Annotated in this window: 50 protein-coding genes and 4 tRNA genes (1 of these 54 running past the window's edge); 18 read left to right on the top strand and 36 right to left on the bottom strand. The window is 37.6% G+C overall.

The genetic code is table 11. From position 1 onward, the window contains the following. A protein-coding gene (locus tag SP041_RS14995) for a TolC family outer membrane protein (RefSeq protein WP_025563550.1) crosses the window boundary here: on the top strand, positions 1-754 show its 3' portion. The gene continues 566 nt to the left of window position 1, outside the view; only the last 754 of its 1320 coding nucleotides appear in the window; the start codon falls outside the window, past its left edge; its stop codon occupies positions 752-754. A 294-nt stretch (positions 755-1048) separates the two neighbouring features. On the opposite strand, the gene hldE is transcribed toward SP041_RS14995, so the two are convergent. The 7 genes from hldE to ffh all read right to left on the bottom strand — a co-directional run bounded on the left by hldE (position 1049) and on the right by ffh (position 6741). Beyond that, the gene (gene hldE, locus SP041_RS14990) at positions 1049-2479 is read right to left on the bottom strand and encodes a bifunctional D-glycero-beta-D-manno-heptose-7-phosphate kinase/D-glycero-beta-D-manno-heptose 1-phosphate adenylyltransferase HldE (RefSeq protein WP_025563549.1); all 1431 of its coding nucleotides are present in this window, start codon (positions 2477-2479) and stop codon (positions 1049-1051) included. A gap of 135 nt (positions 2480-2614) precedes the next feature. Continuing rightward, complete coding sequence (locus SP041_RS14985) at positions 2615-2983, bottom strand: YbaN family protein (RefSeq protein WP_025563548.1); 369 nt, start codon at positions 2981-2983, stop codon at positions 2615-2617. A 161-nt stretch (positions 2984-3144) separates the two neighbouring features. Continuing rightward, on the bottom strand, positions 3145-3495 hold the full coding sequence (gene rplS, locus SP041_RS14980; RefSeq protein ID WP_025563547.1) for a 50S ribosomal protein L19: 351 nt from the start codon (positions 3493-3495) through the stop codon (positions 3145-3147). 41 nt (positions 3496-3536) lie between these two features. Beyond that, entirely contained in the window at positions 3537-4283 is a 747-nt protein-coding gene (trmD, locus tag SP041_RS14975) for a tRNA (guanosine(37)-N1)-methyltransferase TrmD (protein WP_025563546.1), read from the bottom strand. A 19-nt stretch (positions 4284-4302) separates the two neighbouring features. Then, entirely contained in the window at positions 4303-4830 is a 528-nt protein-coding gene (rimM, locus tag SP041_RS14970) for a ribosome maturation factor RimM (protein WP_025563545.1), read from the bottom strand. A 26-nt stretch (positions 4831-4856) separates the two neighbouring features. After that, the gene (gene rpsP, locus SP041_RS14965; protein ID WP_025563544.1) at positions 4857-5105 is read right to left on the bottom strand and encodes a 30S ribosomal protein S16; all 249 of its coding nucleotides are present in this window, start codon (positions 5103-5105) and stop codon (positions 4857-4859) included. Between the two features lie 211 nt (positions 5106-5316). Further along, a complete protein-coding gene (gene ffh, locus SP041_RS14960; RefSeq protein WP_025563543.1) occupies positions 5317-6741 on the bottom strand; it encodes a signal recognition particle protein in 1425 nt (474 codons plus the stop codon). A gap of 148 nt (positions 6742-6889) precedes the next feature. Between ffh and ccsA the strand changes: the two genes are divergently transcribed. After that, positions 6890-7678 (top strand): cytochrome c biogenesis protein CcsA, encoded by a 789-nt coding sequence (ccsA, locus tag SP041_RS14955; RefSeq protein WP_025563542.1) that lies wholly within the window; start codon positions 6890-6892, stop codon positions 7676-7678. A 140-nt stretch (positions 7679-7818) separates the two neighbouring features. On the opposite strand, the gene SP041_RS14950 is transcribed toward ccsA, so the two are convergent. After that, the gene (locus tag SP041_RS14950; RefSeq protein WP_240791480.1) at positions 7819-8514 is read right to left on the bottom strand and encodes an endonuclease; all 696 of its coding nucleotides are present in this window, start codon (positions 8512-8514) and stop codon (positions 7819-7821) included. Positions 8515-8939: 425 nt separating this feature from the next. Between SP041_RS14950 and SP041_RS14945 the strand changes: the two genes are divergently transcribed. Further along, positions 8940-10217, top strand: coding sequence for a CNNM domain-containing protein (locus SP041_RS14945; RefSeq protein WP_025563540.1), 1278 nt, complete (start codon positions 8940-8942; stop codon positions 10215-10217). A gap of 543 nt (positions 10218-10760) precedes the next feature. Continuing rightward, entirely contained in the window at positions 10761-11645 is an 885-nt protein-coding gene (focA, locus tag SP041_RS14940) for a formate transporter FocA (RefSeq protein ID WP_081695376.1), read from the top strand. Positions 11646-11755: 110 nt separating this feature from the next. Here the strand turns inward: focA and luxS are convergent, their stop codons facing one another. From luxS to rlmJ, 15 genes are all read right to left on the bottom strand, one after another. Continuing rightward, positions 11756-12265: an S-ribosylhomocysteine lyase gene (gene luxS, locus SP041_RS14935; protein ID WP_025564461.1), complete on the bottom strand. Its 510-nt coding sequence runs from the start codon at positions 12263-12265 to the stop codon at positions 11756-11758. A gap of 67 nt (positions 12266-12332) precedes the next feature. Continuing rightward, positions 12333-12947, bottom strand: coding sequence for a hypothetical protein (locus tag SP041_RS20885; RefSeq protein WP_025564463.1), 615 nt, complete (start codon positions 12945-12947; stop codon positions 12333-12335). A gap of 158 nt (positions 12948-13105) precedes the next feature. Further along, positions 13106-14686: a glutamate--cysteine ligase gene (gene gshA / locus SP041_RS14925; protein ID WP_025564465.1), complete on the bottom strand. Its 1581-nt coding sequence runs from the start codon at positions 14684-14686 to the stop codon at positions 13106-13108. Between the two features lie 201 nt (positions 14687-14887). Continuing rightward, positions 14888-15301, bottom strand: a complete 414-nt coding sequence (locus SP041_RS14920; RefSeq protein WP_025564466.1) for a YqaA family protein — start codon at positions 15299-15301, stop codon at positions 14888-14890. Between the two features lie 230 nt (positions 15302-15531). Continuing rightward, positions 15532-16662: a sodium ion-translocating decarboxylase subunit beta gene (locus SP041_RS14915; protein ID WP_025564468.1), complete on the bottom strand. Its 1131-nt coding sequence runs from the start codon at positions 16660-16662 to the stop codon at positions 15532-15534. A 10-nt stretch (positions 16663-16672) separates the two neighbouring features. Further along, entirely contained in the window at positions 16673-18463 is a 1791-nt protein-coding gene (gene oadA, locus SP041_RS14910; protein ID WP_025564469.1) for a sodium-extruding oxaloacetate decarboxylase subunit alpha, read from the bottom strand. Positions 18464-18495: 32 nt separating this feature from the next. After that, a complete protein-coding gene (locus tag SP041_RS14905) occupies positions 18496-18753 on the bottom strand; it encodes an OadG family transporter subunit (RefSeq protein WP_025564472.1) in 258 nt (85 codons plus the stop codon). Between the two features lie 496 nt (positions 18754-19249). Next, positions 19250-19326: transfer RNA gene (locus tag SP041_RS14900), tRNA-Arg, on the bottom strand. A gap of 78 nt (positions 19327-19404) precedes the next feature. After that, a tRNA-Arg gene (locus tag SP041_RS14895) sits at positions 19405-19481 on the bottom strand. A gap of 63 nt (positions 19482-19544) precedes the next feature. After that, a tRNA-Arg gene (locus SP041_RS14890) sits at positions 19545-19621 on the bottom strand. Between the two features lie 18 nt (positions 19622-19639). Then, positions 19640-19732, bottom strand: a tRNA-Ser gene (locus SP041_RS14885). A 173-nt stretch (positions 19733-19905) separates the two neighbouring features. Next, entirely contained in the window at positions 19906-20085 is a 180-nt protein-coding gene (csrA, locus tag SP041_RS14880) for a carbon storage regulator CsrA (RefSeq protein WP_025566169.1), read from the bottom strand. 99 nt (positions 20086-20184) lie between these two features. Then, entirely contained in the window at positions 20185-21417 is a 1233-nt protein-coding gene (locus tag SP041_RS14875) for an aspartate kinase (protein WP_025566170.1), read from the bottom strand. Positions 21418-21459: 42 nt separating this feature from the next. Then, positions 21460-24087, bottom strand: coding sequence for an alanine--tRNA ligase (gene alaS, locus SP041_RS14870; RefSeq protein ID WP_025566171.1), 2628 nt, complete (start codon positions 24085-24087; stop codon positions 21460-21462). A gap of 600 nt (positions 24088-24687) precedes the next feature. Continuing rightward, complete coding sequence (rlmJ, locus tag SP041_RS14865; protein WP_025566172.1) at positions 24688-25530, bottom strand: 23S rRNA (adenine(2030)-N(6))-methyltransferase RlmJ; 843 nt, start codon at positions 25528-25530, stop codon at positions 24688-24690. A gap of 432 nt (positions 25531-25962) precedes the next feature. Between rlmJ and SP041_RS14860 the strand changes: the two genes are divergently transcribed. The 3 genes from SP041_RS14860 (at position 25963) to SP041_RS14850 (ending at position 28868) form a co-directional block, all read left to right on the top strand. Then, positions 25963-27330 carry an MFS transporter gene (locus SP041_RS14860; RefSeq protein ID WP_025566173.1) on the top strand — a complete coding sequence of 456 codons (1368 nt, stop codon included), beginning with the start codon at positions 25963-25965 and terminating at the stop codon, positions 27328-27330. 57 nt (positions 27331-27387) lie between these two features. Continuing rightward, complete coding sequence (locus SP041_RS14855; protein ID WP_025566174.1) at positions 27388-28053, top strand: single-stranded DNA-binding protein; 666 nt, start codon at positions 27388-27390, stop codon at positions 28051-28053. A gap of 551 nt (positions 28054-28604) precedes the next feature. After that, complete coding sequence (locus tag SP041_RS14850; protein WP_025564646.1) at positions 28605-28868, top strand: hypothetical protein; 264 nt, start codon at positions 28605-28607, stop codon at positions 28866-28868. Positions 28869-29590: 722 nt separating this feature from the next. Here the strand turns inward: SP041_RS14850 and SP041_RS14840 are convergent. Together SP041_RS14840 and SP041_RS14835 are read right to left on the bottom strand one after the other, a co-directional pair. Then, positions 29591-29881, bottom strand: coding sequence for a type II toxin-antitoxin system RelE/ParE family toxin (locus SP041_RS14840; RefSeq protein ID WP_025564645.1), 291 nt, complete (start codon positions 29879-29881; stop codon positions 29591-29593). Beyond that, the gene (locus tag SP041_RS14835) at positions 29871-30119 is read right to left on the bottom strand and encodes a type II toxin-antitoxin system Phd/YefM family antitoxin (protein ID WP_025564644.1); all 249 of its coding nucleotides are present in this window, start codon (positions 30117-30119) and stop codon (positions 29871-29873) included. The genes SP041_RS14840 and SP041_RS14835 overlap by 11 nt, the downstream gene beginning before the upstream one ends. Positions 30120-30414: 295 nt before the next feature. On the opposite strand from SP041_RS14835, the gene SP041_RS14830 reads away from it, so the two are divergent. From SP041_RS14830 to SP041_RS14815, 3 genes are all read left to right on the top strand, one after another. After that, positions 30415-30963, top strand: a complete 549-nt coding sequence (locus SP041_RS14830; RefSeq protein WP_205961207.1) for a hypothetical protein — start codon at positions 30415-30417, stop codon at positions 30961-30963. A gap of 1302 nt (positions 30964-32265) precedes the next feature. After that, the gene (locus SP041_RS14820) at positions 32266-33495 is read left to right on the top strand and encodes a TerD family protein (protein ID WP_025565835.1); all 1230 of its coding nucleotides are present in this window, start codon (positions 32266-32268) and stop codon (positions 33493-33495) included. A gap of 460 nt (positions 33496-33955) precedes the next feature. Beyond that, complete coding sequence (locus SP041_RS14815; RefSeq protein WP_025565836.1) at positions 33956-34240, top strand: hypothetical protein; 285 nt, start codon at positions 33956-33958, stop codon at positions 34238-34240. Positions 34241-35100: 860 nt separating this feature from the next. On the opposite strand, the gene SP041_RS14810 is transcribed toward SP041_RS14815, so the two are convergent. Continuing rightward, the gene (locus tag SP041_RS14810) at positions 35101-36252 is read right to left on the bottom strand and encodes an iron-containing alcohol dehydrogenase (protein ID WP_025564665.1); all 1152 of its coding nucleotides are present in this window, start codon (positions 36250-36252) and stop codon (positions 35101-35103) included. Between the two features lie 311 nt (positions 36253-36563). Here SP041_RS14810 and SP041_RS14805 point away from each other — a divergent pair, with 311 nt between their 5' ends. Both SP041_RS14805 and SP041_RS14800 read left to right on the top strand, forming a co-directional pair. Next, complete coding sequence (locus tag SP041_RS14805; protein ID WP_276607153.1) at positions 36564-37094, top strand: MarR family transcriptional regulator; 531 nt, start codon at positions 36564-36566, stop codon at positions 37092-37094. Between the two features lie 213 nt (positions 37095-37307). Further along, the gene (locus SP041_RS14800; RefSeq protein WP_025564667.1) at positions 37308-39074 is read left to right on the top strand and encodes an alkaline phosphatase D family protein; all 1767 of its coding nucleotides are present in this window, start codon (positions 37308-37310) and stop codon (positions 39072-39074) included. A 344-nt stretch (positions 39075-39418) separates the two neighbouring features. Here the strand turns inward: SP041_RS14800 and tdh are convergent, their stop codons facing one another. Together tdh and SP041_RS14790 are read right to left on the bottom strand one after the other, a co-directional pair. Further along, entirely contained in the window at positions 39419-40453 is a 1035-nt protein-coding gene (tdh, locus tag SP041_RS14795) for an L-threonine 3-dehydrogenase (RefSeq protein WP_025564668.1), read from the bottom strand. Further along, entirely contained in the window at positions 40443-41651 is a 1209-nt protein-coding gene (locus tag SP041_RS14790) for a glycine C-acetyltransferase (RefSeq protein ID WP_205961206.1), read from the bottom strand. The genes tdh and SP041_RS14790 overlap by 11 nt, the downstream gene beginning before the upstream one ends. Positions 41652-41828: 177 nt before the next feature. Here SP041_RS14790 and SP041_RS14785 point away from each other — a divergent pair, with 177 nt between their 5' ends. After that, positions 41829-42773 (top strand): LysR family transcriptional regulator, encoded by a 945-nt coding sequence (locus SP041_RS14785; RefSeq protein ID WP_025564670.1) that lies wholly within the window; start codon positions 41829-41831, stop codon positions 42771-42773. Positions 42774-42985: 212 nt separating this feature from the next. On the opposite strand, the gene SP041_RS14780 is transcribed toward SP041_RS14785, so the two are convergent. The 4 genes from SP041_RS14780 to SP041_RS14765 all read right to left on the bottom strand — a co-directional run bounded on the left by SP041_RS14780 (position 42986) and on the right by SP041_RS14765 (position 47575). Next, entirely contained in the window at positions 42986-44443 is a 1458-nt protein-coding gene (locus SP041_RS14780) for a short-chain fatty acid transporter (protein ID WP_025564671.1), read from the bottom strand. A 402-nt stretch (positions 44444-44845) separates the two neighbouring features. Further along, entirely contained in the window at positions 44846-46021 is a 1176-nt protein-coding gene (locus tag SP041_RS14775) for an acetyl-CoA C-acetyltransferase (RefSeq protein WP_037049063.1), read from the bottom strand. A gap of 85 nt (positions 46022-46106) precedes the next feature. Then, positions 46107-46763 (bottom strand): 3-oxoacid CoA-transferase subunit B, encoded by a 657-nt coding sequence (locus SP041_RS14770; protein ID WP_025564673.1) that lies wholly within the window; start codon positions 46761-46763, stop codon positions 46107-46109. A gap of 113 nt (positions 46764-46876) precedes the next feature. Further along, a complete protein-coding gene (locus SP041_RS14765; protein WP_025564674.1) occupies positions 46877-47575 on the bottom strand; it encodes a CoA transferase subunit A in 699 nt (232 codons plus the stop codon). A 102-nt stretch (positions 47576-47677) separates the two neighbouring features. Here SP041_RS14765 and SP041_RS14760 point away from each other — a divergent pair, with 102 nt between their 5' ends. Then, on the top strand, positions 47678-48562 hold the full coding sequence (locus tag SP041_RS14760) for a LysR family transcriptional regulator (protein WP_025564675.1): 885 nt from the start codon (positions 47678-47680) through the stop codon (positions 48560-48562). Between the two features lie 185 nt (positions 48563-48747). On the opposite strand, the gene ansA is transcribed toward SP041_RS14760, so the two are convergent. Together ansA and SP041_RS14750 are read right to left on the bottom strand one after the other, a co-directional pair. Further along, a complete protein-coding gene (ansA, locus tag SP041_RS14755; RefSeq protein ID WP_025564676.1) occupies positions 48748-49767 on the bottom strand; it encodes an asparaginase in 1020 nt (339 codons plus the stop codon). A 110-nt stretch (positions 49768-49877) separates the two neighbouring features. Then, positions 49878-50216 carry a DUF1971 domain-containing protein gene (locus SP041_RS14750; RefSeq protein ID WP_025564677.1) on the bottom strand — a complete coding sequence of 113 codons (339 nt, stop codon included), beginning with the start codon at positions 50214-50216 and terminating at the stop codon, positions 49878-49880. A 480-nt stretch (positions 50217-50696) separates the two neighbouring features. Here SP041_RS14750 and SP041_RS14745 point away from each other — a divergent pair, with 480 nt between their 5' ends. After that, the gene (locus SP041_RS14745) at positions 50697-51332 is read left to right on the top strand and encodes an alternative oxidase (protein ID WP_025564678.1); all 636 of its coding nucleotides are present in this window, start codon (positions 50697-50699) and stop codon (positions 51330-51332) included. Between the two features lie 609 nt (positions 51333-51941). Then, entirely contained in the window at positions 51942-52673 is a 732-nt protein-coding gene (locus SP041_RS14740) for a tRNA-uridine aminocarboxypropyltransferase (RefSeq protein ID WP_025566057.1), read from the top strand. A gap of 207 nt (positions 52674-52880) precedes the next feature. On the opposite strand, the gene mobB is transcribed toward SP041_RS14740, so the two are convergent. Beyond that, positions 52881-53426: a molybdopterin-guanine dinucleotide biosynthesis protein B gene (gene mobB / locus SP041_RS14735; protein ID WP_025566056.1), complete on the bottom strand. Its 546-nt coding sequence runs from the start codon at positions 53424-53426 to the stop codon at positions 52881-52883. Between the two features lie 83 nt (positions 53427-53509). On the opposite strand from mobB, the gene SP041_RS14730 reads away from it, so the two are divergent. Next, entirely contained in the window at positions 53510-54139 is a 630-nt protein-coding gene (locus tag SP041_RS14730; RefSeq protein WP_025566055.1) for a LysE family transporter, read from the top strand. Between the two features lie 142 nt (positions 54140-54281). On the opposite strand, the gene SP041_RS14725 is transcribed toward SP041_RS14730, so the two are convergent. Then, positions 54282-55190, bottom strand: a complete 909-nt coding sequence (locus SP041_RS14725; RefSeq protein WP_025566054.1) for an aldo/keto reductase — start codon at positions 55188-55190, stop codon at positions 54282-54284. A 1672-nt stretch (positions 55191-56862) separates the two neighbouring features. On the opposite strand from SP041_RS14725, the gene SP041_RS14720 reads away from it, so the two are divergent. Next, on the top strand, positions 56863-57411 hold the full coding sequence (locus SP041_RS14720; protein WP_081695453.1) for a peptide-methionine (R)-S-oxide reductase: 549 nt from the start codon (positions 56863-56865) through the stop codon (positions 57409-57411). The last annotated feature ends 260 nt before the right edge of the window (positions 57412-57671 follow it).

The raw sequence follows: 57671 nt of genomic DNA, 5'->3' as shown, positions 1-57671 counted from the left end.
GGCTGAAAATACTTTAGCTAACAATTACTACCTTTTACGAGAATTAACCGGCGAAGATGTAAAACAAGTTGCCTACCTAAACACCGACACATTTCAACCACAAAAACTTGAAGGTGATGTGACAAACTGGCGTAATAAAGCGTTAGAGCATAACTTAGATTTGCATGCAAAGCGCATTGCTAAAGATGTAGCAAAAATGAATATTGAGCTAGCAGAAACTGGGCATAATCCTACTCTAGATTTCACCATAGATGTTAACTATGACGACTATGATTATGAAAACGCTGCTAGAAGTTCAGTTAGTGGAACGTCTAGTACTTCAGCTGTTTTTGGGCTTAGTTTAGATGTCCCTATTTATACTGGTGGTGCAATAACATCAAGAGTTAAGCAAGCACAGTACAGTTATGTAATGGCGAGCCAAGACTTAGTCTCAAGCTTCCGCAGCACTGAAGCTGAAATCAATAGTGGCTATAACAACGTTCAAGCATCTGTTAGCTCTATACGAGCTTACGAGCAAACCGTTATTTCGTCAAAAAGTGCACTAGATGCAGCAGAAGCAAGCTTTGAAGTAGGAACTCGTACGATTGTTGATGTCTTAGATGCGACAAGAAATTTATACGAATCTGAAAACTTACTCGCGAATGCACGTTATGATTACATCATCAATATGATTCAACTAAAGCTATCTGCAGGTACATTATCTGAGCAAGATATTTTTGATATTTCAGCAGGGCTAATTGAAGTAAAAAAATAATTTTTTATTGTCATTAACCATAGTTTGAAAATCTAAAAGGGAAGCTGATGCTTCCCTTTTATTTGCGTATTAATATCAACTCCGATAAATAGCTGATCTATTTCGCTTGCTAAAACAACTCACTTCTTTGTTGTAAATCTTGTAAAGGGAGCAATATTTACTTCAATTTATGCCTCGAATTGAATTATTTTTTCTGCGCCAAATTTAGATCAGATGCTTAACGTAATTGCTATAAAAACGCTTATCAAAACAGCTACTAAATAATGATAGACGTCATTTAAAACAGCAGAAGAATTAGAGCTCGTTGCGAATCGTTTTAATGATTTCTGATGTAGAGCAACCATCTTTAAATTGTAATACTCTTACTTCTCCACCATTAGCAATGACCTCTTCACCGCCAGCAATCTCTTCTGGTTTGTAATCACCACCTTTTACTAGCAGATCCGGTAACACACCAGCAATCAGTCGTTGTGGGGTATCTTCAGTAAATTCAACCACCCAATCAACAGCACCTAACCCAGCCAACACAAGCATTCGTCGGTCAACAGGGTTAACCGGACGACCTTCACCTTTTAGATCGCGAACCGATTGGTCACTGTTAACAGCAACAATTAATCGATCTCCCTGTTCTCTGGCAGTATTTAAATACGATACATGGCCAGCATGTAAAATATCAAAACAGCCATTAGTCATCACCACTTTTTCGCCACGATGTTGTGCAAGCTTAACGGCTAGCTTTAATTGCTCTTCTGTTAACACACCAAAACCAATTTCTTGTTGGCTATAAACTGCATTAGCTAACTCAATGGTATTGACCGTTGACGTACCTATTTTACCGACTACTACGCCTGCACCTGCATTAGCTAATGCACAAGCATCTTCAAAACTACTTCCTGCAGCGATAGACGCAGCTAAGACAGCCATCACCGTATCACCAGCACCCGTTACATCAAAGACTTCCTGTGCTTGAGTCGGTAGATGAAATGGCGCTGAGTTTTCACGAATTAATGTCATACCGTGCTCACTACGAGTCACTAATAATGCTTCTAGCTGTAAATCGATAACCAATTGAGTTGCACGATCAAATAACTCTTGATCGGTTTTACAATGACCAACGACTTCTTCAAATTCAGATAAATTAGGTGTTAATAATGTTGCACCGCGATATTTTTCGAAATCAGAACCTTTAGGATCGACTAATACTTTAGCGCCACGACTTTTGGCCAATTGGATCATATTCTGTATATCAGACAATGAACCTTTATTGTAATCAGAGAAAACTACAACAGGGCTCTCACCAGTGAGCGCTTTAGTCATATTTTGCATTATTGCGGCACTATCCACATCAGAAAATGAGTCTTCAAAATCAAGGCGTATTAATTGTTGATGACGACTGAGTACACGCAATTTTGTAATAGTAGGTACATTAGGTACCGTAATAAAATCTGTCTTTATATGCACAGAGCGTAAACTATCTTGAATAGCTTGTGCGGCTTCATCTTCACCAACTAACCCAACAACGGTTGAACTCGCACCTAACGCAGCAATATTTAACGCAACATTGGCAGCTCCACCTGGTCGTTCTTCTATTTGCTTTACATTTACGACAGGTACAGGTGCTTCAGGAGAGATACGGGTAACAGGACCATGCCAATATCTATCTAACATGACATCGCCGACCACTAATACATTGGCTTGTTCATATTCAGGTAAGGTAATTTTCATTTTATTATTCTCTAATCGGTATATCGACTAAGATTATCACAGACATTATAAAATCACATTTTCAAAACCTAGTATTTTAAATTTTACGTAATAAATCGGTAAAAAAGAGAGGTAATTAAATAATAGAGATAAGAATTAATACTCAGGTAGCTTTTTCATACAAAAAAGCAATATCAACATCAGCACAACTAACATCAACTGTAGTGTAGTTTGTCCAATCAATAAAATAGAAATTAGAAAGCTAACCACGATACTCAAATAAATAGCTGGTTTACGTTGCTTATTTATTTTTTTATGAGCTTGCCAATGTCTTAAATCATCACCAATACCGGGTAAATTTAATAACCATTGTTGAAATCTTGGAGAGCTTTTAGAAAAGCCAAATAACGCGAGTATAAAAAAAGGAGTGGCAGGTAACAAAGGTAAAATAACACCTAATAGTCCTAACAAAGTAGCAAAACAGGCAATAACAAATAATAGATATTTTATTAAATTTTGTCGCATAAATTTTGCCTTAATTTTTTAGTTGTCTTATCTGTTTGAGTTATTTTAGTTGATGGTAAAAAAATTTCAAAAAAAAGGTCTGCATTAAGCAGACCTTTTTATTATAGCAATTTTGCAACTTACATTTCCCAGCTAATATTAATTAAGCTGAAAGAATGAAATTACTTACCTAGCTTCTCTTTAATACGAGCAGCTTTACCAGTAAGTTCACGTAAGTAGTAAAGTTTAGCTTGGCGAACCAGACCGCGACGTTTAACTTCAACGCTTCCTACAAGTGGGCTGTGAGTTTGGAATACACGCTCAACACCTTCACCGCTCGAGATTTTACGAACTGTGAATGCTGAATGTAAACCACGGTTACGCTTAGCAATAACAACACCTTCAAATGCTTGAAGACGCTCTTTTTCACCTTCTTTTACGCGAACACGTACAACAACAGTATCACCTTGAGAGAACTTAGGGATGTCTGTGCGTAGTTGTTCGTTTTCAATTGCTTGTAAAATATTACTCATTTTAATACCTTTTAATTCTAGTTAACTAATAACATCGCTGTTTAGTTGGAGTCACTTTTCAGAGCAGCAAGCAATTTTGCTTGCTCGTCAGTCAGAGCTAGATCTTTTAATAAATCGGGTCTTCTTTGTTTCGTGCGTTGTAATGATTGAGTTAATCGCCATTGACGAATTTTCTCGTGATCACCACTTAATAAAACACTTGGCACTTGCTTTCCATCTAACACCTCAGGTCTTGTATAGTGAGGGCAATCAAGCAAACCATCCGCGAAGGAATCTTGCTCTGCTGATTGACTATGACCCAAAACACCCGGTACAAAACGTACCACAGCATCCATTAAAATCATTGCCGGCAGCTCACCACCACTTAACACATAATCACCAACAGACCATTCTTCGTCTATTAAACTTTCGATAATGCGTTCATCTATTCCTTCATAGCGCCCTGCCACTAATATCAAAGCTCGAGAGCTTGATAAGGACTGAGCACCTTGATGGTCTAAACGTCGACCTTGAGGAGAAAGGTAAATCACCTTTGCCTCGTGCCCTGCTTCTCTTGCAGTCTGTTTTGCTGCGTTGATTGCATCCCGTAAAGGTTGCACCATCATCAGCATCCCAGGCCCACCACCATAGGGACGATCATCGACCGTTCTATGTTTATCTAATGTAAAATCACGTGGATTCCAACACTCGATAGAGAGCAAGTTATTTTTAATCGCTCGACCTGTTACCCCATTCTCGCTAATGGCCCGAAACATGTCCGGGAAGAGGCTAATAACCCCTAACCACATAACTTTTCTCCTAGGGTAATTAGAAATCAGGTTCCCAATTAACTGTAATTAGTTGGCCTGTAATATCAACCTTCAATATCACTTGCTCTTCGATGAACGGAACTAACCGTTCTTTTTGACCAAAAGCATCATTCGAGTTGGCTTTTATAACAAGCACATCTTTAGAGCCTGTTTCCATCAAATCGGTGACAACACCAAGATGATAACCTTTGTCAGTGTGAACCTGACACCCGACTAAATCTCGCCAGTAGTAGTCTGCTTCCAATTCAGGAAGATTAGATGGATCAACCAGAAGATCAAGGCCAACTAGGGCTTGGACTTCTTCACGAACATCATAACCAGCTACTTTTGCAACAAAACCTTTATTGTGACGTTTCCATTCAGTGATAATCACTTCTTTGAAGGCCCCATTAGATTCCATTAACAATGGTTTGTATTGAAAAATGCTTTCAAGGTCATCGGTGTAGGAGTGGACTTTTAACCAGCCTTTGATGCCATATACTGCACCAAATTTGCCTATCTCTATTGGTTCTGCTTGTTCGCTCACCTAATATCTCCTTCACCTAACTGCAATTAAGCAGCTACGGCGTTATCTTTTACTAATTTAGCTACACGATCACTTAGCTGTGCGCCAAGACCAACCCAATGGTTGATGCGATCTGTATCTAAACGTAATTTTTCTGCTTGACCTTGTGCAGTTGGGTTAAAGAAACCAACTTTTTCAAGGAAACGACCGTCACGTGGGCTACGGCTATCTGTTACTACCACTTGGTAGAATGGGCGTTTTTTAGCGCCACCACGAGCTAAACGAATAGTTACCATATCGTCCTCTATATATATTGTTAAACGTCGAAAGTCAGTGAATTCTGACCACCTGCTTCTGTAGAAAGCCGCAAAATTATACTCTTATTTGAGAAAAGAACAATCAAAATCACAGTTTACAAATCATTCAAAGTCTGAAAAAACAAAAAGCCCCGTTGAATCTTATTCAACGGGGCTTTTAAATCACTTTAGTAATTGAATTTACTAATGATTATTTTTTACGGAATCCGCCTAGACCAGGTGGTAATCCAGCACCGCCACCTGCACCAGGCATACCGCCGCCCATACCAGGCATCATACCTTGCATGCCGCTCATCATTTTACGCATGCCACCGCCCTTACCTGACATTTTTTTCATCATTTTTTGCATTTGCGTAAACTGCTTCAGCAACTTATTAACATCTTGAATCTGCGTACCAGACCCTGCTGCAATACGACGCTTACGTCCACCTTTAATAATCTCAGGCTTAGCACGCTCTTTTTTGCTCATTGAGTTAATAATCGCTTCCATTTGATTGGTTGCTTTATCATTCACTTGATTTTTCATTGCATCAGGAATATTCGACATCCCTGGCAATTTATCCATCATACCCATCATGCCGCCCATGCTTTTCATTTGCACAAGTTGGTCACGAAAATCTTCTAGATCAAAACCTTTACCTTTTTGAACTTTTTTCGCTAATTTAGCGGCTTTATCTTTATCAACTTTAGTTTCAAGTTCTTCAATTAATGAAAGAACATCACCCATACCTAAAATACGAGAGGCAATACGATCTGGGTAGAAAGGTTCTAATGCATCAATTTTTTCACCCATACCGATAAACTTAATAGGTTTACCTGTAATGTGACGAATTGAAAGTGCAGCACCACCACGCGCATCACCATCGGCTTTAGTTAAGATAACACCTGTTAATGGTAATGCTTCGTTAAAGGCTTGTGCAGTATTTGCAGCATCTTGACCGGTCATCGCATCAACAACAAATAATGTTTCAATTGGGTTAATTGCTTGATGAAGGTCTTTAATTTCATCCATCATCTCGCCATCGACATGCAAACGACCTGCCGTATCGACAATCACCACATCAATGAATTTCTTTTTCGCATGTGCAATCGCAGCATTCGCAATATCAATTGGCTTTTGGCTAATATCACTTGGGAAGAACTCAACATCAACTTCAGCAGCTAATGTCTCCAATTGCTTGATCGCAGCTGGACGATAAATATCGGCACTTACTACTAATACCGATTTCTTTTCTTTATTTTTTAGTAATAAAGACAGTTTAGCAACAGAAGTGGTTTTACCCGCCCCTTGTAAACCCGCCATTAATAATACGGCTGGCGGTTGTGTTGCTAAGTTTAAGTTTTCATTAACTTCACCCATTGCCAGTTCAAGTTCATTTTGTACAACTTTAATAAAGGCTTGACCAGGGTTTAAGCTTTTGGCAACTTCTTGTCCAATGGCACGTTTTTTAATTGCTTGAATAAAGTCACGAACAACAGGTAACGCAACATCGGCTTCTAATAAAGCCATACGCACTTCGCGTAACGTGCCTTTAATGTTATCTTCTGTTAATCGGCCTTTACCACTGATGTTTTTCAGTGATTTCGATAATCTGTCCGTTAAATTCTCAAACATAGTTAAGTCTCATCGCTATAAATTATTAGGATTTTATACATTATACGCATTTATGCTTTTTCAAAATAGTATTAACTTCTCATCCGTTCAATAAAGCTTATAATGTGGGCACTTAAAAGACTCATTTTATGAAAATAGGTATCAATATATGGATCAACTAGCAATTATCAGCATTGTGTTTTATTTATTAAGTGGCTTACTAGCTGGCCGACAATTATTTTCCCCTCAAACAACGTCAAGTTTACCAATCATTGCGTTATCAAGCGTGGCTTTATTAACCCATGCACTTTGGTTATATCAACATATTTTATTAATAGAGGGTCAAAATCTCCCTATTCTTAATGTTGTCTCGTTAGCCAGTTTTGTGATTGCAACACTCTCATTGTTCATGAGTAAAAAACTCAATACAGGTGTACTGTTACCGATAGTGTATGGTTTTAACATTATTAACTTTGTCGCAGTCATGTATTTACCAAGCCATTACATTACTCATTTAGAAAATCACCCTGGTATTGGTTCCCATATTATTTTAGCGATATTGGCCTATGCAATAACAACGATAGCCAGTTTATTTGCCTTACAACTCGCTTATGTAGACTATCGATTAAAGAAGCATAAATCACCTGTGACCAGTTTAAATCTGCCGCCATTAATGACACTTGAAAAAAGCTTGTTTCAACTTATTCTGATTGGTTTTATCTTATTAAGTGGCACCTTAGTCACTGGGTTTATATTTTTACAAGATATGTTTGGTTCAGAAAGTGGGCACAAAGCGATACTGACCATGATAGCTTGGGTTATCTATGCGACATTATTATGGGGGCGTTATAAAAAAGGGTGGCGTGGACGTTTAGTTATCTACATAACGATTGCGGGTTCATCATTACTAACACTTGCTTATTTTGGTAGCCGTGTTGTACGCGAAATAATTTTATAAAACGTTAGGTTATTAGCACCGCTGAATTAATTTCAGCGGTTTAATCTTACCTAAACACCTTCTATATCCTCTTATCAAAACATAAAAGCGATTGAATAAAGTATTCAAAAGAACACTATAAGTGAATCAGAAATACAAAATTAGTTAAAACCTGCTTTTAAACAACTTTGCTCTAGAATTTCATTATGGTTACCTTGAACCTTTTGAATACGCTTAGCTCTCTCACACTCCCATTGGTCAACAGGGTAAGTTTTATCCCAAGCATTCATTAACTGGCGTTGCTGGCTACTCATCTTGTAATTAGCATATAAATTATCCATATATAAATAAGTACGAGCAATAACACCACGACTCGCTGTTGGCGGCTCAACTTTACGGCTTTCTATTTTGACAGCGCAACTACCAAAACTATTATCCATAGAACCCAACATAGCAAAGTTATAATTACTACGGCTTGCATTAACAGAGCCAATGGCGGGGTAAAGGTTGTACATATCGGCTTGCATATACCTAAACTCAGAGTTCGCTTTTTCTGCGCAGCGGCGACCTTTATAAGCCTTTCCTTTACTATTAACACACACTTCAGCCCCACTGCGCCATTCACTAAAATTACGTCCAAAGTTTTCAGCAGGCACAACATGTTCCCATTCTACGCGTTTTGCTCTTTTTTGATATTTGAGGCTTTCGAAGCCATTTGGCGGCGTAATCTTTTTATTACTGTCAAATTCAGCTTGGCAATATAAAGTGTGGCGTTCTTGTGAGGTTAAATAAATTTCTTTTTCTAGCTTCTTTTTAGCACTTGAAAATGATTGTATTTGAGTATTTTCTGCATTCACTAATAATGAGAAAGGTAATAAGGATAAAACGATTAATGATTTGATAATAATGATCCATTAGACAAAAAGGAGCATTATCTAATTTTACGTCGAGAAGACACAAGCCATTATATGAAATAAAATCATTGTGTTAGCGATTATTGGAGTAAGATCAACCTTCATAAAAATAACTCACCATCAACAGATTTAAAATGTTAACAAGCGGCAAAACAGTTAATTTAATTTTTTATATAAATGAACTGATTATTTCGACATATAATGAACACACAGGCTTACTTCTATTATTATAAGGAGTAGGACAATTTCTATCGAAAATTAGTTTTTTATAGGCATTTTTAACAAATCTACTTTGTTATATCCGCTTTTCTTCGATAGTATCAAACTCAGTATATTTAATTTTTTTATAGCAACTATCGAGAGAACTTTTGAACGACATACCCATAAGTGCACTATTTATAAGCTTAGTTATTTTAATTATTATTTCAGCTTACTTCTCTAGCTCAGAAACAAGCATGATGTCTTTAAACCGCTACCGTTTACGTCATCTAGCGACAGATAAAAACAAAGCAGCACTACGCGTTGAAAAGTTATTAAGTAAGCCAGACAAATTAATTGGTTTAATTTTGATTGGTAACAACTTAGTTAACATTCTCGCTTCCGCGATAGCCACTATTATTGGACAACGTTTATTTGGTGATGCAGGTATTGCGATTGCAACCGGCGTACTAACTTTTGTTATCCTTATTTTTGCAGAAGTAACGCCTAAAACATTAGCCGTCCTCTATCCAGAAAAAATTGCATTCCCAAGTTCCATATTATTAGCACCGCTACAAAAAATATTAAGTCCATTAGTATGGGTTATTAATGGTATTTCAAATGGCTTATTAAAAATATTTGGTATCAGTGTGCACAACCAGAGTGATAATGCACTATCAAGTGATGAACTTCGCTCTGTGGTACACGAAGCAGGATCTATGATCCCTGAACACCATCAACAAATGTTATTGAGTATTTTAGAGCTAGAAAAAGTCACTGTCGATGAAATCATGGTACCGCGTAACGAAATAGCGGCGATCGATATCAATCAAGATTGGGAGACCATTTTAAAACAATTAAGACATCGTACCCATACCATGACCTTGTTATACCGAGATACCATTGATGATTCGATAGGTTTTTTACACGCTCGAGATTCGTTACTTATCTTATTAAAAGAAGAGTTTACTAAAACAACATTATTACGAAGTGTACGTGAGCTTTACTTCATCCCTGAAGGTACGCCACTGAATACACAGCTGATTAAGTTTCAACAAAACAAAGAACGTATGGGATTAGTCGTCGATGAATACGGCGATATTCAAGGTCTAGTAACATTAGCGGACATTTTAGAAGAGATTGTTGGAGACTTTACAACAACACGTGAACCACATAGTTCAGAAGAGATCCATAAACAACAAGATGATAGTTACATCATCGAAGGTAGTTTAGGAATTCGTGACTTAAACAAAGAGATGGGATGGTCTTTACCGACCGATGGTCCGCGTACTTTGAATGGTTTAATCCTTGAACATCTTGAAACAATTCCGACATCAGCGGTTAGTACACGTATCTGTGGCTACCCAATGGAAATAATAGAAGTTGAAAACAACATGGTTAAGTTAGTAAAAATCATTCCTCATCTCTATACAGAGGAAAGTGAATAAATCGGTTAATTCACTAAAATAAATAAACAAATCTTGGATTCAAATAATAAGTGCATAAATAACAAAAAAGCAAACCACCTGGTTTGCTTTTTTTTTCTAAATACCATCAATGAGAAGCACTTTAACATTCAAAAAACACCCACTCTATTTTATCGTTTTAAACATTTTATTTAAAAAGTGATTATATACTCGTGACCATTCAAGATGCAGAATTCAGCAAGCGGTGAAGTGAACAGATGTTAGGTAAAAAGAGAAAAATATAACGGGTTAAATCGACACTATCTAACAACAAAGGTGTTTACTTCATAGCTTGCACTCTGGGTCGTTAGCTTGAAAATCAACTCTGTGTTGCAACCTTCGGCTATTATCATCATGTTAATCCTCGATTCGGAGCTCAAACTAACGACTGAACAAAGCACCTTGAACAGTAACAGCTATAAATAGAACTAGATCACCTTTGATACATATCAAGAATACTTTTCAAAACATTGTAATAATAAGCGCTCATTAGTTAATTCCCTTTATAGAGGCTTAGTGATTTATATGAACCATGCGATCAATAACTTAAACAACTTGAATAAAAAATCTGTTAACTCAGAAAGCCTCGATAACCCTGTTTCCATCGCAAGTGAATACGGATATAAAAAAGCCCATAAAAGTTTATTACAATCTTTTGGCCTGTCTATTTTTGCTGGTATTTTTATCTCAATTGCTTTTGTGTTTTATATCACAGTGACCACTGGCTCAAGTGCCTCATGGGGAATGACAAAATTTGCTGGCGGTTTTGCCTTTAGCTTAGGGCTTATTTTAGTAGTGGTTTGTGGCGCAGAGCTATTTACCAGTACCGTGCTAAGTAGTGTCGCTTGGGCACAAAAGAAGATCACTAACAAACAACTTATCAGCTGTTGGGTTCGAGTCTATATTGGTAACTTTGTCGGTGCGATGATCATGTTATTGTTAATTGTAGGTGCAAAAATGCACCTAAAAGACGGCGGTCAATGGGGAATCAACGCAATGCTCATTGCACAACACAAACTTCACCACACTTGGATACAAGCTTTCTCATTAGGCATTTTATGTAACCTACTTGTCTGTTTAGGTGTGTGGATGACATTTTATACAAAAGACGTATTAACCAAAGCAATGTTATTAATTCTACCTGTCACCATGTTTGTCAGCAGTGGATTTGAACATAGTATTGCAAACCTATTTATGGTTCCCTTAGGTATTGCCCTACAACATAGTTTTTCACCTGAGTTATTGCTTGAACTAGGCTATAACGCGGCTAGTTTCGCTGATTTAACTATCAGTCATTTTGTGATTAATAATTTAATTCCAGTGACATTAGGCAATATTGTGGGAGGTGCTGTAATCGTCGGGTTAGGAAATTGGTTTATTGAAAAGTCACCTATCAGTAAAAAGCAGTAAGAACATGACGGTTGAATTTACAGATTAGAGGTTAAAGGTTAGATATAAGACAGAAAGTAAAAAGGCTTCATGATAGAAGCCTTTTATTAAGAAGCAGACAGCGTTAACAACTAAAGCTGTTGTAGTTGCTCTGCTGATAATGAGATATCGTCATTTTTATTAACGCCAACACCAGCATCAATAATTGCTTGAGCAATCTGTTTTGCTTCTACTAGAGAATGCATTTCATAAGTTCCACATTGAAATTCATTTAATTCTGGAATTTCATTTTGATTCTCAACGTTTAAAACATCTTGCATTGCCGCTAACCAAGCTTTACCAACTTGGTCTTCTGTTGGTGCGCCAATTAAGCTCATGTAAAAACCTGTACGGCACCCCATCGGTGAGATATCGATAATTTCTACTTGATCACCGTTTAAATGGTCACGCATAAAGCCTGCATATAAATGCTCTAATGTATGAATCCCTTTTTCCGATAGGATATCTTTATTAGGCGCAGTAAAACGTAAGTCAAATACAGTGATCGTATCTTTACTTGGTGTTTGCATTGTTTTAGCAATACGCACAGCCGGCGCTTTCATAATAGTATGGTCAACGGTAAAGCTATCTAATAATGGCATCGGGGGTTTCCTTTTTACTTAATTAATAATTATTGGTTACTGATACTCATCAATAACATAAAGCTCGTTATGTATAAAATAATCGCCATAACCAGCTTGAATCTAAATTTTCTTGGCAGCCTTTTAACTGTGTAGCGTATTGTCTAGCACGCGTATCCACTTTGCGAGAAACTTTTAACAACCAAGGCTTTTTATTGTAGCTTTTCTTTTTATAGCCAGTCCAACCTTCATGATAATTTAAATACTGTCCGTAGGCATCCCACTTGGAAATACCATTTATCTTATTGGTTTTACTGGTAAACCATCCCATAAAATCAATCGCATCATCAAAATCGTCTCGATCTGACCAATTATTACCTGTTTCACGTTGATAATCATCCCACGTTCCATCTTGTGCTTGCGCATACCCATAAGCACTACTGATTCGACCAATAGGAATAAACCAAAAGTATTCCATTGGCGGCGCAGCATCATGTATAAAACTACTTTCTTGGTACATCATCGCCATGGGAACATGGATTGGTGTCCCCCAACGCTGATTCATTTCTTTTGACGCGCTATACCAATCTCTGTTTTCAAAAAATATATCACAAATATTTTCAGGATTTTCAGGAGGAGGTGTTGCGCAAGCCATTAAAGAAAGAGGAAAAGCCAGAGTAAGTACTTTCTTAAATAAATTCATGATTAATGTTAAACCTCTAGGCTAATGGAGCGAGCAATAAGGGTTAATAGAACGTTTAATGATAAGGAACAACATCACGGTTATTGGCAGTAATAACCGTGATGTATTTTTAAAGGCTTTAAATATAAATGAGCACTGCTAAACAACAACATTAAACATTACTGTTTTTTAGCACTTTCAAAATAATCAGCTAAAAAGTCAGGAAACGATAGTGTATCCGCCGCTTCAATCTTTTTTTGCTTATCGATTGATTCTGCCTTCTGCTCTGCAAAGATCTCCTCAGACCAAATCATATAAGGTTGCTCTTCTAACTCGGCCTTATATTGCTTACTTAGTTTTAACGCTAAAGAACCATTATCACCTTGAGAATCTTTAATACAATTTAAAATTCGGGCTGAGCTAGTATTTTCTGAATGTTCAAAACGCGGGCTAATATGTTTCATTGCATTTTGATAACAATCATCTTTACTGTTTTTATCTAATAAAACAGCCATGTCAGCAAGTTGTGTATTTAACCATTTACCCCAACCAGCAACATCATGACTTTGCTCTGTAATCGTTAATGTAAGCTCAGGATCTCGACCACGAGTAACGACCTGATTAAAGTTATCTGCACAAGCTTGATATTCTTGTTGTGAGAGTTCAGGCGATTCGACACTTGCACACCAAGTTAAGAATAAATCCAAGAAATGGGCCTGTTCTTTAGTAATGCCTAACTTACAAAATGGATTAACATCTAGAGAACGAATTTCAATGTATTCAATACCACGCGCTTTTAATGCTTGAGATGGTGTTTCGTTATTCTTTTGAACGCGTTTAGCACGAATAGAGGCATATAACTCATTTTCAATCTGTAAAATATTGTCATTAAGTTGTACATATTCACCGTCTTTAACAACTCCCATTTCAGTAAACTTAGGGTCTTTTTTAGATAAAGCATTACGAACGCTATCTAGATATGAATCTAAATTGTTATAACAAATATTCAAATCAGATTGAGAACTACTGGTATAACCTAAATCACTAAGGCGTAATGATGTTGCGTAGGGTAAATAAATAGTGCCAGTACCAGTAGTTTCAAAAGGTAATTTAGTTTCTTTTCCTTGTAAAAACGACTTACAAATCGCAGGTGAAGCACCAAACAAATAAGGAATAACCCAACCATAACGTAAGTAGTTTCGAATTAACCCCATGTATCCTGCAGATTGAGCTTCTTTTCCTGTTAATGGAGAGTCATGTAATTCAGCCCATGTATCCCAAAAGCTAGCCGGTAATGAAAAGTTGTAATGCACACCCGAAATAATTTGCATCATACTACCGTAACGATTTTTTAAGCCTTCACGATAAGTAGTTTTCATTTTACCAATATTAGAGGTACCGAATTGCGCAATTTCAACGTGATCTTCACTTTGTACATAACAAGGCATACTCATTGGCCACAAGTATTGTTCATTAGGTAAGTTCAACACAACGTGGTGGTGAATATCATTCAGATAGTCAAAAAGCTGATCAACACTGTTTGCGACAGGTGTAATAAACTCTAATAAGCTTTCAGCAAAATCAGTAGTAATTGAGGCATGCGTGAGCGCACTGCCATAAGCACTAGGGTGTGCTTCTTGAGATAATTTACCATCTACGTTTACACGCAGTGTTTCTCGCTCAATACCACGACCAAACTCAGTGAGACTCTCAGGATGTTGGTTAAGGAAATGAATGCGTTGTTGGAAGTTTTTAGCCAAAGTAAGCCCCAGAGTAAATTTTTAGAGGGCTAACTCTAACACCTAACTTCGTTGAACTAAATAAGGATTTCATTGAAACGCTTCATATATTGATACTTTAAGCAAAGTTTAAATTGATCCATGAAATTGTTTAAAGCAGTATATTTAATTTTATAAATGTAATGTAGCGCTAAACCTATTTAGTTTTATCAATCTATCGACCTATGACCATAATACGACGAACCCTAACAAAAATAAGTAACGTACACTTTTACCGATAACAATATTAATAAATGCTGTCGTTTTAGGCAATTTAAGCCACCCAGCAAACAAGCAAATAACATCACCAACAATCGGTAGCCAACTTAATAGCAAAGCTACATTCCCCCATTTATGGCAGAATAATAATGTTTTAGGATATTTTTTAGCCGCTTTTTCTTGCCCGAAATGAATATAATAACCTAACAAATAAGTGACGATAGAGCCTAAACTATTACCAATAATAGCCACTAACAAGAATCCCCATTTTAATGAAAGCTGTTGTTTAAGGTAATAAACAAACAGTACTTCTGAACCACCGGGAAATAAGGTTGATGAAATAAAAGCACTACTAAACAACAACCAATAATCAGTCATTCATTACCCTTAAACAAAATTAATACCATCGAGAATATCCCATCAAAAACAGGTTTTAATATTAATACTAAAATAGAAATAGAAATACAAAGTCAGTTATAAAAAACAATAAAGCGTAAGCAATAAAACTTAAATCACAGAACTTAAACAAAAATTTAAACAAAAACTAACCATAAAAAAGGCCACTAAAAAGTGGCCTTAATCAATAATAGTAAAGCTTCTAGGGCTAGTTAACCAACAATAGCCAACAGCACACCAGCAGCAACAGCACTACCTAATACACCTGCCACATTAGGGCCCATTGCATGCATTAATAGGAAGTTATGCGGATTAGCTTCAAGCCCCACCTTATTAGCAACACGCGCAGCCATCGGAACCGCTGATACCCCTGCAGCACCAATCAATGGATTAATAGGACTCTTAGAGAAGCGCCCCATAATTTTTGCCATGATCACACCAGATGCAGTACCAATAGAGAAAGCAATCGCGCCTAAACCTAAAATACCTAACGTCTCTAAGTTCAAGAACTTATCAGCAGATAATTTAGAACCAACACCTAAACCTAAGAAAATAGTCACAATGTTAATCAACTCATTTTGAGCGGTAGAGCTTAAGCGATCAACCACACCAGACTCGCGCATCAAGTTACCTAAACAAAACATACCTACTAGCGGTGTTGCTGCTGGTAAGAATAAAATTGTCATCAATAAAACGGCAAGTGGGAAGATGATTTTTTCTTTTTTGCTTACTGGACGTAACTGCTCCATTTTTATCTCACGCTCAGCTTGCGTTGTTAATGCACGCATAATTGGCGGTTGGATAATTGGCACTAACGCCATATATGAATAGGCAGCAACGGCAATTGCACCTAACAAGTCAGGGGCTAATTTAGAGGCTAAGAAAATAGCCGTTGGTCCATCAGCACCACCGATGATAGCAATCGCAGATGCATCAGCAAGACTGAATTCAAAACCAGGTACTAGGTTTAATAAAATAGCGCCAAATAACGTCGCAAAAATACCAAACTGAGCAGCGGCCCCTAAAAACAACGTTTTAGGGTTAGCAATCAACGCACCGAAGTCAGTTAATGCCCCAACACCCATAAAGATGATTAACGGAAAGATCCCCGTTTCAATACCAATATGGTAAATGTAATAAAGCATACCGCCTTCATCATTAAAACCAGCATTAGGAATGTTCGCTAAGATAGCGCCAAACCCAATTGGTAGTAATAAAAGAGGCTCAAATTTACGCACGACTGCTAAGTATAATAGCAAACCACCTACGGCCATCATTACTAACTCAGGCCATTCGAAATTTGCAATTCCGGTATCAGCCCACAGTGTCATTAATCCATTCACGTTATCTTCCTTAACCTATTACGAACAGTGATTCACCAACAGTAACTGCATCACCCTCTCTGATGTTAACTGCTTGTACTGTGCCTGATTTTGGAGCGCGAATTTCAGTTTCCATTTTCATCGCTTCCATAATCACTAGTACATCGCCTTCATCAACGTGATCGCCATTATTCACTAATACTTTAAATATGTTACCCGCTAAAGGAGCCGGTACATCTTCACCTTCAGCGCTAACAGCAGGTGCAGCAGTATTAGCAGAAACCGTTGCATTAACTTTGCCTCCCGCTTGAACTGGCGTAATACCGTCAATACTACCTTCAGGACCCACTTGCACATTGTATAACTGACCATCAACAGACACAGAGTAAGACTCAGGTTCTTTGCTCGATGGAGCAGCCACTTTCATATCGTCAGCACTTGGTACTGGCTCAAATGCATCAGGATTATTACGGTTTTCTAAGAATTTAAGTCCAATCTCAGGGAACAATGCATAAATTAACGCATCATCAATTTCGTTCTCAGCAAGCTTAATGCCTTTCTCTGCCGCTAACTTCTTAAGGTCAGCTTCAATAGATGCCATTTCTGGCGCAATATTATCAGCAGGACGACAAGTAATAGCTTCTGCGCCATCTAATATTTTTGCTTGTAGTTCAGCATTAACAGGAGCAGGTGCTGCACCGTATTCGCCTTTTAATACACCAGCCGTTTCTTTAGTGACGTTTTTGTAACGTTCACCCATCAATACATTGATAACAGCTTGTGTACCAACGATTTGAGAAGTCGGTGTCACTAAAGGAATAAAACCAAGATCTTCACGAACACGTGGGATCTCTTTTAATACTTCATCCATCTTATCGCCAGCACCTTGCTGTTTAAGTTGGCTTTCCATATTAGTTAGCATGCCACCCGGTACTTGCGCTAACAAGATACGAGGATCAACCCCTTTTAATTCACCTTCGAATTTCACATATTTTTTGCGCACTTCACGGAAGTAAGCAGAAATTTCTTCTAGCTTATGTAAATCTAAGCCTGTATCACGTGGTGTACCTTCAACAATAGACACTAATGTTTCTGTTGGTGAATGGCCGTAAGTCATACTCATCGATGAAATAGCGGTATCAATAATATCAACACCCGCATCAATCGCTTTTTGTTGTGTTGCTACACTTAGCCCCGTTGTCGCATGACAATGCAGTGCTAATGGGATATTGGTACACGCTTTAATTTTTGTCACTAACTCTTCAGCAACATACGGTTTTAATAAACCAGCCATGTCTTTAATACAAATTGAATGCGAACCCATGTCTTCCATGCGTTTTGCCATATCAACCCAGCCATCAATAGTATGAACAGGGCTAGTCGTATAAGAAATAGTACCTTGTGCATGAGCACCTACGTCGATAGCAGACTTAATCGCTGTTTCAAAGTTACGTACATCATTCATTGCATCAAAGATACGGAATACATCTACACCGTTGGTATGAGCACGTTCAATAAACTTTTGAACAACATCATCAGCATAATGACGGTAACCTAATAGGTTTTGCGCTCTTAACAGCATTTGTTGTGGCGTGTTAGGCATCGCTGCTTTTAAAGCACGAATACGGTCCCAAGGATCTTCACCTAAATAACGAATACATGAATCAAAAGTAGCACCACCCCAAGTCTCTAAAGACCAATAGCCTACTTTATCTAATTTCTCTGCGATGGGTAACATATCGTCAATACGCATGCGCGTTGCAAATAATGATTGGTGTGCATCACGTAAAACAACTTCGGTGATTGCGAGAGGCTTAGACATATTCACTTGCTCCTTTATTAATTCTTTATCCATCATACTGCTTGGGATTTACGGTATTGTTGTACTGCACTTGTGATAGCGGCAATAACTTGAGGGCTTACTTGTGCTTGACCAGCTGCTTTAGGTGCTGCAGAGGTTTTACGTTGAGGGGTAATAACGGGTTTATCCGCAGGAATATATTTTGCCATTAGGTTAATACAAATAAAGAGTAACCCTAAAAACATATAAACAAATGCCATGCCGAGACCCAGTAGCATTAACGCTGTAACTAAAGACCCTGAAATATCCATAAATGTATCCTTTCCTTTTCTAAATGCTCATGACAACTCATTATTGACCCATGAAAATGAATATTTATTCAAATTCAATATATATTTAACAAGTTGCAAAGATGCGAGCTTTGAATACCTACCACAGTTAAAACTATGTAAATAATAAACATCAACCACCAAACTACTTTGATCAATAACTCTTTAATATATATCGTTATTAGTAGAATAGTGTTTCGCAGGTGCCCATTGTACTGGTTTGACCTATAAAATGAAAGAAATGGAAGTTGACCTAGTTTGCAGAGTTTATATTTAAAATCGCGGTAGTGAATAAAACAATAGAAAAGACCGTTCTAGACAGGTATAGCAAGGATGGCAGCTTTGATTATTTATGCAAAATAGAAATTAAATGAAACAAAAAATAACAGAAAAAATGAATATTTATTCTATTTAAACGCATGAAAATCAAAATAAGAAGATATTTGTAAAATAAGAGGTAAAACAGATAATGAAGAAATGGTGCGGGTGAAGGGATTCGAACCCCTGACCGCCTGGTTCGTAGCCAGGTACTCTATCCAGCTGAGCTACACCCGCATGGTGCTTAATATTATTGGGAATAATATTAATAAGCTCTAAAAACAAAAAACTTACAAAAGTAAGCTTTATAAAGAATGGTGCGGGTGAAGGGATTCGAACCCCTGACCGCCTGGTTCGTAGCCAGGTACTCTATCCAGCTGAGCTACACCCGCCGCGATATTCTTTTGTTTTTATTCAATTCTTAAGCTCACCGTCTTTTCGTGCAAATAGAAAGATGGTGCGGGTGAAGGGATTCGAACCCCTGACCGCCTGGTTCGTAGCCAGGTACTCTATCCAGCTGAGCTACACCCGCTTTAAGAATCTACAAGAATGGCGGTGGAGGAGGGATTCGAACCCTCGAACAGGCTATAAACCCGTTACTCCCTTAGCAGGGGAGCGCCTTCGGCCACTCGGCCACCCCACCGTCGTCTTGTTGGCGCACATATTACTGTCTTCTGAAAACAAGTCAAACACTTTTTAAAAGAAAACTTTCTGTTTGCTCGCTATTCGAACAACCTGCTTAAATTTCATCTACATTGAGTAAATTTCAGGCATAAAAAAAGAGCCCTTAGGCTCTTTCTTTAAGAATAACTAGTATTAACTAGCGGCATTCTTTTCAGCTTGAATACGCATATAGATCTCTTCACGATGCACTGACACATCTTTTGGAGCATTAACGCCTACACGTACTTGATTACCTTTAACGCCTAATACAGTAACAGTCACGTTGTCACCAATCATAAGTGTTTCGCCTACACGGCGTGTTAAAATTAACATATATATAGCTCCTAAATTATTCTAATTATATCGAGATGATGAGTATGGCTCATTACACAGTAAATACATCTTTTATTTATTGTGTATATAGCACTAATTCTATTTTTCTTGCGTTGGTTCTGTTTCTAGCTCAAATGCTTTATGTAAGGCACGTACAGCTAATTCTAAATACTTACTATCCACTAACACTGAGATCTTGATTTCAGAGGTAGCAATTTGATGCATGTTAATCCCTTCTGCACCTAATGTTTCAAACATTTTTTGTGCAACACCAGGATGATTCCACATACCGACACCGACAATAGATACTTTTGCAATCTCATTATTACCTTGAACAGAATTAGCTTGTAGCTTCTCACAAACAACATTTAATAATTTTGTTGCTTGATCGTAGTCATCACGATGTACTGTAAAGGTAAAATCTGTTTTACCGTCACCTAATGTATTTTGCACGATCATATCAACGTCAATGTTAGCAGCACCAATAGGAGAAAGGATTTGAGCCGCAACCGTTGGTTGATCAGGAACACCAGATAAAGTTAAACGCGCTTCATCACGATTAAATGCGATACCAGAGATAACAGGAGATTCCATTTTATTTTCCTCATAACTAATTAACGTACCACCACCATCTTTAAAACTAGAAAGTACACGTAGTGGCACGTTGTATTTTCCTGCAAATTCTACAGAGCGAATTTGTAATACTTTCGCCCCTAAGCTAGCCATTTCAAGCATTTCTTCAAACGTAATACTATCAAGACGGCGAGCATTAGGCTCCACGCGTGGGTCTGTAGTGTAGACACCATCAACATCCGTATAGATTTGGCATTCATCCGCTTTTAATGCTGCAGCGATAGCAACAGCAGAAGTATCACTGCCTCCACGGCCTAGTGTCGTAATATTATTACTTTCACTACGTCCTTGGAAACCAGCAACAACGACTACACGCCCTTCTTTTATATGTTTCTGAAGGTTCTCAGTTTCTACATTTAAAATACGTGCTTTAGCATGGTTAGAATCCGTTTTTAAACGAATTTGGTCACCGGTCATTGAAACAGCATCAACACCTAGATTGTGTAGCGCCATAGATAACAAAGCGATAGTCGTTTGCTCACCAGTGGACAACAACACATCCATCTCACGAGCAGTGGGTGTATCGTTAAACTCTTTAGCTAGCGCGATTAAACGATTGGTTTCACCTGACATAGCCGACAAAACAACAACGACATCATGACCCGCTTCTTTCGTCGCTTTAACTTTCTCAGCGACGGCTTTGATACGTTCCACATTGCCAACGGAAGTACCACCATATTTTTGAACTAGTAATGCCATTTCTTTTCCTTTCTACACAACCAAGGTATAGACCCCTAATTTTTATAAACGTTCAATTAACCAAGGAGTTACCAATGCAAGCGCATCTTTTAATGCGGCAGGATTGTTTCCGCCAGCCATCGCCATATCTGGACGACCACCACCTTTTCCGCCAACAGGGATAGCAACAACGTTGACTAAATCACCTGCTTTGACTTTTTTAGTTAAATCTTTTGTTACACCTGCAATCAAACTCACTTTGTCATCACCAACCGTCGTTGCTAATACCACGATGCCTGATTGCAACTTGTTCTTCATTTCATCGACGCTATTACGTAACGTTTTAGGGTCAATGCCTTCCATGTAAGCAACAACGACTTTCACACCGTTGATATCGATAGCTTGTTCAGTCAAGTTTGAACCTGCTTCACTTGCCGCTTTCGCTTTAAGTTGTGCTAGCTCTTTCTCAAGCACTTTATTACGCTCTAGCGTTTGCAGGATTTTCTCACCTAACGTGAATGAATCACCTTTAACAAGATCACAGGCTTTATTGAATTGCTCACGTAAGTTTTGCAATACATTACCAGCAGCGTCACCCGCAGCCGCTTCAATACGACGAACGCCTGCAGCAGTGCCCGCTTCAGAAGTGATAATGAATAACCCCATATCACCAGTACGTTGTACATGAGTACCACCACATAGTTCAGTTGAGAAATCACCCATTTGAACAACACGTACCATATCGCCATACTTCTCACCAAATAATGCCATTGCACCTTGGTTTTTAGCTTCTTCAATGTCCATCAATTTAGTCACAACTTCATAGTTGTTACGAATGGCTTGGTTGACCATATAAGTCACTTTATTAAGTGCTTCAGCTGATACAGCTTCAAAGTGAGAGAAATCAAAACGTAGTTTCTCAGCATCACATAACGACCCTTTTTGAGTCACATGCTCACCTAACACTTGGCGTAATGCTTCGTGTAATAAATGAGTTGCAGAATGATGTAATGCAATTGATTTACGACGTTCAGCATCAACTTCAGCTTCAACAGACTCGTTCGCCTTGATAGCGCCCATACTAACGTAACCAATATGTAAGAAAGCATCGCCAGATTTTTTAGTATCTGTTACAACAAAAATACCATTACTGAACTTAAGCACGCCCGAATCGCCTACTTGGCCGCCCGACTCTGCATAGAATGGTGTTTTAGCTAGCACGATTTGAGCGTTATCACCTTCGACTAAACTATCAACAAGCTGGCCTTCTTTGATTAACGTCGTCACGGTAGAAGACCCTACTAGCGCTTGATAACCAATAAACTCAGTTTTGCCTTCGATTTTTAATACGTCGTTATAGTCTTTACCGAAGTTATTCGCTGCTTGAGCACGCTTACGTTGCTCAGCCATTGCACTATCAAAACCATCTTCATCGATAGTTAATTCACGTTCACGCGCAATATCAGCAGTTAAATCAGCTGGAAAACCGTAAGTATCGTAAAGTTTAAATACAACGTCACCAGGAATAACACTACCTTGTAGCGCATCTAGCTCGTTATCTAAAATCAGTAAACCACGCTCTAGCGTTTTACCAAATTGCTCTTCTTCTAGACGTAAGATCTTTTCAACGAATTCACGTTGCTGACCTAGTTCCGGGTAAGCATCGCCCATTTGTTTAATTAGCTCTTCATAAATACGGTAAAAGAACACTTCTTTTGCACCCAATTTATGACCGTGACGTACAGCACGACGAATAATACGACGTAGTACATAACCACGTCCTTCATTTGACGGCATCACACCATCGCAGATCAAGAAACCACATGAGCGGATATGGTCGGCAACAACACGTAACGATTTATCTTGTAAATCTTGTGCGCCTGTTATGTCAGCTACTTTCTGAATCAAGCCTTTGAATAGGTCGATATCATAGTTTGAATGACCGTTTTGAATAATCGCAGAAATACGCTCTAAGCCCATCCCCGTATCGATAGATGGGTTAGGTAGGTTTTCCATTGAACCATCAGCACTACGGTTAAATTGCATGAAAACGATGTTCCAGATTTCAATGAAACGGTCGCCATCTTCTTCAGGTGTGCCTGGAGGACCGCCCCAAATGTGCTCACCGTGATCGTAGAATATTTCAGAACAAGGACCACAAGGACCCGTATCACCCATTGACCAAAAGTTATCAGACTCGTATTTTTTCTCAGGTGATTTATCACCAATACGAATGATTTTATCTTCTGGTACGCCGATTTTATCAGCCCATAATGAAAATGCTTCGTCATCACTTTCGTAAACAGTAACAAGCAGTTTCTCTTTTGGTATTTTCAGAACGTCAGTTAAATATTCCCACGCAAATCCAATCGCTTCTTCTTTGAAGTAATCACCGAAACTAAAGTTACCCAACATCTCAAAAAAAGTATGGTGACGAGCCGTGTAACCAACGTTATCTAGATCGTTATGTTTACCACCAGCACGAACACAACGTTGGCTTGATGTAGCGCGTGTATAAGCTCTTTTTTCAGTGCCTAAAAAGGTATCTTTAAATTGATTCATACCTGCATTAGTAAATAACAAGGTAGGGTCATTCTCAGGGACTAGTGAACTACTGCTCACAGTCTGATGCCCTTTCTTACCAAAGAAATCCATAAATCCTTGGCGAATATCAGCGGTCGATTTAGTCATGACTTATTCCATGTAAAAGTGTCAATTTAGGTATTCTTAAAAAATGAGTCTTTAAGCGCTAAATAGATGAAAAATAAATGGAGGCTAATATATCATGCTGACGGTGCTGGTGAAAGTAGCGATAAATGCCCTCATAGCAATTATTTATTACTCAATATAACCTTTATGAATAAGCGAATCGGCAATTTGCGGTTAAACCTCTAACGTAAGGAATCAGAGGCTATTCAATACGAATAGTTTGTTGAGTTTATATTGATTCAAAGATCTTACTTTACAGACAATAAATATTATTTTTTTAGTAAATTTTAAACGTTTCAACAGATATAAAACTCGAAATAAAATGCAGAAACGACTTAGAAAATGCCTTAATGAAGAAACGGATGAATGAAAAGACGGCTTAAAGAAAAGACAGTTTAAGGAAGGTATTAATAATAGAGGCTTTATTGTTGAAGCAAGAACTTGATTGGCTAGTGATACTGATGATAACTAGCCAATACTTAAAACACGCTTATTTACTTATCTATTTACCTATTTATCTATTTATCTATTTATCTATTTATCTACCTACAGACTTACAGACTTAAAATAAATAGATAACGCTTATTCAGCCACTAACGTTTCAATACGGTAAAAACCTTCACCGTCAATACCTAGCGCTTCCGCTAAAAATGGCAAACTATGTTGCATCTCTTTTTGTAACGTCCATGGTGGATTAATCACAATCATGCCACTTGAAGTCATACCACGTTCTTCTTTATCCGCTTCAATACCCAATTCAAATAACTGGATATTTTTAATGCCAGACGATTTTAACGCTCTTTCCATTTTATTAATCAACGTACGTTTAACAACGGGATACCATAAAGCATAAGTCCCTGTCGCAAAACGACGATGAGCATCAACTAACTTGTCAACCACTTCATCATATTCTGTTTTAATTTCATAAGACGGGTCAATCAACACCAAACCACGACGCTCTTTGGGTGGCATAGTAGCAATTAAGCCTTGTAAACCATCGCTATTCGCCATTTTAATGCGGCGATCACCAGAGAAGTTGCCACGCATGTTAGTAAATTCATTAGGATGTAATTCAAATAAGAACATACGATCATCATCACGACGCATTTGATTACAAATCATCGGAGAACCAGGGTAAGACAGTAACGCTCCTTCCCCATTAAATGCTTTAACCTGCTCTAAATAACGAGATACAGGCACCGGTAAATTTTTAAGCCCCCATAACGCACCAATCCCGTTTTTAAACTCACCTGTTTTTAATGATTGAGCTGAATCTAATTGAAAAGCACCACAGCCAGAATGGGTATCCAAATAACAAAAAGCTTTATCTTTTTGCAATAAGTAATCAAGGATAGAGGCTAATACAGTATGCTTTAACACATCTGCAAAATTCCCAGCATGGTATGAATGACGATAACTCAGCACAAAAAACTCCAAAAAGGTTCTAGAAAAAATAAAATAATAACTGGCGCAGTATAAAGACTTTACGGTTTTATTGCGCGAAAAAGATAAACAGAAATAATTCATGACATGTTACTATCCGCCCTCACTTAATGGGTGTGACACCTCAAAATATAACGTCAGTCATGCAGTGAAGGATTTTATAACCTAATAGATGTAGATAATGTTACTCAATACATAACCTTCAATTGAGTGACAAGTTCCATACCGTCATCATCAACGTTGTAATAATCAATATAGTAATATCCAATTAAGTAATAGCTAACGCTGTAATAAATAATGTAGTAATAAGCAATATAATAAACAATGTAATGGCAACCAAGGCTTTAAGAACTCATTTGTAGCCAACTAGATATATTACCTATACCCCCTGTTTTCAGTAAAAGTGGAATGTTCATGTCTTCAGATGCACTAAGTCCTTTCGAAAAACGCGCCGCTCTCTCCCTCTCATTAGTTTTTGCATTACGCATGTTAGGCCTATTCATGATCATGCCTGTATTCGCAATATACGGAAAAGATCTGATTGGTTACTCGCCTCTATGGGTGGGTTTTGCGATAGGCGCTTACGGATTAACACAAGCACTCCTACAAATACCAGCTGGCATATTATCCGACAGATTTGGTCGTCGCCCGATCATTTACGGCGGTTTAATCATTTTTGCACTTGGTAGTTTAGTCGCCGCTTTTTCAGAGTCCGTTTATGGTGTAACGATAGGCCGCGCTTTACAGGGAACAGGCGCCATCGCCAGTGCTATTTTAGCCTTAGCCGCCGACGTAACAAGAGAACAACAACGCTCGAAAGCAATGGGCATGATAGGTGTGAGTATTGGCTTAGCGTTCGCAATGGCAATGGTAGCAGGTCCCGTGTTAGCGCCTTTTATTGGGCTAAAAGGGTTATTCTTAATCACCGCGGCAGGTGCACTCGTCGGTATTGCCATTGTTTATTTCTTAGTACCGCATGTCACCACGAAAGCCCCTAAAGGTGACACCATTGCCATCCCCTCTTTAATTGCAAAACTGGCTAAACAACCTCAACTACTTCGCCTTAATGTCGGTATTTTTATATTGCATCTGTCGTTAACGGCTATTTTTGTTAATTTGCCATTAAAACTACAACACATGCAATTACTTGCCAATGAACATTGGAAAATATATTTACCGGCTTTATTAATCTCATTTTTACTGATCATCCCCATGTTGATCGTCTCTTCTAAAAAACAAAAAAATAAACATTTTTACCTTTTTTCTATTGTTTTAATGTCGCTCAGCTTAGTCGCTATGGCATTCACTGATGAGTCTATTCTTATCATGTTTATTGTTATGCTACTGTTTTTCACCGCCTTTAACTTTTTAGAAGCATCATTACCTGCTTTTATCTCAATGCTTTCCCCAGCAGGCACCAAAGGCACTGCAATGGGGATATATAGCACATATCAATTTTCTGGTGCATTTATCGGTGGTATTGTGGGTGGGTTATCCTATAAACTAGTAGGCAGTAGTGGCTTATTTTTATGCCTAGCAGGGTTAATGATAGTATGGTTTTTACTCTCCCTTGGTATGCATAATCCAAGTAAAATTCGAACTTTTACGTTCACATCGAACCTAAAGAACGAGCAGCAAGCCAATGTACTCATTAATCAATTAGCAGCATTAGATGGCGCGTTAGAAGTGGTTATTATCACGGAAGAAAAAGCAGTTTATATCAAAGCGAATACACAGCTTTTTGAGCGACAACAAGCGCAACACATTTTAGATAATAGTTAACATTGCTATTACTATTAAATATTTTAAATAAATAATTCGAAATAGCGGAGTAAAAACATGTTTAACCGTAGTGTAAACAAAGTAGTCCTAGTAGGTAACCTAGGTAAAGATCCTGAAATGCGTTACACCCAAAATGGTGGCGCAGTAGCTAACTTTTCAATCGCAACAACGGAAAGCTGGAAAAACAAACAAACAGGCGAATACGAAAACAAATCTGAATGGCACAACATTGTTGTATTCGGTAAGTTTGGCGAAATGGTTGGCCAGTACCTTAAAAAAGGTGCAAAAGTTTACGTTGAAGGTAAATTGCAAACCAACAAATGGCAAGGTCAAGACGGTCAAGATCGTTACAAAACTGAGATCATTGCAAACGACATTCAAATGCTAGATGCGCGTAATCAAAATGCAGGACAAGGCCAAGCGCCTTACCAAGCACCGCAACAGCCAGGTGGATACCAAAGCGCTGCGCCACAACCAGCTGCTGCACCAGCACAGTCTTGGGGTAATGCACCGCAACAACCACCAGCACATCAGCCTGCTCCGCAAATGGCACCAGCATATCAGCCACAGCCGACACCTGCACAGCAACGACCTGCGCCAGCACCTGCTCCACAGCAACGTCCGGCACCAGCGCCTGCTCCAGCGCCACAGGCAAAACCGCAACAAGCTCCAGCGTCATTTAATGAGCCATCAATGGATTTTGATGACGATATCCCGTTCTAGGATTGAGTTGTCTTTTTAAGATGATTTATTAAATTGTAGAATAGTAAAAACCTAGCACTGCTAGGTTTTTTTATGTCTATAATTTGAAATGTTAAATTCACCTGACTTTATTTGAGCTATACCGATTACATTAACTAAGTGATCTAAATTTTGCGCAGGAAAAATGACTTAGTTTAAGGCGTAAATTGAGCTAAATGGTTGTTCCCTTTACGAAATTTACAACGAAGAAATAAGTTATTTTAACAAGTAAAATAGATCAGTTAATTAGTGTGATTGGTATTAATGCTTTCAAATAATCAATAAGTTCATATATCTCTCACCTGCTGCATTTCCACCGTAAATATTGCAAGGTCCTACGCTTTTAGATGATTAAAAATTCATAAGTGAACTATAGCTCTTTGTTTTATCGACAAACCAACGTAAAGTAATAATAATATTTTAATTATTAACTCTTGTCGTATTTCTCCCGTTAAAATGACATTTTGTGAGTTAGTAAAGCTGTTAGGCCTATATCGTATTATCAATATAATAATAAAAAGGAATTCTAATTCATGCAGAAAAACAATATAAAAATACATTCATTAATCGTAATCTTTGCAAGCACTATATCTTTAGTGTCTTTAAATGCTAACTCCAGCGAGAATGGCGTGTGCAATATAAAAGGGAATATTTCATATAATACTGGCGAGAAAATTTACCATGTAAAAGGTCAGAAATATTATAAAAGAACAAAAATAAATGAAAATAAAGGTGAAAAATATTTTTGCTCAGAAGAAGAAGCAAAAAAACAAGGTTGGCGTAAATCAGAAAGTTAAGGCATAACCGGGTAGCCGGAGGTATCTAACCTCAAGCCCCTACACCACACTGCATGTGGCTCCGCACAGGGCGGTTCATCTTATGATGAATAGTGAATATTAATCCACAAATCCTTTAATTACATCAAACCTTGTCTGGCTAAAAACTCATTACTGAGCGCTATATTGATCCCTTTGGTTTTCGAACTACAACAAGGTTCTTTACTGGTACTTTTTATAAACCTACTGGTACAAGAAATAGCTAAACGTTCACTTACGCCAAGTTTGATCAATGGTCTCTAGTTCGTCCGTAGTTTTGGCCATTGCCGATAAACGTGGACTTCATTAAAACAATGATATCGTCACACGAATAAAACCCACAATATTCTTTAATAATACTGTTTTGACCTAACCTTCTTCACCCTTCGTGCCTTCGTGGTTAATCAGCTTTTGATTTTAAAAGACCAAAGCAACCACGAAGCCGCTACGCTGCACGAAGGACACGAAGAAAAGTTACAATGTTAGTAAATAGTAAGGCTTTTGACCTAACCTTCTTTCTCTTTCGTGGTTAATCGGTTTTTGATTTTAAAAGACAACTTCAATGAACAACTTCAAAGAGTGGCTTTTCAATACTTTGCTCAATACTTTGTTCTTAAAGCAGGAAAATTTACAATTGTTTTTTTCACTGCGTTCAACATTTTAACCAACTATAAATTCCCTCTTAATGAGGCGTTAAACCACAATCAGTCGTTGAGACGTTTCGTCGCCTTTTTATAAGCATCGCTTCGTTCACGTTTACCGACTGCAAGCACAGTTACAGTGATAATGTTATCTGTGACTTGATAAACTAAACGATAACCGGATTGGCGAAGTTTAATTTTATACATATTATCTGCGCCTGATAACTTAGCCCCTGGTATGTGAGGATTAGTTAGGCGTTCAATTAGTTTTTTCTTAAATTGACTTTTGAGTGTAGCGCCTAGCTTATTCCATTCTTTTAATGCGCTTTTCTTGAATTCGAGATTATAAGTCATCAATATTTACCGAAATGCTACTTTCATTTTGTCGTTCTATTGCTAAAGCTAAAAGCTCAAGATCTTCAATTTTGTCCATCATCATTTCGTAGGCTTCAGCAGGTACACAATAAAATGCTGGTTCATTTCTGTTGAGTACTGCAACAGGCTCGCCATAGGCGCTTGTTGCAACTTTCATTGGATTTGCTTTGAACTCAGTGATACTGGCAGCAACGTCAGCTAAGATTCTAGTGGTCATTAAGTGGTCTCTTATTAGGTCGTTTAATGAGTCCATTGTAGTTGTATAAAAGTGGTTTAACAAGCAGCTCAATGCGAGAGAGTAAATGCATATATTCAATCATTCTTGGGTTATCGGAATAGGAGGAGGGATTCTTAGTGGTTTTATTGTAACTCTAATTACTCACTATCTATTTTCCAAAAAAGACAACAAAGAATACATCCAAAAAGTTGCAACTGTAAACAGAGAAGTTATTTACGCACTTAGACCTAGAATACCCGAGGGACACATACCTGATAATGAAGTACTGTCATCCTTGATAAATGCAACAGCACGTAGATATAAAGTTGAGCACGGTGATGTATACCAAGCCAAGCAAATAGCCGAAGAGTTGATCAAAGAAATTATGGATTCTAGTTTTATTTCTTCAGAAACAAAGAGAAATTATTGTGAGACGTTAGCTCACTTAGTAGCGGCTGAAAAAGTCGGTGAGTTAAGTGCAACTTTAGATGTTGAGCGTGTGTCAATTGAGTCTGAATATCGACGTAAGCAAACAGCAATAATGAGCTCTGTCCTTGGCATTACCTCTGCGATGGGAACAATGATAGTTGATCTAACTACCGTTTTGGATAAACCTTCAGCTTCTTCACCGTTCAAAGAGTTGATTGGTATGACGTTACCAGCGTTAACTATTTTAGCTTCTGTAATGGTTGCAACAGCGGCAATGTTGGTCAGCATGAAGCTTAAAAAAGCAAGAGAAGAACGTAGTAGCGATAAAGAAACTGAATCTGGTAGCCGGAGAAATCTAACCTCCTGCCCCACACCACCCTGCATGCGGCTCCGCACAGGGCGGTTCATCTTATGATAAATAGTGAATATTAATCCACAAATCCTTTAATGATATCAAACCTTGTCTGGCTAAAAACGCATTACTGATCTCAACTTCAATGAATGACTGTCCAACACTTTCTAGCACCGTAAAGATTGCAACGTCCCATGCTTTCAGATGATTAAAGATTCACAAGTGAACTATAGCCCTTTGTTTTATCGATAAACCAACGTAAAGTAATAATAATATTTTAATCATTAACTCTTGTCGTATTTCCACCGTTAAAATGACATTTTGTGAGTTAATAAAGCTGTTATATGCTCCTCATTAGATAGTGAATATTATAATCGCACTAGTTTGTGAAAGTTGGAAAATAGCCATAAACACTTAAATTACAATATTGGACGTAAACGATAATATGAGGTTGAGTAAAGTTTTAAAAATAGGTTGGGTAGTAGCTGTGCTGCTAGGTTTTTTAGCTGGCAATGCCGCTGTTTATGCTGCATTGCAACACAATCCGCAACAAGAGTTTCATAGTATAGAAACTATTAACTGGTTTGAGCTATCGATGATTTGGTTTTCATGGTTTTTGATTGTGTCAACTGTTCTCGGTGGGATCACGTCTTCCTGCTTAATTGTCGTATATAAGTTGTTTAGATATATATAGCATATAATCGGGTAACCGGAGGTATCTAACACGCTGTATGCGGCTCCACACAGGGCGGTTCATCTTATGATAAATAGTGAATGTTAATCCACAAATCCTTTAATGACATCAAACCTTTTCTTGCTAAAAACGCATTACTGATCGCTATATTGATCCTTTTGGTTTTCGAACTAACTTCAATGAATGACTGCACAACACTTTTGCTCTTCCATTAAAAAATTTAATTACTATTTCACTTGTAATCCTATTTAATATTTTCACAATTCGCTCTGTGTGGTTGTGTGTTTCACATCCCAAACTAAAAGTTAAACACACAATTGATCGTCTTTAGGCTGTATTATTAAGCATTTATGTTATCGCAGTCTCATATAATCTTGGTGTAAATTAAACCTTACAAGGACAAAAAAGTCTATCTTATGGAAGGGAAATATATGTTCTAATACTTTAAAAGGCTTCAAATTGATTTCAAAAATTCATTTTTTAGTTATGAAAGCAATTCTACAACCTCGCTATTTTTATCGAATTTTTAATGAATCTACACGAATTATGAATAAATATTTCTCAAGATATTTTGTCTTATATACCTAATTCAGACACTTTTAGTTGTGATGAAGTTTCAAGCCTCCATTTAGTGAGAGTATAATATTTAACCTATCAATAAGGAAAAAATAATGAGTTCCGAACTTATAAAAGGTGGTAATTGCACATTGCCGCGTAATAATGGCACGATTTTAATTAAACACTCCTCATCAACCACAAGAGATATAAATCTAACCGCTTTTTTACTTGATGACACAGGAAAAGTAAAAAACGACGATGGTATGGTATTTTTTAACCAACCTTGTGATATTGATAAAATAGCACAATTCATAACACCAATAGAAAGTAATGGTGTTACTACTCACCAGATCAACTTTGATCTTAATTATGTATCTGATATTGCTAAAATAGCGATCACTTTAACTGAAGATAATGACATCGGTTTTGATGGGCTAAATTTAACGGCTGAAATTCATTGTGATGGTACTGTTACGAAACTAACGTCACTTGCTTTCAATACAGAAAAAGGGATCATTATTTCTGAAATATATAATCGAAACGGACAAACTAAAGCAAGAGCCGTTTGGCAAGGTTTTTCGACAGGCCTTGTGGGGTTATGTTCGAACTATGGCATTGAAGTGGATAATGAAGTCAAACAAGTACCTAAAACAGTTGTCACACAGGCAATTAAACCAGTAATGAAAGTTAGTCCAAGCATAAATTTGGAAAAAGTTAGTGGTAAAGTTGATCTGTCTAAAGGTAAAAAACCTATTCTTATTGAGAAAACTTCAGAAATAACTGTATCAATATCATGGGACAGTAATACAGACTATGATGTGTATGCACTGGTCTATCTTGCCAATGGAAAGCAAGTTGATGTAGCTATGTTTGGCGCTAAAGGTGTTCCGGTGTTACAAAGTTATAAAAACGCAGTGCGTCACTTAGGCGATGAAGTCGGAACTAAGCCAGAGAAAAAAGGATTTTTCCAATCTTCGATTAAAAATACAATATGCAAAGAAGAAATTAAGATCTGTTTGGATGATACTATTAAAGCAGTGGTTCCGGTTGCTTACTCAGCTCAATCTAACGGTTCAGGCTCATTTAATAAATACAATGTATCGATGTTAATTGATAATCATAATGGAACTGAAATTAGTATTTCAGCTAAAAATGCAAGTAAGGATAACAATATCTACACATGTGTTCCCGGTATCATCACGAATACTCCAAATGGGATTGTTATTGAGGCCCTAGAGTCGTATAGCGTCCCAAACTCTGAAAATAGACCTAAGTTAGAAATGGATAGCGATAGAAATATAAAAGTACTAATGGATCGCGGACCTATAAATAATTATAAATAATGGGTTATGCTCTCTCTTATACATTTTAACCAACTATTTTGAGTACTTAACAAAGTGTTGATATTCGTTTTAAGTTATAAGACTAATTCAGATATACAAGATATAGAGTTAACTGTAATACATACTTTTATCTCTAACTATTGTTGAGCTAAAAGTATTCCATTAAGGCTATAGAAAAGGCAATGAATAATTCGTTATTTTTGCTAATTTTACCGACTCAGAGCATTATTTTTCTTTTGCTCATATGATTACGCGAGTGAATAGGGTCAAGTCTGAATGGCTCTGTATTAAGGAATTTTTTAATAAATTAGTGTGATTATCAAATAATAAATAGATGTATGCAGCCAAGGAAAATCGTACTATAGATTCACCACAAACCAAGATGCTCTATTGACTGGTATAAGTTACTCTACAAACCTCGTTATATTTTCTCTGGTTTGGCTGTCATAAGGATTCAATGATGAATATAGATAAAGCAAAAAAACGTATCGCGAAGCAAGTTAAAAAAGGATTTAACGGCTACCCTCAGATCTCACTAGCGTATTTTGGTCAAACGTCGGATTCTGCAACTAAAGTCATTGTTTCATTCACTGCGGATGAGAACGCTAAACCACAAGACCAAACGTTTTTGAGTGAAAATGACGCTCGGGAAGACGAGACGATTCAATCGACGTTAGTGAAAATAATTGAACGAACTGATGCTAATACGGTTATTGAAATCGATGGTGTTTCGATCATTAATTAAAAAATAAAAAAGTGAATGGGGTCAAATCTTACTTTTTTCCTTTTTAAAATATGGCATCAAAAACTCATAATAAAGATGAAGGACTTTCAGCAACAGCAAACAGGACGTTTGCTGTAAGTTCATTCAGCGCATGGACGCGCTGTATGAACTGGTGCGTTAGGAAAGCCCTTTATTGTTTGGGTAAGAAAGCGAATCGGTGACAGTTTTCTTTGGATCTTTTATAGGTATAGGTTTTTTGCTGTTCAAAGAAAGTAGAGTCGCCGACAGGGTGAAAAACCAAGCTGGAAATATTAATGTAACTCGTTGAGCGCAGACGAACCCACACTCAAAATAGCTACCACTCTCCCGCCGTTGAGCTTTTCCAAACAATGAAGGACTTTCAGCGACAGCAAACAGGACGTTTGCTGTAAGTTCATTCAGCGCATGGACGCGCTGTATGAACTGGTGCGTTAGGAAAGCCCTTTATTGTTTGGGCAAGAAAGCGAATCGGTGACAGTTTTCTTTGAATCTTTTATAGGTATAGGTTCTTTACTGTTCAAAGAAAGTAGAGTCGCCGACAGGGCGAAAGCACAGTAAATAAAAATCAATATGACCGGAAAAGCGCAGAAGAAGACTAAGACTAACAAAAAAATAGAAGCCTATTGAGGCTAAAAAAAAACGCATGCCTAATTGCTTAGAGATGCGTTTATATTATTTGGCAGATTCAAGTTTCAAATATCGTTAGATAAACTTGTTTAATTTTATTTAGCTTAGTTTAGTTTAGTTTAGTTTAGTTCAGTAGTGACCAACATCAAAGCCATTAATGACTCTGATGTTATTCAACAACATGATTAAACTAGCTATTTAAATAGTGGCTTAACTTAAAGTGCTGTTTCTAAGATTTGACGAGAACGAGCTAAATCTATTGTGCCGTTTTCACCAAGCTTAGTCATACCGTGTGCTTCTAAACTTACCATTGCTGTATCTACATCAGTTTGTGTTAAGTCGATTTCGCTTAACGACACAGGTGTTTTCATTGCAGAGAAAAATGCTTTTGTTTTCTCGATAGCTGCATCGATACGTGCATCATCTGAACCTTCAGTGATATTCCAAATACGCTCAGCGTACTGTAATAATTTTGCTTTTTTCTCTTCACGACATACTTGCATGACTGCTGGTAACACGATGGTTAAACTACGACCATGGTCTACGCCAAAGTTACCTGTTAGTTCGTGACCAATCATGTGTGTTGCCCAATCTTGAGGAACACCGACACCAATTAAACCGCTTAGTGCTTGAGTCGCAGCCCACATTACGTTGGTACGCGCTTCCATATTTTGTAAGTCAACAATCAGTTTTGGACCTTCTTCAACTAATGTTAATAAAATGCCTTCTGCAAAACGATCTTGGATTTTTGCGTTAACTGGGTACGTTAGGTATTGCTCCATTACGTGAACAAATCCATCAACAACACCATTAGATGTTTGGCGTTCAGACAAGCTCAATGTAGTTTGAGGGTCTAGTACTGCAAATTGAGGACGTACAAGTGGATTACCAAATGCTAATTTTTCTTTACCACGAGTAACAACAGCACCTGAATTCGTTTCTGAACCCGTTGCTGGTAATGTCAAAATACAACCTAATGGCAGTGCAGTTTCAATCTTGCCTTGCTTAGCAAGAATATCCCACGCTTCTTCACCTTCAAAGTTCACTGCAGCTGCAATGAATTTAGTACCATCAACAACAGAACCACCGCCTACTGCTAATAAGTAATCAAAACCTTCTGCACGAATACGCTCAACTGCTTTCATTAATGTATCGTATTGTGGGTTTGGCTCAATACCTGAAAACTCATCCCAGTTATGGTCAGCAAGTGCTGTAACTACTTGGTCGTAAACGCCGTTGCCCTTAATAGAACCGCCACCATAGGTGACTAATATTTTTTTGTCTTTTGGAATACTGTTAGTGATCGCTGCAATTTGACCTTGACCAAAATGGATTGCGGTCGTGTTGTGGTAACTAAAATTGTTCATCTATTACTCCTTTAAAACGATTTATTCTATTCATCGTTTATTAAAAATTTTGTATTAATGAGAATGATTTACTTGAATGCATTACATCGGCGAATCGACTTTGTTTATACAACATGTGCCTATACGTTTCAGTTTTATGTTGCGATCAAATACGAATCAAACATGAACTAAATATTGCTCATATATCGCATATCTAAATTATTATCATTCAAATTAAATTGCACACAATTTAATTGTGGGTCAATTATATCTCGCATTGAAACGATAACGCAAGTATATTGTGCACAATGTAATTATTTAACGGATTGAATATGAGTAACGATAAGGTAGATTTAAAGATGAGCCAGTGTGAAGAGGTCGATCATGCTTCAGTTGAGAGTTGTTCAACTCATTCTTGCTCAATAGTAGAACCTGGTTCTAACTTGGCAATTGAAAAACAACTTTGTTTCTCTTTATACAGCACGGCGAATGCTATTGTCCGAGCATATCGCCCGATGTTAAAAGCGCTTGATTTAACTTACCCTCAATATTTAGTGATGATTGTACTTTGGAGTAATAATGGGATTAATATAAAAGATCTAGGGCAGATACTACATTTAGATTCCGGTACCTTAACGCCTTTATTAAAACGTCTTGAAAGTAAGCACGTCTTGACACGACAACGCGGTGAAAATGATGAACGCGTACGTGAAATCTTTTTAACAGAGCAAGGTATTAACTTAAAAAACCAAGCTGAAACCGTCCCTGAAAAAATGTTATGCAAGGCTAAATTGCCTTTGGAAGAATTGCTCGAATTAAAAAAAGGCTGTGATAGATTATTTGAAAATTTAATTGCAGAATAATTCATACCGTTATAATAAACCGTTGCCCTTATAACCAAACGTAAACAGTAATTGTTAGAATAAATAACCTAAGTTACTCACCTGTCTACGTTTTACATGGGATATAAAATAATATTTAAACGATAAATAGCTAACTATTTTATCATTTAGTTGTCACAAACTCACTCTATACTATTTTAATGCAAACATTTTTAACGCAGAAGGATAAAGTGAATGAAAGGATCTATTTCTCGTCGTGACTTCCTAATATTAACAGCGAAAGGGGCAGGTGCCGCGGTTGTATCATATGGTTTAATGGGCTGTGCTAGCGATGATGACGACGCTCAAACAAACAATAATATTGGCTTCAATCATGGTATCGCTAGTGGTGATCCTTTAACGGATGCCATTATTTTATGGACTCGCGTAACACCAACAACCGAAGGTGAAATTACGGTATCTTGGGAAATAGCGACAGACGAAGCTTTTACTCAATTAGTAAATACAGGTAATACGACCACCAGCAACGCAAGAGATTATACCGTTAAAGTAGATGCTATTGGCCTTTCTGCCGGCACTACTTATTATTATCGTTTCATCAGTAATGGCACAACCTCTTCAATAGGTACCACTAAAACCTTACCCGATGGCTCGCCTGACTCCGTTAAATTAGCCGTGTTATCTTGTGCCAACTACCCTGCTGGCTTTTTTAATGTGTATAACTTAGCCGCACAACAAGATGATTTAGATGCCATCTTGCATCTCGGTGATTATATTTATGAATACGGTCGAGGCGAGTACGGCAGCGATAATGCTGAAGCAATAGATCGTCAAGTATTACCCGAAACTGAAATTTTTAGTTTAAGTGATTATCGTACTCGCTATGCTCAATACCATAGCGATCCTGATTTACAACTATTACACAGTAAAGTGCCTTTTATCACCGTTTGGGATGACCATGAAGTCGCTGATGATACTTGGAGTGATGGCGCAGCAAACCATACCGAAGATGAAGGTAGTTTTGAAGAACGTAAACTTGCCGCCTTGCAAGCTTACTTTGAATGGTTACCTATCCGCCCTTGGAGTGAAGGTAACTATGCAGAAATTTATCGTCAATTTTCATTTGGTGATCTTGTTGATTTATACATGCTAGATACCCGTGTTTTAGCCCGTGAAAAACAGCTCAACTATGCAAATTATTTTGATGGTAGTGTTTTGTTTGATGAGGAAACGTTTAACCAAGATCTCTATGAAACTGAAAGAACCATGCTCGGGGCAGAGCAATTACAATGGCTTGAAGATAGCGTGAGTGTCAATAACGGCCGTTGGCAATTATTAGGTCAACAAGTATTAATGGGTGAAATGAAATTACCTGGTGCCATTGCATTAAATGCCATGAGTACAACGGATTATGCAGAGTTAGGACCATTAGCTTTATTAGCAGCACGTATCGAAGCTGGAGATTCTACGATAACCACCGATGAGCAGACCTATTATGAAGCCAATGCAGACAAACTGACTGCTGATGCTCTTAGTTTATTATCCTTCCCTGAACTACCATATAATTTAGATGCATGGGATGGATATGCAACAGAGCGAGATAAAGTATTGGCCATCTTTAATGACGCATCAAAAAATTTAGTCGTTGTGGCGGGTGATACACATAATGCATGGGCAAATGAGTTATCTAATAGCGATGATAAAATTGTCGGTGTTGAGTTTGCAACGGCTTCCATCTCGTCACCCGGACTTGAGTATTATTTAAATATTAGTGATGACGCAATCGAAAGTACAGAGGATGGTTTTGTTTCTTTAATTGAGGGGCTTAAATATTCAAATGCTAAAGATAGAGGTTTTTTAACCCTCACCTTCACTCAAGAGAAAGTTGAAAGCCAATGGCATTATGTCGACACGATTCTTAGTTCAGAGTACACAGAGCTGACTGATCGACTTAAAGTCGCCACTAGTAATACTGATGATCCTGGCTTAACGTTCTCATAAACTGAGCTTAAACATAGCGGCAATAGCGATTATAATTTCTATAACTTCTATAACGACTATAACTATACATCGACATTAAGCTGATACCATTCCGATTGATTTTTCGGAATGGTATCAATGTTTAACTAGTTTTCAGTGTATTCGACCAATGAAAACCTTTTAGTACTTATGACTAACTATAAGCTAACAGCAGTTTCAACCAGCAACATGATTAACGAGTAGTGACAACCAGTAACAGCGACCAGCAGCAATATTAACTAACAGTATTAACCAGCAGCAGTTTCAAGCAGCCACATCGACCAGTATTACTCAGCCAGTAGCAGTATTAACAATCAACAAATCCACTATTTTTCCCAGTCTAAAATCACTTTTCCTGATTTACCAGAACGCATCATATCGAAACCTTTTTGGAAATCATCCACGCTAAAATGATGTGTAATGATAGGCGTTAAATCTAAGCCAGATTGAATAAGGCTAGCCATTTTGTACCACGTTTCAAACATCTCACGACCATAAATACCTTTGATCACTAACCCTTTAAAGATAACCTGATTCCAATCGATTGCCATATCTGAAGGTGGAATGCCTAACAAAGCGACCTTACCACCATGGTTCATATTTTTTAACATGCTATTAAACGCAGATGGGTTACCAGACATTTCTAGTCCCACATCAAAACCTTCTGTCATACCCAATTCAGATATCACGTCTTCTAGCTTTTCATCTTTCACATTAACGGCACGTGTAACGCCCATTTTTTTAGCAAGATCTAGACGGTATTGGTTAACATCAGTGATCACCACATGACGAGCACCCACATGTTTTGCAACTGCTGCGGCCATAATGCCTATCGGGCCAGCACCAGTAATCAACACATCTTCACCCACTAAATCAAATGATAAAGCCGTATGAACTGCGTTACCAAAAGGGTCAAAAATAGACGCAAGATCATCTGAAATTTGATCAGGAATCTTAAAAGCATTAAACGCAGGCAATACTAAAAATTCAGAAAATGCCCCCGTTCTGTTAACACCTACGCCACTTGTATTACGGCAAAGATGAGTTCGACCACAACGACAATTACGGCAATGTCCACAGGTAATATGTCCTTCTCCAGAAACACGGTCGCCGAGTTTAAAACCGCGAACCTCTTGCCCCATGCCAACCACTTCACCAACGTATTCATGACCAACCACTAAAGGAACAGGAATAGTTTGTTGCGCCCATTCATCCCAATTATAAATATGGATGTCAGTGCCACAAATTGCTGTCTTTTTAATGCGAATAAGCAAATCATTATGCCCAACTTCAGGCTTTTCAACGTCAGTCATCCACAGCCCTTGTTCAGGCTTTAATTTAGCTAACGCTTTAATTTTCATGACCAATTAACTCCATCTCTTGCCCAACTTTAATAAACGCATCAATCGCGGTATCAAGTTGTTCACGAGAATGCGCGGCAGACATTTGTGTACGAATACGAGCTTTCCCTTTAGGCACTACAGGGAAAGAGAAAGCCACCACGTAAATACCTAAAACTAATGCACGTTCAGCAAACTCAGCAGCGACTTTGGCATCACCCAACATAATAGGAATAATCGCATGGTCAGCCCCTCCCATGGTAAACCCAGCAGCTTCCATGCGGGTACGGAAGTGCGTTGAGTTTTCCCATAGTTTGGTGCGTAAATGTCCAGATTCAGCGAGTAAATCAAGCACCCGAATAGACGCTGATACAATCGCAGGTGCTACCGAGTTAGAAAAAAGATAGGGCCGAGATCGTTGACGTAACCAATCGATAACTTCTTTTTTGCCTGAGGTATAACCGCCCGAGGCACCGCCCATCGCTTTACCTAACGTACCAGTAATAATATCAATTCGGTCAATCACGTCATGGTATTCATGGGTACCTGCTCCATTGTCACCCATGAACCCAACGGCATGAGAATCGTCAACCATCACCAATGCGTCATATTGTTCAGCTAAATCGCAAATAGCCGGTAGGTTTGCCACTACGCCATCCATTGAGAACACACCATCAGTAACAATAAGGGTATGACGAGCACCCGCTTCTTTGGCAGCAATCAATTGTTGTTCAAGCTCTGTCATGTCGTTGTTAGCATAACGAAAACGCATTGCTTTACATAAACGAACACCATCAATAATAGAAGCATGGTTTAACGCATCTGAAATAATCGCATCTTCTTTACCTAAAATAGTTTCAAATAAACCGGTATTGGCATCAAAACATGAGGTGTAAAGAATGGTGTCTTCTTTGCCTAAAAAAGTAGATAGCTTTTGCTCTAATACTTTATGTGAATCTTGCGTACCACAAATGAAACGTACTGATGCCATCCCAAAACCATGTTCATCCATGCCGTCTTTTGCCGCTTGAATAAGCGTTTCATGATTGGCTAAACCTAAATAGTTATTGGCACAAAAGTTTAATACTTCCTGCCCTGTAGAAATTGAAACAGCGGCTTTTTGCGCAGAAGTAATAATACGTTCTGATTTATATAATCCTTCGCTCTTTACTGTTTCTATTTGTGTTTTGATTTGTGCATAAAATGTAGAAGACATCATATTTCCTTCTTTAAGTGGTTATCGTTTAGCTGTTATTTTTCTTTATAAAGAATCCTTTTATAAAGAATGCGACATATAAATGTTATTGATAAAAAGTATAATAAAATCGAATAAACAGATTCTAATTGAAACCGATTACAACTATTAGCCTATAAAATGGAAAACCATTGGTGAATCATGGTCACAAATAAACTAATTACTTTATTACCCGATTTAGCCACTTTTATTGTTGTGGTGAATGAAGGAAGCTTTACAACGGCAGCCAAAAAGCTAGGGGTAACACCTTCCGCTTTAAGCAAATTGATTACGCGTTTAGAAAGTGCACTATCGGTAAAGTTGTTTGAGCGAACCACGCGTCGCTTATTGATCACCGACGCGGGTAAAAAAATATACCAACAATCAACGATCATTGTTGAAGCCGCTCAACAGGCCATTGATATCTCTAGTTTAGAACATACCGTGCCTTCTGGAACGTTAACCGTTGCAGCACCAAAAGCATTTTTAACTATTGTATTGCAGCCACTAGTCACTCCTTTTTTAACTAGATACCCAAAAATTCAGTTAAAGCTAAGAGCGTCAGACGGTGATATCGATATGATAGCGCAAGGCATTGATGTGGTATTTCGCTTAACCGATAAACCCTCTGAAGGGTTGATAATGAAAGAGATCGGTAAGGTGCATTTAAAACTCTGTGCAAGCCCCGACTATATAAAAAACAGAGGCTGCCCGACTCATCCACAACAATTGTCAGAGCATGATTGTTTGTATTTAGGTGAAACGGCCATCGACCATATATGGGAGTTTATGAAAAAAGAGGAAAGGCATGTAATCGCTGTTTCTGGACGCTATGCCGTCAATCATTCTCAGATGCGTTTAAATGGTGTTAAAGATGGTTTTGGGATTGGCATCTTCCCTGACTTTGTGATTAAAAATGCACTACAAAAAAATGAAGTGGTTGACGTGCTTTCGGATTGGGAAATTAAAGGTAATTACGCAGGTGTGATAGCAATGCAATATGCACAAAATAAATACATGCCCTCTCGCTTAAAAGTATTCACTGAGTTTGTAACTGCACACTTAATGCAAGGTACCTTCAATGAAGGTGCAGTTAATACCGAATAATAAAATACAAAATAACAGAACAATAAAAAACAGATCGTAGCTTGTTTAATGCTCAACTTTTAATATTAATTATTAGTGATTGTTTATTGGAGATTGGTTGTTAGTGATTGATCATGCCTACAACGTTAAAAGCTAAAACTAAAGCTTATAAACTAATTTAACGCCGTAGACATAGGTTAGTGATTTAATGTTTTAATGAGTAAATGGCTTAATTAAAACACTAACAAGCCAAGTGAAATAATCACGCCCGAACCGAATAACGCCATAATACAATACCCCATTACATCTTTAGCCCCTAAACCTGCGATTGCTAACGCAGGTAAAGCCCAAAATGGCTGGATCATATTAGTCCATGCATCACCCCAAGCTATTGCCATTGCTGTTTTCGCAGCATCAACGCCTAATGCAGCGCCCGCTGGCATCATAATCGGTGCTTGAACTGCCCATTGACCACCACCAGACGGTACAAAGAAGTTAACAATACCTGCACTTAAGAAAGTAAAAACAGGGAAAGTAGTCTCATTTGAAATAGATACGAATCCTGCAGAGATAATACCCGCCAGTGAAGATCCTGAATCACCAGTTGCTGTCATCATACCCATGATGCCTGCGTAGAACGGAAACTGTAATAAGATCCCCGAACAATTTTTAGCACCTTGAGAGACAGAGTTTAATAAGCTTTTAGGCGTACCATGCAATAAAATTGCAGAGAATAAGAAAGTGAAATTAACAATATTAAGATTAAGTGCAAAGCCATTGTTAATAAAGTAATAGATAATATAAGTGAACCCCATCGCACCTAATAACAATGATAAAATACGACTATTTTCAAGACGTTCGGCAGGCGTCATTTTTTCCTTAGATTCCGATTCTTGATTGTTTAACGCTTCAGCCTGTAACTCTTTACCTTGAAAGTTTTTGCCTTTTGACTCTTTACCCTGCCCATTAGCTTGCAGCACAGCTTGTTCTTTTAATAACTGTGCATCAATGGTGATAATATCCTTTCCAACGGGATGCATTAAGCGATTCAAAATTGGAATAGTAATTAACATCACCGCAAGAATTGTCAAATTCATGGTCGAGAAAATCGTTTCAGAAGTTGGAATAGGTGACGTCACCGCACCATTAGTCACAGCACTCAAGTTAGTACCACTTGCTAAGGCTAAAGGAATCGAACCTGATAACCCTGCATGCCAAAATAAAAATCCGCTATACGCAGAAGCAATTAATAAGCGGTAATCAACGCCCCTTACGCGTGACGCAATTTCACGAGCAAAGATAGCACCAACTACCAAACCAAATCCCCAGTTGATCCAACAAGCGATCGCACTAATAAAGGTCACTAATAAAATGGCTTGGTTCGGTGTTTTAGCAATACTAGCCAATACCGCTAATTTACTTTTAAACGCAGGTGCACTCGCCATCGCATGCCCAGTCACCACCACCATTGCCATTTGCATTGAGAAGGTTAATAGTTTCCAAAAACCACCAGCCCAAGCATCAACAACTTGTATTGGACTTTGCCCTGTACTTGGCATCACTAATACAAACACCACTAAGGTTAATACAATCGCAAAAATAAAGGGATCAGGGAGATAACGCTGAAGTAGCGTCACAAAAAACTTGCTTAATCTTTGTAATAGACTGAGTTGTGCTACGTTGGTATTCATAACAATTTCCTTATTATATGTTGTTAGCGTATTGACGATCTATTAACGAGGATCGCTAATAAAACGCCATTAGTTGCGTTGATAGAATTCGACATTTTATTTGTATTACTGCTTATGCTGATTGCTGATTAATAACTATTGATAGCTAATTACTAAGAATGTCGTGGCAGTTAAAATAACGACCGACAATTGAATTAAAAACTGATCTTGAACTAAGAGTTTTATTACTTTTCAGTGCTTTCATACTTTATATTACTAAGAATGATCTTCTAACAATGACTTTCTAATACTGGCTTTAAAAGCGACCTTTTCTGAAAAAATAGCTTTCTGACGACACTCTTCAGCAATAACTTATTCGCGTTAAGACATACTCAATAACGCGAATAAGCTGAATCGATGTATTTAGCGGGACAACAACATCGCGACGCCCATTCCGCCACCGATACAAAGCGTAGCTAATCCTTTATTCAATTCCCTGCGCTTCATTTCATGTATTAGAGTCACTAAAATACGACAACCTGATGCACCAATGGGGTGACCCAATGCAATTGCTCCACCGTTAACATTCACTTTGTTGGTATCTAGCTTAAGCTCTTTATTGACCGTCATCGCTTGTACGGCAAAGGCTTCATTCGCTTCTACAACCTCTAAGTCATCAATTGTCCATGCCGCTTTAATCAGTGCTTTTTTAGTCGCTTCGATTGGGCCAACACCCATAATTTCCGGCGCTACACCCGCACTTGCTGAAGCTGTAATGGTTGCTAATATTGGTAACCCTAATGCCAGTGCTTTTTGTTTAGAGGTGACGATCACCATCGCCGCACCGTCGTTAAGCGTTGATGAGTTACCCGCCGTCACTGTGCCATCTTTTGCAAAAGCAGGACGTAACTTAGCTAAACCCTCTACGCTACTGTTAGGACGAATTTGCTCGTCTTGATCAACAATAATCGCCTCACCTTTACGTTGAGGAATACTAATAGGGACAATCTCTTCAACGAATTGCCCTGCGGCTTGTGCTTGTGCGGCTTTTTGTTGTGATTGCGCTGCAAAGGTATCTTGCTCACTGCGTGTAAACTGCCAGCGTTCAGCAATATTTTCAGCCGTTTGTCCCATGTGATAATCGTTAAATGCATCCCATAAACCGTCACTTACCATGGTATCGACTAACGACCAGTTACCCATTTTTTTGCCATGTCGGCTTTGTGGTAAAACGTGTGCAGCTTGACTCATACTTTCTTGTCCACCAGCAACCACCATTTCAGCATCACCATTGGCTATTGCTTGTGCGGCGAGCTGGACTGCTTTTAGGCCTGAACCACAGACTTTATTAATGGTCATGGCAGAAACTGAATGAGCGAGCCCAGCATGTACCGCCGTTTGACGAGCAGGGTTTTGACCACAGCCCGCGGTTAGCACTTGCCCTAAAATAACTTCATCGATATGTTGTTTTAAAATAGGTTGTTTTAATAGCATCGACGCTAACACTTGACGGCCTAATTCCACTGCGCTTAATGACGATAAGGCACCGTTAAAAGCCCCAATAGGTGAACGACCCGCAGCAACAATAACAATTTCCATAATGACCTCTTTACTCAAAATAACTCTTTTACTAGACATAACAGCTTCGCTAAAAATAACTGCTTTACTGAAAATAACTGATAACTTAAAACACCATCTCAGGGACATGGTCAGGCACAATTAAACGTCCCTGAGTTTTAGCTTGAATTTCTTCTATCGACACACCCGGTGCTCGTTCTTTTAAAACAAAAGCCCCATTTTCAATTTCTAACCAAGCTAAATCAGTTAAGACTTTTTTAATGCAGCCTTTACCTGTTAAGGGTAATGAACAAACCTCTAATAATTTAGAGTCACCGCCTTTAGAAGCGTGGGTCATGGTGACAATAATGTTGTCGGCACCCGCCACTAAATCCATTGCGCCACCCATGCCTTTTATTAACTTATTGGGAATCATCCATGAGGCGATGTTGCCACTCACATCCACTTCAAAAGCACCTAATACGGTTAAATCAACATGACCACCACGGATCATGGCAAAAGACTCTGCTGATGAAAAAATAGAACTGCCAGATACTGCTGTTACGGTTTGTTTACCTGCATTGATCATGTCTGCATCCACATTCGCTTCACTAGGAAACATCCCCATCCCTAATAAACCATTTTCAGATTGCAACATCACGTCCATACCGTCCGGTATAAAGTTAGCCACTAATGTTGGAATACCTATTCCTAAATTAACGTAGTAACCATCTTGTAACTCACGTGCCACGCGAATGGCCATTTGATCTCGAGAAAGTGCCATAAAATCACCTATAAATATGCATTGAACTAAGCATGTATTGAATTAAGTATTGAACGAAATATGTATTGGACTAAATATGTCTTGAACTCAGTTTATATCTAACTACAAAAGCATTATTCGCTTGTTGTACGGTTTTCAATACGCTTTTCAAACGTACCAACAATCACGCGGTCAACATAAATACCAGGAGTATGGATATGAGCAGGGTCAAGTTCGCCTACTTCAACTAACTCCTCCACTTCAACCACGGTTATTTTTCCTGCGGTGGCAGCTAATGGATTAAAGTTTTGTGCCGTATGACGATAAATTACATTACCGTAACGGTCTGCTTTCCACCCTTTCACTATCGCAAAGTCACCGGTGATTGATTCTTCTAACAAATATTCACGTCCGTTGAAGAAACGCGTATCTTTACCTTCTGCGACTGGCGTACCAACACCGGTTGCCGTATAAAATGCGGGAATACCTGCGCCACCGGCACGCATTTTTTCAGCTAAAGTACCTTGTGGTGTTAACTCAACATCTAGCTCACCGTTTAATAGTTGCTTTTCAAACAAGGCATTTTCACCTACATAAGATGACACCATCTTGCTTACTTGTTTGTCTTCCAACAAAATCCCTAAACCAAAACCATCGACACCACAATTGTTCGATACGATAGTTAGATTTTTTGTTTGTAGACGTTTAATTTCAGCAATCAGATTTTCAGGAATACCACATAAACCAAAGCCACCAGCGAGTACGGTCATACCATCTTGTAAACCACTCATAGCGTCTTCATATGTTGTCACTACTTTGTCAAAACCAGCCATAGATCCACCTTTAAATACAATGTCATTTTAATTTTTATCAGTGTGCCCCATACTCATTCATTAAATAAATTTATTATTTTTATCTATTAATTTGGTTTTGTTATGAATGTAAAACAACTTCGTATATTTTTAGCCGTCGCACAGACCCAAAGTTTTGCCGAAGCAGGCAACCTTGTACACATGTCACAACCCGCAGTAAGTTTGTCGATTAAGAGCTTAGAAGACTCTTTAGGTGGGCGTCTATTTACTCGCACAACAAGAAGCACTTTATTGACGGCAGAAGGGCAACAACTATTGTCCATGGCTAAGACCTTAGTTGCCTCATGGGATGCGGTAGAAAATGAGCTAAAACAGAGATTTACATTAGATAGAGGGAAAATAGCACTGGCGGCAATGCCCTCTTTTGCAGCCTCTTTATTACCAAAAGTGTTGATGAATTATCGACAAAAAAACCCCAATATCAGCATCGAAATTCACGATGTATTAACGGATACAGTTGTGGAAATGGTACGTTCTGGAAATATTGAAATGGGCATTTCTTTTGAGCCAGAAAATACACAAGATTTAAACTTTCAAGCCTTGTTTAATGATCGCTTTATTGCAGTGACTCATCAGAATTGTTCGCTCAAAAATGAGAAAGAACTCACATGGAAACAGATACTTGAATGTGAGTTTATCACCTTACAAAAACCTTCCAGTGTACGTAATTTAATAGAAATGGCGTTAGCGAAAGAAGGAATGGAATTACATGTTGCTTTTGATGCTCACCAATTAGCAACCGTAGGGAAAATGGTCTCTCAGGGGTTAGGAGTCGCTGTTGTCCCTGCATTATGTGAGGCGCAAATGCGTGAGCAAGGCGCCATTTGTTTACCGATTTCACAGCCAATAATTTCTCGTCATGTGGGCATCATCACAAAAGCTAAAATCCCACTTTCGATTGCCGCACAGGAAATGATCGATACCTTAATTGAGACCTTTAGAAATTGAGACGTTGAAAAACAAGACAATGCTAATAATAAGTGAAAATTAAGTTAGGGCGATGGTCACGATTATCTTCACGTATTAAAATAACGTATTAAAGAAAGCCTATTAAAGCAGGCTTATTAAAAGAAGTGTTGGAGTTATTGCCCTAAAGTTAAAAACCATGAAATAACAGCTATTCAATATGGCGGTTAAACAGCAATCGTTAATTCACCACGTAAATCAGTAGTGAGTAACTCTTTCACTACTTTATAGCTTAGGTCTTGGCTAAGGAGATAATGTAACTTAGCAATCACTGATTCTGTGGTCATATCTAACCCGCTGATCACGCCTACTTCACTTAATGCATGCCCTGTTGCATAGCCTTCCATATTAACGCTGCCTTTTAAACATTGGCTACAGTTAACAATGAGAATACCGCGATCACTTGCCTCTTTTAAGGTACTTAATAATTGCGGATCTTGCTGTGCATTACCAACGCCATAAGTTAATAGCACTAACGCTTGTAGTGGGCTTTTTAATAAGTTGTCCAACACTTGCCAGTCTAACCCTGGGAATAGGTGCAAAATAGCAATCGATTGTTTCTCAATCGAGCCAATGGTTAAACGCGTATTAACAGTTTTCTGTTTTTTACCGGCAACATTTTTAATTTCTATTCCCGCTTCTAATAACACAGGATAATTAGGCGAAACAAAAGCACTAAACCCATCAGCATGTTGCTTAGTTGTACGATTCCCTCTAAATAACTGGTTATTAAAGAAAATACACACTTCATTGATAGGATGATGGGCAGCGATGTACAAAGAATTTAATAGGTTAGCGCGTGCATCTGAACGTAACTGTGAAAGTGGTATTTGTGAGCCAGTAATAATTACAGGCTTACTTAAACTTTCAAAAATAAATGATAATGCCGATGCCGTATAAGGCATGGTATCTGTGCCATGTAATATGATAAACCCGTCAAACTCTTGATACTTCTGTTGAATATCAGTCGCTAAAACTTGCCATGCTTGAGGTGAAATATCAGCAGAATCAATCAATGGTTCATATTCATGTATTTCAAATTCAGGCATATCCTGATGATAGAACTCAGGCATATTTTTAATCGTTTCAGACAAATAACCAGCAACGGGAATAAACCCATTTTTAGAGGGTTTCATACCAATTGTGCCACCAGTATAAGCGATATAAATACGTTTTTTCTCAGCCATTACATTCTCATTTCTATTTCTGTGTTGTTAATAGTTATTGTTAATAGTTGTTGTTTATAATTGTTGCTAATAGTTTTTCTCAATCATGAAAGTTAAACATAACCGTTAAATCATGCGTTTCTTTCTGATAAATTTTGTTTAACAGTGTCAGAATCTTTATGTGCATAAAATTCTACTTTAAATTCGGTCTCATCAGTTAAGAACTCTACTTTATGCCAATACTCAGGCGGTGAAATTGCACACTCACCAGCGAGGACAACAATTTCTTGTTCTATCAGCCCACGTCGTTCACTAAAGCCGTAAAACTTTAAACGCCCGAAGGATACACATATTTTCCCAAACACGCCTGCCTTTGTATTGTGTTCAAATAAGAACAACTTAGGGATATTACTTTTAGTAAATAGAGGTGTCGTTTTATAATGCACAAAATCATCTGGAATATTCGTTATTGAATTCAAGTCATCACTCCCTTCTTAATTAAGAAATAGATTCTTATTACCGTCTCCACCATGACACGGAATCTAAACTAATGCTATTACCGCCACCTTATTTCATTTTAGTAAATGTAAATATCATCTTTTTCTTGCATCAAAATATTTACTCAAACAGCTAAATATCCAATTTAAAAGATAAAAATCTTTATTTTGATGGTAAACCTAAACATATTAAGTCAATTTTACGTCAATAATTTTTATTATTGAAAAAGTAATTTAATTACAAAACACTAACAAATAGCGAACAATAGAGCCTATTTCAATTAGTTAAAATGCAAAATCATTCACAAATGTTAATGGACTATTTCCAGACTTGTTAATGGTTGTTTACATGACAAAAATCAGCTTTTTTTCAACCTGAACATGCATTGACCCAGATCACATTTAGTATTAATTTATCAGTAGAATTACTTTTAACTTACTGAGAGAGATACTATGTCAAACTTTGAATTGCTGCACCAAAAGCCAAGTAAAATGTCTGAGTCTATCGCCTATAAAATCACTCAGGTATTGAAATTCACACTAAACCTTTTTTACGGCACTAAGTACGCTAAACGTGCCGTTATCTTAGAAACGATTGCCGCTGTACCAGGTATGGTCGCAGGTATGCTCAACCACTTAAAAGCATTGCGTCGTATGCGTGATGACGAAGGATGGGTGCGAGAATTATTAGATGAAGCTGAAAATGAACGCATGCATTTAATGATATTTTTAGACATTGCTAAACCGACATGGATTGAACGTACATTAGTATTATTAGGGCAAGGCGCGTTTCTCTTTGTGTACACTTTTTTATATATTTTATCGTCTAAAACAGCACACAGAGTCGTCGGTTATTTTGAAGAAGAAGCCTGTAAAAGCTATACCGAATTTCTAGATAAAATAGATGAAGGTGTTGTTGAAAATGTTGCTGCGCCTAAAATTGCTAAAGACTATTATAAGTTGCCACAAGATGCATTGTTACGTGATGTTGTATTGCGTATTCGTGAAGATGAAGCACAACACCGTGACCGTAACCACGAGTTTGCAGATTCATTTGAAAGTAATGACTTACCATCACATCAACAGTAAACGTCATCCAATAAACTAAGCACTAACAAAATGAAATCGAAGGGGATGATTAATATCATCCCTTTTTTATTCTACTTCTTACACCACCTATTCCCCTCATGATGCTTAATAAACACAGTTAACCTGTTCTTTATAGTCACTTTTTTGCATCTATACCCGTGACGAAACAATATAAATTATTCAGTCGCTAACTCGGACACTAAGGCAAGACATTACATTATGCTAATGGCGAGCTCTTATCGAATGTTACACCTAGTATTGGTTTTCTATTTTTCGACCCACAGGGCAGTTGTGAGGCAGGTCCTGTCATAGTAATACCGATTACATTAAATAAGTGTTCTAAATTTTGCGCAGGAAAAATGACTTAGTTTAAGGCGTAAATTGAGCTAAATGGTTGTTCCATTTACGAAATTTACAACGAAGAAATAAGTTATTTTAACCAGTAAAATAGATCAGTTAATTAGTGTGATTGGTATAATGAATAAAGTCTCAATTTAACCCGTTAGATCTTTACCTTTATGCCTAGAATCTGTTGACCTCACGACTTGCTGATTTTTGCATCTTGAATGGTGATGGGTATAATCCCCCCTCTTAATAACAGAGTTAATTATGCGAATTCATGCCGTTCATACACTATACGATCACCGTTTAAGTCAAAGCACTCGCCCTTTTTTAGCCCGTGGCGGAAGTATTCCACGCTGTAAGCATTGCATGTTATTACCCTACTTATGTATATGCTCAATCAAGCAAACGGTCGAGAGCCAAAGTGCATTTCTATTATTGATGTATGACGATGAGATCTTAAAGCCAAGTAATACAGGACGCTTAATTGCAGACCTTATTCCCGGCACACACGCTTATATTTGGTCTCGTACTGAACCGAATCCAACTATGTTAGCGTTATTAGCCGACCCAACATGGCAACCGATCGTTATATTTCCGGCTGAATATGCCACAGCAGAGAGAACATTAATGTCATCGCCTATTGCTTCTCATTTAAATGAAGATAAACGACCATTGTTTATTTTATTGGATGGTACGTGGGCACAAGCTAAGAAGATGTTTCGTAAAAGCCCATACTTAGATGCATTCCCTGTTTTGTCTTTTTCACCAGAAAAACTATCGCAATACATTATGCGTAAAGCGACTAAAGACAACCAATTAGCGACCGCTGAAGTAGCGAGTTTAGTGTTAGATAGCTTAGGTGAGATAGATAATGCGCATCTATTAACGTTATTATTTTCAACTTTTAAAGAAAACTACTTGCTCGGTAAGTCACGCCAACAATTGCCAGAAGAGAACTGCCAACAACGCTTAATATCAGCTTTTGCTTTGCGGTAATTTTTTGAGCGTAACCTTCTCGAAATGATTTTCTCAAAGATGGTTTAACGCCAAATGAGCCACTTAACTTTATTAACCTTAACTATATTCTTCTCAAATACACTTAGTTAAAATTTATCCGGCTCACTTTCTTTCGCGTGTATAGAAAAATAGATGTATAGAATAATAAAGAAATAGAGAAAGAGAGAAACAACCCAATTACTTATTTTATATCGACCCGCTTTTATGCACAGCGATAACCTGTTGCAAAATAAAAGTGACCATCGATTGTAATTGCGTAAAGTCAAAGAGTGGTAAATCACCCGCGTCAACATATTGGTCGCACACCAAAGCAATAATATTACTATCGTTTGGATATATAAATGGCTTTTCTAACACATTACGGTGTAACTCTATTTTAGGAAAAGCGTGGTCACGATAACCTTCCACCAGCACTAGATCTAAACAATCTGTATTTAATAAGGCGAGCTGTTCATTTAACTGACTATCATGTGCTTGCTCATGTTCATGAAAGCAAATTGAACGATGTGTCCCGGCTAATACAACTTGCGAAGCACCCGCTTTACGTAAGCGATAACTGTCTTTTCCAGGTTTATCCATTTCAATGTCATGATGGCTATGTTTCACCAAAGCGATACGTAAACCTTGTTCAATCAACAAAGGGATTAACTGCTCGATTAGGCTTGTTTTACCCGTACCACTAAAGGCAGCAAAGCCTAGTAAAGGTACTGGGAATTTCGTCACTGACGTCATGATTTAACCTTATGAAAATAATTAAAGACACGTTATCATAATCGATTCAATGCCTCCTCATCAATTAGCCTTAAGAGTGAAATATGCCCTACTTTCAAGAATTTATTATGTTAACTATCATTCATCTGCTCGCAGTAATGAGCCCAGGACCAGACTTTGCAATTGTGCTGAGACAAAGTATTAGCTTTGGTCGTAAAACAGCGATAATAACCAGTTTAGGGATAGGAGCAGGCATATCGGTGCATGTGCTATACACCCTTTTAGGCGTGGGAATTTTGATATCTCAATCAACGACTTTAATGATGATAGCGAAGATATTAGGCGCGGCTTATATGCTTTATTTAGCCGTTAACTTATTACGCAGTAAAGCCAAACCAAATCAATCGTCATCTATCGCACTTGATAACAACAAAAAACATCAGAAGAAGGCGTTTATGGTTGGCTTTATGACCAATGTATTAAACCCTAAAGCGACCCTGTTTTTCTTAGCTATTTTCACTACGGTAGTAAGCGCTAATACACCACTTGCTGTGCAATCACTTTATGGATTATGGATCATTGTGACAACGGCGGCTTGGTTCTGTTTAGTGTCTTTTCTATTTTCACAGCAATCTGTCAGAAAAAAGTTCTTAAATCATGGCCATTGGTTTGATCGAGTGATGGGATTAGTTCTATTGTTATTTGCAGTAAAACTATTAATCGAACTTGTTTAAGTAACCTCCGTTCTGAATAAGCAAAGCGATACAATGCCGCTATTTCCGCGGATTTCTGCGTTAAATTTTCTATCAATAACCCATTATTGCTTCAATCATTCGCCTTGAACGACGCAAAACTAACTAAATACGATATCGTTATTTATAGAACAGGCGAACCTTTAGATGCAACCCAAATGCGATACCACTGCTCAGTGCTCATCTTCAATGTTAATGCAGCAACCGCATTATGCACACGTGTAATTTTACCTGAGCCAATTAATGCAACTGGTTTTGATGGATGTTTAAGTACCCAAGCAAACATGACTTGTGTGATAGCGGTAGCTCCCATTTCCTTAGCAACTTCATTTAAACAACGACATAAACGTGAAATTTTAGGACTTTGATCATTAAAAATAACCCCACCAGCTAAGCATGACCATGCCATCGGACGTACTCGATATTCTTGTAATTGATCTAAGACGCCATTTTCGATGTTCTCAGTGTTCATTTGATTTACTTCAACTTGGTTTGTAATTAAAGGTTTATCTAAGCGAGATTGTAAAAGAGAAAATTGTGAGGGTGTAAAATTTGATACGCCAAAGTGATCGACTTTGCCTGATCGTTTTAATTCATAAAAAGCAGAAGCAACTTGATCTGCATGCATTAGGAAATCAGGTCGATGCACTAATAATGCATCCAGTTTTTCAACACCTAATCGACGTAATGAATTCTCTGTAGAAGTGATAATAGCAGCTTTACTACTGTCATAATGCGAAACACGCTTTTCTCCTGGTGCAGGCGTAATTCCGTTAATGCCAAACTTAGAAATAATTTCAATTTTATCACGCATACTAGGGTCTAACTTTAATGCTTCACCGAATAGCACTTCACTATTTTTATAAATAGCGCCGTTATCAACAGTGCTAATACCTAATTCGACATGTTGCTTCAAAAAAGTTAAACGAGCCTGAGGTGACATTCCCCAATCATTTAGACGCCAATAACCTTGAATTAGCTTAGAAAAGGAAGGCCCTTCTGACGCCATTACAACTTTTTCAACAAAACTCATAAATACCTCAAAAATCAAAAGAGAACTGGATAACCACAACAACATCAAAATAACATAAAAAATAAGCATTTACATTATTTTTAGAAATGAAAAATACACATAATGAGGTATAGGTAACAATATAAACAAATGAGTTAAATAGATAATGTTAAAACGACAGAGAAAATGAAATAAAATTAGAAATAACAGGAAAAAGTAAGCGAAGTAGATAACAGTATTAAATAAAGGTTTTCAATTTTTTGATGGTATATCAAGCTTTATGATACATAAGGCTTTATTAAAAAAATATTTAGTTACATTAAGACTTAGTTAAATACAGGTCCACATAACCAAAACTTGAACCACCACTGGCGATTTTAATATAAGTCGTTACATTGTTATTAAATGTGTAAACCACATTAACAAAGTAGCGATTAACTTTTTCTAAACCATCTGTAACAGAACAACCCGCATAAAAGTTGTTTTATCTAATTGTTAAATATCAACTAGATCAAGATAATCAACCCCATTTTTTATAAACATTGTTCTATGTAACTTATATAAAAAGTAAGTTCTTGCATAATTAGCTTCTAAATTAAAAACTTGAACTTTAGTGCGCCCATCATCGAAAACATCATCACACCAATTTAAATCAATAACTTACATAAATAAAACAGTATTAGTATAATCGGTTTTATACTTTACACTTGAATTGAAACTAATGATCTGTGTCTATACTATTTATCATCGTCTCAAAACCACTACCAATACTTAAACCATTATAAATAAAGCATTATAAATAAAGCATTATTTATGAAAAGTTAGCGTCTCTCAATTTACAGTAGAAAAATCTACATAATCTTTTTCTAAATGAGCAGAACTTACTTCAGCACCTTATTCGACAGTAAATGCCATAACACCTATGGTAGATAATTGTTCGACAACAACGTATACAGATCCAACAAAAAATTCAGCAACATCAATTATTAAAACAATACCTTAGTTTACTTTAGTGCTTTTTTATTGAACTTCCGCATCACCGTATGAAGTTAATTTATAATAATTTTCGTTTTGAATTAAAATAGCTTAAGCCTATTAATTCATGTTAATTTTTTAAAGCTATTCTCTAAAATTAAATGTTAAATAATGATAAACGTCATTAATATTTCTAAAAAAACCTTCATCTTAAATGCGACTTTGAAAATAAAAGTGGTACATGTAAAAAATATGAAATTTATAACTATACTCAACGGTCTTTAATAAACTACCTTTAGTCTTTTTTAAAGGTGTATAAAATTTATGAAGAATAATCAAACAATTCAAAACAGCCATTATGCGAAAGCAATCTGAATTGCACAGAGCTAATTGGACAGAAAGAATTAATTTTATGATAAAAATCAGTTGATTATTTAAGTAGAAAAAACATTGTGTAAGATCTCAGCAAATTATGCTTACAAATATGAGACTACAATGACAAAGAAAAGCACGACTGCGTTATCTTAATAGCCAATATGCATATATATAAAACCTATTAATGCTTCTTATGCTTCAACAGGCTTTAGAAAAATACGATGCTTATAGAACAAAAAAGCATTAAAATTATAGGTAAGTAATTAAATTTCGACTAAGCTTTTTAGAAATAATACATTTCTATGTTTGATTTATAAAAAAACAAAGTTAAAAATGGAGAATAATGATGAAAATAAATATTACAAGACGAAAGTTTCTAACTAGCTCAGCAGTCGTCGCGGTCAGCCAAATAGCGACTAAAGCGTTTGCAGCAGAGCCCACAACTAAAGCGACGACTGACCAAGTCAGTACGAGTGAAGATTATACATATGAAGTTAATTATACAGATGCAGAATGGAAGGAACGCCTAACTGAAGCTGAATTTACCATCCTTCGAGAAGGTGAAACAGAAGAAGCAAAAAGTAGCCCACTTTGGAAAGAAAAACGTGAGGGTTTATACCACTGTAAAGGCTGTGAATTAACTGTTTATGAATCAAAAGAGAAAACTGTTTTGGATAAAGGGTGGGTTTTCTTCAGACATAGCAAGCCTGATACAGTACTCATGGGGATAGATTTGTTCACACATTACAGTCGTGGCGAGCCTAAAGCAAATAAAGTAATGGAGTCTCATTGCCGACGTTGTGGTAGTCATTTAGGCCATATACTTTATATAAATAAACAGATTCTTCACTGTATCAATGGTACGTCACTTATTTTCAAACCAACAGTTTAGTTATTACAAACCATTAAATACGTATTCTAATAATTACATAGAAAAAATAAGCGTATACAGATCAAAAGTTTGATTGAGCCCTGAAATCTATGTAATTACCTATCATTAACTTAATGCTATTAAGGATAGGTAATTATACCATATATGGACCCTCTCCGATTGCAAGACAATTTAGATCGTTGAAATAGAGTACATTGCAGCCATATATTCGGCTTTTTATGAGGTATCATCGATGCCTCTAGCCCTGATGGATTTCCGCC

Source organism: Psychromonas sp. SP041, from assembly GCF_000470315.2.
In the GTDB taxonomy this organism is placed as follows: domain Bacteria; phylum Pseudomonadota; class Gammaproteobacteria; order Enterobacterales; family Psychromonadaceae; genus Psychromonas.
The sequence above is the reverse complement of the archived record's forward strand: the minus strand, read 5'-3'. Positions and strand labels throughout refer to the sequence as shown.

Bases quoted from the DNA above. Each gene is read 5' to 3' on its own strand.
- hldE (WP_025563549.1), bottom strand. From the start codon at position 2,479: ATGAAAATTACCTTACCTGAATATGAACAAGCCAATGTATTAGTGGTC.
- SP041_RS14985 (WP_025563548.1), bottom strand. From the start codon at position 2,983: ATGCGACAAAATTTAATAAAATATCTATTATTTGTTATTGCCTGTTTT.
- rplS (WP_025563547.1), bottom strand. From the start codon at position 3,495: ATGAGTAATATTTTACAAGCAATTGAAAACGAACAACTACGCACAGAC.
- trmD (WP_025563546.1), bottom strand. From the start codon at position 4,283: ATGTGGTTAGGGGTTATTAGCCTCTTCCCGGACATGTTTCGGGCCATT.
- rpsP (WP_025563544.1), bottom strand. From the start codon at position 5,105: ATGGTAACTATTCGTTTAGCTCGTGGTGGCGCTAAAAAACGCCCATTC.
- ffh (WP_025563543.1), bottom strand. From the start codon at position 6,741: ATGTTTGAGAATTTAACGGACAGATTATCGAAATCACTGAAAAACATC.
- ccsA (WP_025563542.1), top strand. From the start codon at position 6,890: ATGGATCAACTAGCAATTATCAGCATTGTGTTTTATTTATTAAGTGGC.
- focA (WP_081695376.1), top strand. From the start codon at position 10,761: ATGAACCATGCGATCAATAACTTAAACAACTTGAATAAAAAATCTGTT.
- luxS (WP_025564461.1), bottom strand. From the start codon at position 12,265: ATGCCATTATTAGATAGCTTTACCGTTGACCATACTATTATGAAAGCG.
- SP041_RS20885 (WP_025564463.1), bottom strand. From the start codon at position 12,947: ATGAATTTATTTAAGAAAGTACTTACTCTGGCTTTTCCTCTTTCTTTA.
- SP041_RS14920 (WP_025564466.1), bottom strand. From the start codon at position 15,301: ATGACTGATTATTGGTTGTTGTTTAGTAGTGCTTTTATTTCATCAACC.
- oadA (WP_025564469.1), bottom strand. From the start codon at position 18,463: ATGTCTAAGCCTCTCGCAATCACCGAAGTTGTTTTACGTGATGCACAC.
- SP041_RS14905 (WP_025564472.1), bottom strand. From the start codon at position 18,753: ATGGATATTTCAGGGTCTTTAGTTACAGCGTTAATGCTACTGGGTCTC.
- csrA (WP_025566169.1), bottom strand. From the start codon at position 20,085: ATGTTAATTTTAACACGCCGTGTAGGCGAAACACTTATGATTGGTGAC.
- SP041_RS14875 (WP_025566170.1), bottom strand. From the start codon at position 21,417: ATGGCATTACTAGTTCAAAAATATGGTGGTACTTCCGTTGGCAATGTG.
- alaS (WP_025566171.1), bottom strand. From the start codon at position 24,087: ATGACTAAATCGACCGCTGATATTCGCCAAGGATTTATGGATTTCTTT.
- SP041_RS14860 (WP_025566173.1), top strand. From the start codon at position 25,963: ATGTCTTCAGATGCACTAAGTCCTTTCGAAAAACGCGCCGCTCTCTCC.
- SP041_RS14855 (WP_025566174.1), top strand. From the start codon at position 27,388: ATGTTTAACCGTAGTGTAAACAAAGTAGTCCTAGTAGGTAACCTAGGT.
- SP041_RS14850 (WP_025564646.1), top strand. From the start codon at position 28,605: ATGCAGAAAAACAATATAAAAATACATTCATTAATCGTAATCTTTGCA.
- SP041_RS14840 (WP_025564645.1), bottom strand. From the start codon at position 29,881: ATGACTTATAATCTCGAATTCAAGAAAAGCGCATTAAAAGAATGGAAT.
- SP041_RS14835 (WP_025564644.1), bottom strand. From the start codon at position 30,119: ATGACCACTAGAATCTTAGCTGACGTTGCTGCCAGTATCACTGAGTTC.
- SP041_RS14820 (WP_025565835.1), top strand. From the start codon at position 32,266: ATGAGTTCCGAACTTATAAAAGGTGGTAATTGCACATTGCCGCGTAAT.
- SP041_RS14815 (WP_025565836.1), top strand. From the start codon at position 33,956: ATGAATATAGATAAAGCAAAAAAACGTATCGCGAAGCAAGTTAAAAAA.
- SP041_RS14810 (WP_025564665.1), bottom strand. From the start codon at position 36,252: ATGAACAATTTTAGTTACCACAACACGACCGCAATCCATTTTGGTCAA.
- SP041_RS14805 (WP_276607153.1), top strand. From the start codon at position 36,564: ATGAGTAACGATAAGGTAGATTTAAAGATGAGCCAGTGTGAAGAGGTC.
- SP041_RS14800 (WP_025564667.1), top strand. From the start codon at position 37,308: ATGAAAGGATCTATTTCTCGTCGTGACTTCCTAATATTAACAGCGAAA.
- tdh (WP_025564668.1), bottom strand. From the start codon at position 40,453: ATGAAAATTAAAGCGTTAGCTAAATTAAAGCCTGAACAAGGGCTGTGG.
- SP041_RS14790 (WP_205961206.1), bottom strand. From the start codon at position 41,651: ATGATGTCTTCTACATTTTATGCACAAATCAAAACACAAATAGAAACA.
- SP041_RS14785 (WP_025564670.1), top strand. From the start codon at position 41,829: ATGGTCACAAATAAACTAATTACTTTATTACCCGATTTAGCCACTTTT.
- SP041_RS14780 (WP_025564671.1), bottom strand. From the start codon at position 44,443: ATGAATACCAACGTAGCACAACTCAGTCTATTACAAAGATTAAGCAAG.
- SP041_RS14775 (WP_037049063.1), bottom strand. From the start codon at position 46,021: ATGGAAATTGTTATTGTTGCTGCGGGTCGTTCACCTATTGGGGCTTTT.
- SP041_RS14770 (WP_025564673.1), bottom strand. From the start codon at position 46,763: ATGGCACTTTCTCGAGATCAAATGGCCATTCGCGTGGCACGTGAGTTA.
- SP041_RS14765 (WP_025564674.1), bottom strand. From the start codon at position 47,575: ATGGCTGGTTTTGACAAAGTAGTGACAACATATGAAGACGCTATGAGT.
- SP041_RS14760 (WP_025564675.1), top strand. From the start codon at position 47,678: ATGAATGTAAAACAACTTCGTATATTTTTAGCCGTCGCACAGACCCAA.
- ansA (WP_025564676.1), bottom strand. From the start codon at position 49,767: ATGGCTGAGAAAAAACGTATTTATATCGCTTATACTGGTGGCACAATT.
- SP041_RS14745 (WP_025564678.1), top strand. From the start codon at position 50,697: ATGTCAAACTTTGAATTGCTGCACCAAAAGCCAAGTAAAATGTCTGAG.
- SP041_RS14740 (WP_025566057.1), top strand. From the start codon at position 51,942: ATGCGAATTCATGCCGTTCATACACTATACGATCACCGTTTAAGTCAA.
- mobB (WP_025566056.1), bottom strand. From the start codon at position 53,426: ATGACGTCAGTGACGAAATTCCCAGTACCTTTACTAGGCTTTGCTGCC.
- SP041_RS14730 (WP_025566055.1), top strand. From the start codon at position 53,510: ATGCCCTACTTTCAAGAATTTATTATGTTAACTATCATTCATCTGCTC.
- SP041_RS14725 (WP_025566054.1), bottom strand. From the start codon at position 55,190: ATGAGTTTTGTTGAAAAAGTTGTAATGGCGTCAGAAGGGCCTTCCTTT.
- SP041_RS14720 (WP_081695453.1), top strand. From the start codon at position 56,863: ATGATGAAAATAAATATTACAAGACGAAAGTTTCTAACTAGCTCAGCA.